This window comes from Rothia sp. 32237D007AR, assembly GCF_053544675.1.
Genome location: NZ_JBPPUO010000004.1, coordinates 57,501 through 115,171, shown reverse-complemented (window position 1 = coordinate 115,171; position 57,671 = coordinate 57,501). Strand labels below are relative to the sequence as shown.

Sequence of the window (57,671 nt, the reverse complement as noted above, 5' to 3'; positions counted from 1 at the left end):
CATGCTCCAGGGCGCAGCTAAGGGGGCTGAACCCACTGATAGCGTCACCCAGCTGGTGCGAGATAACCTTAAGAACTTGGGTTGGTCTGCTAAGGCTCCCCAACGCTCAGGCCAGGAGCGGGCCCGCTGGGAATCCCTAGAAACCCTCGTCTCCCTGGCTGATCGCCTTGCTGATGAACGCGCCCAGGCGCGGGAGCAGGCGTCCGCTAATGGTGCTACCGACCTGCCGCCGGAGTTCTCTCTCTACGAGCTGGTTGCTGTGCTCATCCAGCGCTCCCAGCATCGGGATGCGCCCTCTCTCAATGGGGTCACTCTCGCCTCCTTGCACGCAGCTAAGGGCCTTGAATGGGAGGCGGTTTTTCTCTGCGGCCTCAATGAGGGGCTCATGCCGATTTCTTTCGCCCAAACTAGTGATGAAGTAGATGAAGAACGCCGCCTCTTCTATGTGGGTATCACCCGCGCTCGTTCTTATTTGACCCTGAGCTGGTCGCGGTCGCGTACCCCTGGCGGGAGGGCTGGGCGTAAGCGGTCGCGTTTTATTAATGACATTGCTCCTCGGGGTCTCTAGTGGCTAGCTCCCGTGAAATTTTGCCGGCTCCCGCCTCCCGCCCGGAGGTTGAGGTGGTGCGCTCTACCTGCCGTACTCGCACTGTGCAGTTGGTGCCGCAGCGGGGCGGCTATCCCGGCTGAGCGGTCTTAGGGGTTTCTTCCTTTTTCTGGGAAGCGCTTATTCTTTGTCCTTGCTGTCAGTCTCTTCGGTGGGCTGGTCGTAGCCGCCTGCTAGGAGCTTTTCGAGGGCAGCGTCGAATTCGTCTTCGCTGGCGTTGAGCAGGGCGCGGCGGGAGGTGAAGCCTGTGGGGTCGTCCAGGTCTTCGCTGGTGGGTAGAGTTTCGGGGCCTTCCCAGAGCTGGTCGCGGGCTTCAAAGCCGTGGTTTTCTTCGTAGTGGCGCCAGAAGGCTAGGGCTTCGCGCATCTTGCGGGGGCGCAGTTCAAGGCCGACGAGCTGGGCAAAGGCGTGTTCTGCTGGTCCGCCGGTGGCGCGGCGGCGGGCCATGGTTTCAGCCAGTTGTGGGGCTGTGGGCAGGTTTTTGCTGGCTTGTTCGGTGATGAGGCTGACCCAGCCTTCGATCAGGGCAAGGAGGGTTTCGAGCCGGTCTAGGGCGAGTTGCTGGTCTTCGGTGAGTTGGGGTTTGAACATGTCCCCGGCGAAGGCTTCCATCATGGCTTCGGGGTTTGAGGGGTCGAAGTCGATGGTGTGGGCTGCTTCTTGCATGCGCTCAATATCAACGTGGATTCCGCGGGAGAAACGGGTGATGAGGGCGATGATGTCTTCGCGTAGCCAGGGGTTGGTCTTGTGCAGGCGCACTAGGGCAGCTTCTCGCACGGCTAGGTAGAGCATGACTTCCTGGGCAGGGATTTCTAGGCCTTGGCCGAAGGCAGCAACGCCTGAGGGGATCAGGGCTGAGCGGCCTTGGGCCAGGGGGATTCCGATGTCTGTGGAGGAGACGACTTCTTCGGCGAGTTTGCCGATAGCTTGGCCCATTTGCATGCCGAACATCATTCCGCCTAGGCCAGCGAAGATGTTGCCGCCGCCGAGCATGCCGGCCATGTCTTGGGGCATTTGTTGCTGGATGGAGGAGTTCATAGCTGATGAGACTTCTTCGGCAACGGGGCTAGCGATTTCTTTCCAGGTGTCAAAGGAGTTCTCCACCCATTCTGCTTTTGCCCAGGCTTCAACGGTGAAGGCAGGACGTTCGAAGATGGTGACGGGGTCTAGCCAGAGGTCTGCGAGGGCGGCGGCATCTCGTACTGCACCGGCTTGGGTGGAGGTGACGGAGGGGTCCTTGCCCAGGGCTAGTACTTGGCGGGCGTGCTGCTTGGCCATGTCCCAGTTGACGGGGCCGTTGCTGGGTTGGGCGCTCATCATGGAGTTTACTTGGGCGAAGATGCCTGAGAGCATGGCTGGGTCGATGACCAATCCCATATTTTTAAGGGCGTCGGCATCGAAGCCTGCGGCCCCGTTCATGGCTGTGGGGTCAAAGCCCTGTTCTTGTAGCTTTTTGAGGAATTCTTCAAGGGGGTCACGGCCAGCTGAGTCGTAGGGGTTGTTGGTCACGTTCTGCCTCGTTTCAATAGGGGGCTGCGGCGCCCGCCGCTACTATTTCTCCCTAGCCTACCTACCCTGGTGTGTGCCCTGGGGCTCTTTTAGCCCTGAGCCGAGTGAGAATTTGCTGAGGGGAGGGTCCTGAGGGGGTGGTTTTGCTAGTAGGCTAGTTCTATGGTTTTTTCTCAGAGGAAAGATGCAGGTGTCCGGCCTGGTAAGCGTAAGGCTGATTTGCGGACGGTGAGTGCCTTGGGTGCTTTGGGCCTGTCGACGTTTTCTTTGGTGGTTCCGGTTAATTTTGTGGCCGAATCGCCCGGCCCTACCTTCAATACCATTGGTGAGTTCAATAGTAAGCCGCTGATTGAGATTGAGGGTGCCCAGACTTACCCTGTGGGTGGCAATCTTGATATGACCACGGTGTCTGTTGCTGGTGGCCCTAATTCTTCTCTCTTTGCAGTTGAGGCTCTTGCTACTTGGTTAGAGGACTCTACGGCTGTCTTACCCAGTGATTTGATTTATGATCCTTCGGTTACGAGGGAGCAAGTGAGTGCGCAAAATAGCGCTGATATGACCAACTCTCAGGAGGTGGCGCAGGCTGCTGCTCTGACTCAGTTGGGTATTGATTACACCGAAATTTTGACGGTCTCGGGTACTAGTGAGGGCGGCCCTAGCCAAGGGATCCTGCGTGAGGGGGACGTTGTGACTGCCCTCGATGGTCAGGTGCTTGAGGGCTACGCTGAATTGACTCAGCGGGTGAATGCGTCCGCTGGGAACCCGGTTACTGTTACTGTGGTGCGTGATGGGCAGGAGCAGGAGGTCACTCTCACTCCTTCTTATAATGAGCAGCGGCAGCGTTATGTGCTGGGTTTGTATATTGCCCGCTCTTTTGAGTTCCCTATGACTGTCACTTATGGTCTGCAAGAGGTTGGCGGCCCTTCTGCTGGCATGATGTTTGCTTTGGGCATTATTGATGAGCTGACTGAGGGGCAGATGACCGGGGGCGTGCATTTTGCTGGCACCGGAACCATTGATTCGGACGGCACAGTCGGTAGTATCGGCGGCATTGAGCAGAAGATGCGGGGTGCTGCGGACGCTGGTGCCACAGTTTTCTTGGCCCCGGCAGATAACTGTGATGATGTGGTTGGCAGGGTGCCACGTGGTCTTAAGGTTGTTAAGGTCTCAACACTCGATGAGGCTGTGGATGCTGTGACCCGTATTGGTCAGGGGGAGGACCCTGCTGCCTTCCCCACCTGCTCCTAGTGCGGCGGGGAACTTACCCTAGAGCTGAAATACTAAGCCTGCTCTCGTAACTCGTGGTTTTCTTTGGCAAAATAGTGTCTTATATGTAGTGTCGCCCACTGTGCGGTGGCACCCCTTATACAGGCCGCATTCGTGCGGCAGACACAAAACACAACTGAAGGATACCCGTGAGTACCGGAAGCACTCCTCCCCGTTCACCATCACGCGCTCCTCAACGTAGAAACCGGCCGCTGACCGCCACCGTGGCAATTATTGCCGCCTTGGTCGTAGCTTTCGTTTTTGCAACCCAGGTGTACACCGACGTCCTCTGGTATGACCAGTTGGGCTACCTGAAGGTTTTCATTACCCAAAACCTGACCCGCGGTGCCGTCTTTTTGGTTGCAGCTCTCGTTGTAGGTATCGCTGTTTGGGCCAGCCTCTTCTACGCCTATAAGCATGGGAAATTACAGGCTCCCCGCCCCCGATCTGCTACAGGCCCTCGACGTGATGCCGATGGCAACCCTCTGCCTAACCCCTATGGCGATGTGCAGGACCTCTTTAACCAGAATATGGAGCGCTACCGTCAGGGTATTGAGCGCATGCGTAAGGTGCTGCTGATTGCTGTGCCAGCCTTGCTGGGTGCTTTTGTCGGCGCTGGGGCTATGACCCAGTGGGAGACCGTTCTGCTCTTCTTCCAGGGTGAGAGCTTTGGCAGCGTAGACCCCGAGTTCGGTCTTGATGTGAGTTACTTCATGTTTACCCTGCCCTTCCTGAATATGGTCACGGGCCTGCTGAGTACCGCCATTATTTTCTCTGCCATGGCAGCCCTGGTCATGCACTATTTCTACGGTGGCATTGTGGTGGGGGAGCGCGGTATTACAACGACCGTGCATTTCCGCCGTCATTTTGCTGTGCTCGGTGCCCTCTTTATTCTCTTGCGTGCCGTGAACCTGTGGCTTTCTCGCTACACTGCCACCCAGGACCAGTCAGGTTCTTGGGCTGGTGCCATGTACCGGGATGTCAATGCCATTATTCCGGTTAACGCTATCTTGGCGGTAGCCTCCTTGCTGGTGGCTGCGCTCTTTGTGCTTGCAGCTGTTCGCGGTAATTTCCGTTTACCTCTGATTGGTACTGCTGTGCTGGTCATTGCTTCGCTGGTCGCCGGGGGAATCTACCCTTGGGTTGTGCAGCGTTTCCAGGTAGTGCCTAACGAGCAGGCTGTTGAGGCCCCTTATATTCAGCGCAATATTGACGCTACCCGCACCGCTTACGGTCTTGATCAGCTTGATGTTCAGAACTATGACGCTACTACCTCTACCGCCGCAGGTGCCCTGCGCGGTGAGAGTGAGACTATCTCTAACATCCGCCTGCTGGACCCTAATGTAGTATCTGGCGCTTTTGCTCAGTTGCAGCAGTTCCGCCCCTACTACCAGTTTGGGCAGAACCTTTCTGTTGACCGCTATTCCATCAAGGGCACGGAGACTGATACTGTTATCGCCGCCCGCGAGCTTAACCCTGACCAGAATGCCGGTTCTTCCTGGGTTAACCAGCACGTAGTGTATACCCACGGCTATGGTGTTATCGCCGCCTATGGTAACCAGGTTGAGGCTGATGGTAAGCCTAAGTTCATTCAGTCAGGTATTCAGGCAACTGGCGCGATTAGTAGTGATTATGAGCCGCGTATCTACTTTGGCCAGAGTTCACCGGAATATTCTATTGTTGGTGGCACCTCAGATGATGAGCCGCTAGAGCTTGACCGCCCCCAGACTGCTGATGATGAAAGCGGTGCGGACGCTAAGTACACCTTTAGCGGTAATGGCGGCCCGGTCATTGGTCATGCCTTTAACCGTTTGGCGTACGCTATTAAGTTCCAGTCTTCAGATATTCTGCTCTCGGATGCTGTGCGCCCTGAATCGCAGATTTTGTATGATCGTGACCCTTCTGAGCGTGTGAAGAAGGTTGCCCCTTACTTGACTGTTGATGGTAACCCTTACCCGGCGATTATTGATGGCCAGGTGCTCTGGATTGTGGATGCCTACACCACCAGTAATCAGTACCCCTACGCGCAGGCTGCTCAGCTTGATAATGCGACTTCTGATTCTGAGACTGCTACCGGTATTTCACAGGCTCTGCCTAACCAGCAGGTCAACTATATTCGTAACTCGGTGAAGGCTACTGTCAACGCCTATGACGGTTCAGTGACTCTTTATGCCTGGGATGACCAGGACCCAGTTCTGAAGACCTGGCAGAAGGTCTACCCTGATACGGTACGCCCTTACAGTGAGATGAGCGCCTCGCTGATTGAGCATGTGCGCTACCCTCAGGATCTTTTCAAGGTGCAGCGTGAAATCTTGAACGCCTACCATGTGGATAACGCCCACAGCCTCTACACTGGTGATGACCTCTGGTCTATCCCTAACGATCCGACTAATAATAGTGGTCAGCCTTTGCCGCCTTATTACATGTCCTTGCAGATGCCTGGGGAATCAGAGGCTAACTTCTCTTTGACCACCAGCTTTATCCCTCAGCAGGCAGATAGCAACACCCGTAACGTCATGTACGGTTTCCTTTCAGCCAATGGTGATGCCGGTACTGGTAAGGACGGGCAGAAGGCTGAGGACTATGGCAAGCTAACCTTGCTTGAGTTGCCTCGCTCTTCGGTTGTTCCTGGACCCGGTCAGGCGCAGAATGTCTTTAACTCAGATACGGCTGTATCAACTGAGTTGAACCTGCTACGTCAGGGCGCTTCGGACGTTATCAACGGTAACTTGCTGACTCTGCCTGTGGGTGGCGGTATTCTCTACGTGCAGCCGGTCTACGTGCAGTCTTCGGGCGATGCTGCTTACCCCTCACTGCGCCGCGTGCTGGTGGGCTTTGGTGAGCAGGTAGGCTTTGCCCCCACCCTGGATGAGGCCCTGGATGAACTCTTTAGCGGTTCTTCTGGCGCTGAAACTGCTGCTGATGCCGGTGTGAGTGATGCTGAGGCCGCTCAGGCTGCCGATGGTACTGCTCCTGGTACTGATAGTGCCAGCTTGACCGGTGCCTTGCAGGAGGCTCGCAAGGCTATGCAGGATGCGGACGCCGCTATGAAGGCTGGTGACTGGGCCGCCTATGGTGAGGCTCAGACCCGCCTGAATGAGGCTTTGCAACGCGCTATCGAGGCCGAGGGGCTTGAAGGTACCGCAAGTACCCAGGCTAGCCCCACCCCTTCACCTTCCAACTAGGGGGTAGGGCTTTAGTGGCCTGGTGATGGTAAGGACGCCGCCTCCCGCACTGAGCGGGCAGACGGCGTCCTTTTGCCTAGGTAAATGTAGAGTGAATCACAAAAGCCTATATTGACTTGCGTGTAGCAATATAAGTGCGTATAGTTATATGAGTCGCCGCGGGGTGGAGCAGTTCGGTAGCTCGCCGGGCTCATAACCCGGAGGCCGCAGGTTCAAATCCTGCCCCCGCAACCATGTGATAAGTCGTCCCTGTTGGAATAAGTTCCACAGGGGCGATTTTCTTTTCCCCTTCATTGTGTCCTAGAAGCTCTTGAACAGCGCGAATATCCTTACAGCTGGCGTAGGTGGTGGTTGCGAACCAGTGGCGTAACTGGTGGGTGGTGTATGCTCGGGGTAGCTGCCGGCTAGAAGTTCAAGCCAACGACGACGGGTAATGATGGTTGAGGGTTGGCGCCCTGCTGCAAGGAGCCAATTATTAAAACTTGCAATGTAAGAAGTCCAGGTACTCACATGATGACCTTTCTACAGATTAGATTTTCTGTAGGTGCAACTGGTGCTGTGAGTACCTGGACTTATCGATAAATTTTAGAACGATGACCGGCGTTAAGAGCAATGATGATGAGCTCACCTTGGTCAAGGTCGAGGATGACCCTGTAGTTACCTATACGGTATCTCCAAAGGCCGGTAAATTCCCCGGTAAGCGCTTTGCAGTGGGCTTGTGGAGTTGGTGATGATGCAAGCCAATCGAGCGCGTCCATGATTCTACGCCGGGTTGGTTTATCTAGCTTTTTGAGTGCTTTGATGCAGTCCTTGTCATAGATAAGGCCCCAAGAGGAGGCTGACATAAATTAGAGTCCTAGTTCTTTCCGTGCTTCTTCAACTGTGTAAGCACGACGTTCCCCGCTTTTGATTGCTTTTACTTTTGCATGGAGCTCGGCAGCGTATTCTGCTTCTGCGATGTGTTCCTCAATGAGGGTGCGTGCACAGTAAGCAACAGAACGGTCAGATGCGGCTGCTAAGTTGGCTAGTCGCTCTTTAAGAGATGATGGGACTCGGATGGTAAGTACGCTGTCCGATATGGTTGTTGTAGTCATGTATTCATTGTATGACATCCATACTAGCCTGAACAGTAGTAGGTTGAATCACTAGAAGATACAACCCTTGAATATTTCCCTACTAGGTCGCATAGAAAGAAACGAATGATGGGGTTTCAATGGGATGACCCATTCGGGAGAGCCAAGTGTCGCGCCCGTAGACAGGCAGAGCTTGAACAGCACTTACGTTTTGTTCGCACTAACAACTTTGATGTTATTCGGCTTGATCGCGTGTACCAGAAGGTGCGCACTGGGGAATTTTCTGCAGGTATCCAAACCAGCCTAAAAAGTTAAGTACCGGTAGGCAAGATATTCCGTAGATTAAAAGGCTACAAGCTGAGACCCTGTCCCCATAACTATGAGCAGAAATCTGCCCGAATGAGCAGCTTTCTTCCTTTAAGATGAGGGAGCAATATTGAATAAATCCGCATATGAGGGGTAACTTATGGCTCAATACATACCGCGTCACGCTGCGCCCAGGAACAAAAATATCAGTAAGCACCGGGCAGCTGCCCTCTCGCTGACGGCCCTGCTGTCTCTTAGCATGGCCCCGGCCACAGCCAATGAAACCGCGCCCCTGACTGAAAACAGTCAGGCTGTACAAGAAGCAGAAGTGCTCATTCAGGAAGCCCTCACTGACAGAGGCAACAACCCCGCAGATATCTATAAGGCAGCACCTGAAACCCTGGTGAACGAGACGTTCTACGACGCTCCTGCGCACCTGCCCACAGCTAACGGCGCCCTCATTAAAAAGGAAACATTTAGCTTTAAGGTCGATGCCAATAACATCATCGCCCACCCTGTGGCTCAGGCCCAACGGATTATGTATAAATCCACTGACCACCAGGGGAACCCCGTGGCCGTCACTGGCACCGCACTCACCACCACCAAGCCGTGGGGCGGGCCCGGCGAGCGTCCTATTATTGCCCTAGCTCCCGGCACGCAAGGGATTGGGGACTCTTGTGCCCCCTCCAACCAGTTTGGTGCAGGTAGTGAATATGAAAGCCTGGTCATTACTGCCCTCTTGAATGCAGGCTACAACGTAGTAGTCACTGACTACATCGGCCTGGGTACTGAGGGCACCCACAGCTACCTCAACCGTGTTGACCAGGGAAATGCTGTGCTAGATGCTGCCCGGGCAGCTACCGCAACCGACCTTGGTCTGGGGAGTAGGACCTCGCCTATTGGTCTATGGGGCTACTCCCAAGGCGGCGGTGCGGTGGCGTCCGCTGGTGAACTCCAAGCCAGCTACGCCCCGGAGCTTAACCTCAAAGGCATCTATGCTGGTGCCGTCCCCGCCGATTTGCAGGCTGTGACCACCTTTATCGATGGTGGCCTCTACACCGGCTTCTCGCTCATGGGTGTGGCAGGTTTAGCTGATAGCTACGGTCTTGACCTGAGTGATAAGCTCTCAGCCGAGGGGCAGGCTGCCCTGGAGGCTGTACGTCACCAGTGCACGGGTGAGGCTATCACCACCTTCGGTTTTAAGAACACCCGCATCCTAACTGCCAGCGGCCAGACCTTAGCTCAAGAGATGATGACCGATCCACAAATCGCACACATCGTAGCTCAAAATAATCTGGGTCAGCAGGGGCGGCACCCTCAGGTACCTATTCTGATTGCTTCCTCCTGGGCAGATGATGTGATTCCTTACCAGACCAACCGCCAGCTGGCAGCAGACTACTGCCAGCAGGGGGCTGACGTTACCTTCTATACCCTGGCAGGTGTCGGTCATGCCCCCGGTATTTTTGAGGGAATTCCTGGCGGCTTGATTTTCATGGACCGTCAGTTTAAGGAGCTACCCAACATTAATTCTTGCTGGCAGTTCTAAAGAGATCTGCACGGAGCCGCACATAAAATCTGCACCTTGCCGCATTTAAAAACAGTGGGCCCGGTACCTCCTGGTTAAGGAGGGTGCCGGGCCCACTGCTCGTCTTTTTACATGTTTTTCTCATAGATGAGAAAATGACTCACTTTTATAGGCGGCTCCTTCGCATCGACTTAGGTGGGCAAGTTAGATAGCGTCTGACAGGTAGGTGACAACGCCCCAGGGTGAGGCGACAGTGACCTTGTACTGGGTCTTGATGACTTTAGGGTCGGTTTTTGCGGGGTCACCGAATGTTGCGGCGGGTAGGCGGGTCATGAAGGAGACCACGCTAGCACCTGCCTGGCCGTGAGCAATGTTGCTCATGACTTTAATGTCCCAGCTCCAGCCGTCGCGGCCTTCGGTGGTGGTGTAGTGGTTGCCGTAGCCCCAGGTCCACATGGTGTTCTTGGTGACCATGGGGGCCTCTGCAAAACGCAGGTAGTTGTAGAGCTTGTCATATTTGGTGTCAGCGCCCTTGAAGTCGTCGTTGAGGCGAATCACGGGGACGTTTGCACCAAGGCCGCGCGTACCGTTGGGGTTGTAGGCTTTATCGCCTTGAGCAGCGGTGAATAGGAAGCGGTCGTCCCCGGTGGGGGTGTCTTGATAGACTACGTCGCCTGCGACGTTTTCAACTTTGACAGAAATAATGGTTCCCTGGCCAACGCCGTTTACGCCGTTGACTGAATTGATATCAGCCATGCGGTCGCCACCTGCGGGGAAGGTAGGGGGCCAAGTATTGTTAGGAGCTGACGAAGGTGATAGCGGGTTGGCGGCCTGATCCTTGGGGAAGGAATTGTCGAAAGAGAAGGCCTGCACAGAACCGGTGCAATTGCTGGTGGGGTAAACAGCCCACTCAAGTTCTTTTCTGGCTCTACCATCGAAGTCACCCTGGCTAGGCCAGACATTAGACCAAGGAGCAGCAACAATGGTTCCGTAGGTGCAATCAGTGGTAGCTGGCACAGGCGAAGCAGCATAGGCGGGTATCGCTGCGCTAGCGAGAACGACGGGGGTAGCCCATGCCGCGCCACGAGCTAGAGTACGACGCTGGATTTGGGGTGAGTTCACAATAATTCCTTCAGTCTTGGTGCAAGGCTCGATTTGGTTTCCCAATTCAAGACAACCGTAACACTAAAATATTTTTATGACACACCTGTTTTTCCAAAAACTCGGGGGGGGGGGGGGGATTCCCAAGCTAATCTGTTATTGTCTACAAAATATAGGCATTTAAAAGTTTTTTTAATGTGACGCTAGTGTTCTTTCCCTGGCGCATGTATCTGCCTTGCTCTGCTAAGGTTCCACCGTGGTTCACAGAAAGAAAAGGGTTGGGCACACCTAGAAGGTGTACCCAACCCTTTTCTTTTATGAAGAGAATCGTGTTTCTTGGTCTAGTAAGCCTGTGCCCAGTGGCCTGCCAAATCTGCGGTGAGTAGGGTTCGCAGGGTGCGGGCATGAGCGGTGGGGATACGACTAAAACGGTATCCATCAATGGTCAAGGTATTGCCCAGCAGAGGCAGATAGGTCAGCTTTGCCTGGTCAAGGGAATGTAAATCAAGAGTGAGGCTGTTGCCCGCCTGAAAAGAATTTTTCAGAATCAGAATACGCTCATTGGTAATCACTAAGAGGGAATCGCCGAAGCTACCAAACCTGCCGGTGGCAAGATCTACAACCGTTTCACCGCGCACCATGGAGTCTGCCATGCGCAGAGCCTTATGGAACTTTTTGAGACCCCCATGGGCAGAGTGACGCTTAATAGCAGAATCCAGTGAGGTGCTGGTGTAGGTGTCGGTTGCCCAGTGCGCAAAGTTCATACTGCTCTTCCTCAAATGTTTCAGGGGGGTGATATGCGAGCTGTACCCAACTATACACATATTTTGTCCCCTAAAGTGCAGTGTATGAAGAAAAATTTTGTCCCCCGCTTGCTAAGTGGCTATATTAGCCCTTCATGCGGGCTGGTGGGGTGTTTCCCTGAATTCATGAGGGGATAAAGTTCAGCAAAAAATTTACGTGTAAAATATTTGCTGCCTATTATGGATGACTAGTGCCAATTTTTTTTAGGGGACAAGACTGTGGGGTCTTGTCCCCTGGGGTGCGTGTCACAATAGATAGCAGTAACACTTCGATTCGTAGGGCAGTCTAGACATGAAACCTCTCATTATTGGTATAGCCGGTGGCACCGGTTCTGGTAAGACCACTTTGACCAACTCTTTGCTGGAAAAATTTGACGGCCAAGTGGGCGTGATTTATCACGATAACTATTACAAATGCAACGATCACCTCACCTACGAACAGCGCTGCCTGCTGAACTACGATGCTCCCGATGCTTTTGATAACGATTTGCTCATCACCCATCTCAAAGCCCTGGTCGAAGGCCAGCGAATTGAAACGCCTGTCTACGATTTTGCTGACCATAACAGGTCAGATGAAACTCTTATTGTTGAGCCTCGACCCATCGTTATCCTCGAAGGTATTCTCATTTTTGCTGAACCTGAGATTCGTAACCTGTGCGATATCAAGCTCTTTGTTGATACGGATGCTGATGTGCGCATCCTGCGCCGCTTGCGCCGTGACGTCATTGAACGCGGCCGTACTATTGAGTCGGTGGAGACCCAATACCTCACTACCGTCAAACCTATGCATGAGCTCTACGTGGAACCTTCTAAACGTCATGCAGACATGATCATTCCTGAAGGGGTCAATGTGGTAGCTCTGGATATGCTCTTTCACCGTATGAGCGGTCAGATTGATGCTCAGGCTGAGCACCTATAGCTAGCCCCGACTAGCCCCGAGTGGCTCTGACCAGTAGTGAGTTTTTGAGACTCCTTGGGGCCTTACTTGTACATATAAGAGGTGCCCGCTTCTTCAGAAACGGGCACCTTAGTCTGTGCTAGCTGGTTTTACTTCTTGCCGGCCTTAAGGGCTGCCAAGCGGGCTTCAAGGTCTGACTGGCGGCCAAGTTCTTCAAGGTCGTTGAACTGGGCATCAAGGGAGGACGCTGCCAGTTCCTGCTGGCCGCGTACGCGGGCTTCTTCGCGGCGTACCTTGTCTTCAAAGCGGGAGATTTCGCTGGTGGGGTCCATGACATCGAAGGCTTTGAGAGCATCGTTGACCTGGGTCTGAGCGGCTGCTGACTTCTGGCGGGCTACCAGTTCATCGCGCTTACGCGTGATTTCGTTCAGCTTTTCCTTCATCTGGGTAAGACCAATTTTGAGCTGTTCAACCACAGCGGTCTGGGACTCAATCTGAGGCTTGATAGCTGAGGCTTCGTTCTCTGCCTGCATCTGACGGCCCAGGGCAATCTTGGCCAGGTTGTCGAACTTATCGGCGTTGGCGGTGTCGCCAGCGGAACGGAACTCATCTGCCTTGTTAGAAGCTGCAAGGGCCTTAGCGCCCCACTCATCGCCCTCACGGAGGTCTTCGGCATGGTCTTCTTCGAGCATGCGCAGGTTCCCAATGGTCTGGGCAACAGCCTGTTCTGCATCAACAATGTTGTTGGTGTAGTCACGCACCATCTGGTCGAGCATTTTCTGAGGGTCCTCAGCGGCGTCAATCAGGGCGTTGATGTTTGCCTTGGCGAGCTGAGCGATACGACTGAAAATAGTTTGCTTAGCCATGGTTATACCTTTCGGTGGGTAAGGGAAAGCATGAGCAGGCTTGCTGTGCCTTCTTTGATTCTGTCAAGGTCTGGGGCGGGCTGCACGGTGCCACGCCCGCTGGCTGCTACGTTGGTAGCGAAAACTGGGTGTGAGGTAGCTACCTCAGATGAGGCGAGAGATAGCGGGGCGGACGCCAGTGGGTTAGAAGTTGCCACCAGCCCCGCCGCCGTCACCCCAGCTGCCTCCTCCGCCGAAGCCACCGCCAAAGGTACCACCACCCATGCCGCCACCGAAACCACCTGACCCAAAACCGCCTGACTCGAAGCCACCGCCGGAGCTGTGGCTGTTCCCCCCAAAGAGGGTGCCCAGCAGGATGCCCCCGAGCATGGCGGACCCGAAGTTCCCGCCACCGCCGGGGTAGCCCTTGTGCTGGTTGAAGTGCTCAACATCGGAGCGGGCCATGCGCTGGGCCTCGCTAGCTAGGCGGATAGCATCATTAGCGTGTGACAGGGCCGTGATGGGGTCGCTGTGCTGGAGCTGCTGGGCCTCGGCCAGGTGGCGTTCTGCTTCGCGCAGGCGGGTGCGGGCGTCCGCTTTTACCCCGCCTCGTCGGGCCCAGACATACTCGCTGGCAGACGATACCTGAGCCTGAGCAGAGACAAGGGCGTGGCCTAGTGACTCACGGGCGCTGCGCTCTTGCTCATGAGTCTGACGCACAGCATCTAGGGCAGTGTCTAAATCTGAACGTACTTCTTGCAAGCGCTGGTTGAGTATATAGGGGTCAATAAGACCTGCTGCACGTTCAGCCCTAATCTGACCCAACACCGCCTGGACGCCAGCAGCAGCACCAGAGAGCTGACTTCTACTGCCTGCCCCGGTGTGGGCTAACTCTTGGGCCTGGGCGACGTCCCTGTCAGCTAAAATCAGGGCGTTATCGAGGGAGGCCGCCATCTTACCCAGATCAGTTTCTGCATGGTGAACTGACTCTAAAAGACCCTGGGCCTGGCCTAGGGCTTCTTCACTGGCACGTAGGGCAAGAATAGCTTGGCTTCGCTGGGTGCCCAGTAAGTCTTCAGCTTCTTTGGCTTCCTGGCGGGCAAAGTCGAGACGCCCCTGAGCCTGGCTGATGTTATCTGCTACTGCCGCAAAAGCACTGGGGGAGTAGCGGGTGCCCAGGCGGTCCAGGGCCGCTTGAGCTGCTGGGAAGAGGGACGCGACTGATTCGATACCCTGATTCAGGTTAGCTAGGGCCTGCGGCGCGGTTTCTTCCAGCTTGCGCAAATTCGTGAAGTTTGCGACCTGTTCGTTGAGGGCCTTTTGGGCGTCCTGGGTGCGGGCAAGAATTTCTGTGAGCCAGGCTCTCTGGTCTGCTTCGGTATCGGGTATCTCATCATCTAGCTGTTTTTGGAGCTGGAAGGAGTGCTGCATGTGCTGCTTGGCTGCTTCGATAGCTGCAAGGAAGGGTTTAACCTCGCTTTCACCGTATTGCAGGCGGGCGAACTCTACTTCCTGCTGGGAGTGGGCGATAGCGTCATCGGTAGCTACCAGCTGGGCACCGGCACGAGCCCGTAACTCTTCTATGGAGGGCAAAGGCTGGGTGGGGGCAGGGCGGCCGGTACGGCTGCCAGGGGTATTCTTGCGCGAGGACGCCCGCGAGCGGCTAAAAGCCCAGGCCCCGCCACCTGCTACAGCAGCTACACCCAGCAGGGCCGCACCGCCCAGGATCGCACCTGATGCGCCAGCATTCACAGCCCCTGATCCCTTGTTTTCAGAGCTCACTGCCCCTGAGCCTAGCTCAGCTTCGATACCGGTCACGGCAGCCTGGGCTGCTGCCGCATAGTTGGAGTTCGCTAACTCAGGGTAGATGTAGTTTTGGTAAATCTTTTCTTGCTGGCTGGTGGAAAGTACCGAGGTTGACCCTGCCATGAAATAGGCCTGGCGGGCTTCGGTAGCAATGACAAGAACCACATCATTGGTTCCCATGTTGTTCAGGGCAGCAAAATCACTGGTCCACTGGGAAGATGAGCGGGGGGACTCAAACTGATCAATGGTCACAACAAAGAGATTGACCTGTTCCTGGCGGGCAAGCTGGCTGATGGAGTTCTCGAGCGAACTGGTGTTGCCTAGTGCTGAGGTGGTGTCGCTGACTCGAACCCCGGCGTCCAAATCATAGGGAGCTGCTGCTAGGGCAGCGGGAGTGAGCCCAAACGCTAGAGCGGCAGCAAGAAGGGCAGAAGCGGCAGGTTTGCGTGACATGGGTTCTCTCTTCTGGAGGTCAGCGGTACTTGAGCACTATTGTAGCCCTGCTCACCTTAAGCGTGTCTGGCGATTCAAGGGACGTTCACCCTCAGCTCAGGGCACTGCACCCACTTGGGGGAGCGTACAGCAAACACCCAGCTTTACTTCATCTTCAACACAGACCTATAGCGCATAGTGGGAGCTAAGAAATAATGTGGCAGGGGCACCCGAAGCCATGTGCCGTGCCCCTTACCGAGCCACCTACCGGGGCACCTGCCCGGCGAAAAAATGATGAAAGAGAACCAGTAGAGATGTCACAGAACCCATGGGGCCAGGCCCCCGGCACCCCTTATACAGGAGACTACACCTCCCACCAGCCCCAGCATCAGTCTCAACCTCAGGCCCAGTTCCAGCCCCACCCTCACCCTGCGTCCTCTCGCGGCAAACACACCACAGGCACCCTACTGGCAGCAGCAGCTATCGCCGCCCTGGTGGGCGGCAGCATCGGCGGCGGGGTAGTAGCACTGAACCCCACCGGCTCCACATCGAACCTTAATAGCACCAACTCCGGCACCACAATCGTCAATAACACCGACTCCGTCAACGCCGTCACCGCAGCAGCAGCCAAGGCTGCCCCCTCCACCGTCACCATTGCAGCAAGCTCATCGAATGCCTCCGGCTCAGGATCAGGCGTGATTCTCGACCACCAAGGGCATATCCTCACCAACACCCACGTCGTCACCCTCGACGGGGCCACCGCTAAGGCCTCCATCGAAGTGCAGCTAGCTGACGGTAACGTCCGCACCGCCACCGTAGTGGGCACGGACCCCACCAGTGACCTAGCCGTCATTAAGCTCGATAAGGTCGAAGGCCTGGACCTTACCCCCGCCAGCCTCGGCGACTCAGATGCCCTCAACGTAGGCGATACCACCGTAGCTATCGGTGCCCCCTTAGGGCTTTCTAATACCGTCACCACCGGTATCGTCTCAAACCTGGTGCGCACCATCGAGGTAGCCTCATCGGCAGCTGACCAGTCCCCCGCCGACGCCGGTAGTAGCACCACCGACCCCTTCGGCAGCTCACCCTTCCAATTCGAAATCCCCGGGCAAGAAAACCAGAGCACAACCGCAAGCTCCACCATCGCCCTGAACGTCATCCAAACCGATGCCGCCGTGAACCCCGGAAACTCAGGTGGAGCCCTCATCAACTCTGAAGGTGAAGTCATCGGCATCAACGTAGCCATCGCCTCAACCGACTCCTCCAGTACCTCTGCCAGCGGTAACATCGGCGTTGGGTTCGCCATCCCCATCAACTACGCCAAACGGGTATCCCAAGAAATTATCAATCAGGGCTCAGCCACCCACGGCATGCTAGGTGCCATGGTCTCCACCTCACCAGCCAACAAGGACTCCTCCCGAGCCTTCGGCGACGGCGCCCACATCCAAGAGGTCATCCGCGGCGGAGCAGCCGAAACAGCCGGCCTGAAATCTGGCGATATTGTCACCGCCGTCAACGGGCGGAACATCAGCGAAGCAATCGAACTAACTGCCGCCGTCCGCCAAGCAGCAGCAGGTGACACCGTCACCCTCACCGTTGACCGCAACGGCTCGCTCCAACAGATCCCCGTCACTCTAGGCGGTGCCACCGATAGCTAAAGGTAGGCCATAAAATGCACGGGGCCCGGTTACTCTCGCAACCGGGCCCCGCAAAGGCACAACAGAACCTACAGTCAGCCATCGGGTCTAGAGCACCCCACCAGCAAAACCGTGCTGACGCCAAGCCTCAAAAACCGCAATAGAGGCGCTATTAGCCAGGTTGAGAGAACGCCGACCAGGCACCATAGGAATCTTCACCTGCTGAGTAACATGCGGGTCGTTCTGCACATCCTGAGGCAAACCCACCGACTCAGGGCCGAACATGAGCACGTCCCCTTCTTGATACTCAATATCTGCAAAATTAGTGCTGGCTGTAGTCGTGAAAGCAAACACACGGGCCGGGGCTAAAGCCGCCCAGGCATCCTCTAGAGTCTCATGCACGGTCATTACCGCCAGGTCATGGTAGTCAAGACCAGCTCGGCGCAGGTGAGCATCTTCAAAGGTGAAGCCTAAGGGCTTAACCAGGTGCAGCTCAGCGCCAGTAATAGCAGCTAACCGAATAGCATTACCGGTGTTGCCAGGAATTTCAGGGGTATAAAAAAGAATCTTGAACACCCCAACAGTTTACGCGCCCACCGTGAAATAAAAGCACGGTGGGAGCTGTTGAGAGGGTGAAGCAGTCCATAGCTCGCCCCGAAGGCGGGGAGTATGATGGAAGGCTGAATTGTTTTGACCGCCCGCCACGGAAAGGCCAGCGCCCATGCCCCGGGTCTACCTGGACCACGCCGCCACCACCCCCATGCTCCCACAGGCCATAGAAGCCATGGTTGAGCAGATGAAAACCGGCGGCAACCCCTCATCCCTGCACTCAGCGGGCCGTGCCGCTCGCTCCACCGTCGAATACGCCCGTGAGCGCATCGCCCAGGTCGCTGGTTGTGACGCCGCCGAAATCATCTTTACCTCCGGCGGCACCGAGGCCGATAACCTGGCCATCAAAGGGCTCTACTGGAAACGCCGGGAGGCTAACCCCACCGCAACCCGCATCATTGTCTCAGGAATTGAGCACCATGCGGTGGGCGATGCTGCGGAGTGGCTAGAAGCCCATGAGGGGGCCCAGATTACCTGGCTAGCTCCGGACGCCACCGGGCGAGTAAGCGCTCAAGCCGTCAGAGAGGCGGTAGGGCAGAACCCCGACACTGTAGCCCTCATTACCGTCATGTGGGCTAATAATGAGGTAGGTACCGTCCAACCCATTGCCGATATCGCCGCAGTAGCCCACGAGCACGGTATCCCCTTCCACACGGACGCGGTCCAGGCCTTCGGCACCCTGCCGGTTAACTTCAAAGAATCCGGTGCCACCACCATGGCAATCTCTGCCCACAAGATCGGTGGGCCCATGGGGGTTGGGGCCCTTATTGCCACCCGTAGCTCCCAGCTCATGCCGGTACTTCACGGCGGCGGGCAAGAACGCTCGGTGCGCTCCGGCACCATTGATGCCGCCTCCATCGCCGGCTTTGGGGCGGCAGCAGCCCATGCCGGGCAGAACCTCTTGGCTGAAGCCTCTCGCCAAGCCGCACTGCGGGATCAGCTCATCGACGGCGTCCTAGCTGCCGTACCCCAGGCACAACTACGCGGCGCTATCCCCGAGATACCCCAAGAGCGGGCTGCTGGAACCTACCAGCGGCTACCGGGCAACGCCCACTTCACCTTCCCCGGCTGTGAAGGCGACTCCCTGCTCTTCCTCCTGGATATGGCCGGGGTCGAGTCCTCTACTGGATCAGCCTGCAACGCCGGGGTACCCCGCCCCTCCCATGTCCTACTGGCTATGGGTCTCAGTGAGGGCCAAGCCCGCGGCGCCCAGCGTTTCACCCTGGGGCACACCAGCACCGAAGAAGACATCACTGCCCTGCTCCAGGCCCTACCCGGCGCCTGGGCCCAAGCTAAGAAGGCAGGCATGGCCGGGCATGAGCCGGACGCAACCCGCTGGAAATAAACGTAGCCGGGTAAGGCAGAATAGGACGCAGCAACCCGACCGCTGGCTCTAGAGGCTTGGTGAGAGCGGGCAGGTAGCTGACCGCGACCCTCTCGGGACTCGCGCGGGGCGCTCGCCCGATTCACGCCAGCCCCGAGCCAGCGGTCAAAGCTACCTGCCCGCCCCCACCCAAAAATTTCAACTATGACTAGACTGAGGACAACCCAATGAAAATTCTTGCTGCTATGAGCGGTGGTGTAGATTCCGCTGTTGCCGCCGCTCGCGCTGTTGAAGCTGGCCATGAGGTGGTCGGTGTGCACCTGGCGCTCTCCCGCATGCCCGGCACCTTGCGTACCGGCTCTCGCGGTTGCTGCACCATCGAAGATTCCATGGACGCCCGCCGAGTCTGCGACCAGCTAGGTATTCCCTTCTATGTGTGGGATTTTTCTGAGCGTTTCAAGGAAGATGTCGTCGATGATTTCATCTCTGAGTATGAGCATGGGCGCACCCCTAACCCCTGCATGCGCTGTAATGAGAAAATCAAGTTTGCTGCTTTGCTAGAGAAGGCTGTTGCCCTGGGTTTCGATGCGGTGGTGACCGGCCACTACGCCAAGGTTATTACTGATGAGGACGGTAACCGGGAGCTGCACCGGGCGGCCACCTGGGCTAAGGATCAGTCCTATGTGCTGGGTGTGCTCACCCATGAGCAGCTCAAGCACGCCTGGTTCCCCTTGGCTGATACTCCTTCTAAGGATCAGGTGCGCGCTGAGGCTGCTGAGCGCGGTTTCTCGGTGGCTAAGAAGCCTGACTCCTATGACATTTGCTTTATTCCTGAGGGTGATACCCGCGAGTGGCTAGAAGAGCATATTGAGATGGCCGAAGGCGATATTAAAGATACGGACGGGCGTGTGCTGGGTACCCACCGTGGCTCTCAGGCTTTTACTGTGGGCCAGCGTAAGGGCCTGGCGATTGGTCACCCGGCACCTGATGGGAAGCCTCGCTTTGTGTTAGAAATTCGCCCTAAGACCAATGAGGTGATTGTGGGCGGTAAAGATCTGTTAGAGATTGACGAGATCCGTGGGATTCGTGAAACCTGGGCTGGCTTACCAGTAGAAGAGGCTACTACCTTTATAGCCCAGGAGCCTGTGGCAGGTGCCCGTTCGGCGTCCTTTGAGGTGGCTGCCCAGGTGCGCGCCCACGCTGACCCGGTTCCCTCCACCGCTTACCTGGAGTGGGTGGCAGATGATGAGGCGGCTGAGTCTGGTGCCTTGCGTCTAGAAACTGTGGTGCGTCTTCACGAGAAACTAAGGGGTGTTGCCCCTGGCCAGACCATGGTGCTCTATCAGGGCACCCGTGTACTGGGCCAATCCACTATTGCCCGCGCCTACAGTCTGGACCGGGCAGATATTTCAGCTACCGCATAGGGGCGCGGCCTTGGTGCGCTGATGCGATTCCACTCACTGAGAATCAGGGTACTTGAGGCTAGTACCGGCCCCGGAAGGTTTTTAGACTAAAGATATGAGCACTACCCAACCAGACCATAACATGCAGGCCCACGCTACTTTTGATGCCCGTGCCACCTCCATGGCCGGGGTCGATCCCGCTGTCATGGAAGAACTGTTCACTATGCGCCAGGTGATTGACAATATGGATGCAGCCCTGGTGCATATCCTGGCTGAGCGTTTCCGTGCAACCCAGCGGGTGGGCCACCTCAAGGCCGAGTATTCCCTACCGGCAGGGGACCCTGGTCGTGAAGAGGCGCAGATTAAGCGTTTGCGCTCGCTGGCTGAGGCTGCTCATCTTGACCCGGAGTTTGCCGAGAAGTTTTTGAATTTTATTATTTCTGAGGTGATTCGGCACCACGAGAAGATTGCTGCTGAGGCTGAGCAGAAGGCTTAGCTCCCTGGCTTTTCCTTTGCTCTTATGGGTGGCCACCGGCCGGTGGCAGAAAGAGGTGATGTATGCCTGCATCTAGGCGCGCTCGTGCTGCCCTGTATCTGCCTACTGACGCAGAGATGCTAGCTGCCCGTAAAGATATGGAGACTCCTCTGACCTTTGAGGAGCATTTGACAGTTCGGGCTACCGGTATCGGCCCCTGGGCTGGGCATCATGTGGTTGATGCGGTGAGTCGTATTCGTGGTGAGCTGGGGGAACCTCATGTGAGTTACCTGCCTGAGCTGGCTGATAGGGGCTACCGGGCAACGCTGCTGGCTCGTTCTCTTGCGGCTTTGGAGGGGCTAAGTGCGGACGGCACCGCTGCGGGCTGGCGGCTGACGGCTGGTTATGCTGCTGAGGGGGATGCTGCTAGGTCCTTATTGGAATCGGATATCAATACCCTGGCCGATGTGGTAGGCAAAGAAAGCGGGCTGGCACCTGGCAGTATTAAGGTGCGCCTGCTGGGCCCTTTGAGCCTGGCCGCTAGTGCCTACCTCACGAATGGGGAGCGGGTACTTTCAGACTATGGTGCCCGGCGTGATCTGGCTGAGAGCCAGCGGGCAGGTTTTCATTCTTTGGTGAGGCTCTTAGAGCAGGCAGTTCCTGGCGCGCAGGTGCTGGTGCAGATTGATGAGCCGCTCCTTGGCGAGGTGGCAGCTGGGCAACTACCTACCTCTAGCGGGTACCGTACCTTGCGGGCTGTGCCACGCCATGAACTGGTTGCTCTGCTAGGTGCTGTGCACAGCGAATTGGAAGGCCTGGGGGTAAAGGTTGTAACCCGCGCCGATTACCTGAGGCTGCACCCGGAAGTGGGGGCAACCTTGGCTACCCCGATGCTGTCGATGGCAGGTCAGCCTACCTCCGCCTGGGAGGCTTTGGCACCCCGCCTGGAAGCTAAGGGTGGGCTTTACCTAGAGACTGCTGACCCTCTTCAGCGTGTTCCTGCCGGGGAGCTTGCCCACAGCCTGTGGCGTACCTGGTCTGATCTTGGGCTGGGGAAGACCTTGCTCAACCAGCTAGTTCTTGCAGAAACCGGTAACCTTGCAGTAACTGATCCGCAGCGAGCTACAAGCGTGCTGGGGCACCTGACAGAAACAGCCCGTGCCTTATCTGAAATCGCTCAAGAAGCCTAAATCAGCCAAGGGAGCTAAGCCCGGTAGACTAGGGTAAAGCCCACCTCGAACCTCACCAGGAGACCAACTGTGAAAGAAACCATTCTTGTCGTTGATGACGATGATGCCCTGTCAGAGATGGTGGGCATTGTGCTGGCACAAGAGGGCTACGAGACGGTCTTCTGTGAGGCTGGCGACCGGGCTTTTGAGTCTTTTACCACCTACCACCCCGACCTTATTCTGCTGGATTTTATGCTGCCAGGTATGGACGGTATCGAGGTTTGCACCCAGATTCGCAGAGAGTCTGACGTACCTATCATCATGCTAACTGCCAAGGGGGACACCGAAGATGTGGTCAAGGGCCTAGAAGCTGGCGCTGATGATTACATGACCAAGCCCTTTAAGCCTGCGGAGCTGCTGGCCCGCGTCCGCGCCCGTTTGCGCCCGCGCGAAGACCGCCACAATGAGCCCTTGCGTATTGGTAGCCTCACGATTGACCTGGCCGGGCATACGGTCAGCCGTGAAGGCCACACTATTCAGCTCACCCCTCTAGAGTTTGAGCTTTTAGCTAATCTGGCCCGCCAGCCTGGCCAGGTGATGACCCGCGAGGCCCTGCTAGGAAGCGTCTGGGGTTATGAGAAGACGGTGGATTCGCGTCTTGTGAACGTGCATATTCAGCGTCTGCGCGCCAAGATTGAGCGTGACCCTGAGAACCCTGAAATTGTGCTGACTGTGCGCGGGGTGGGTTATAAGGCCGCGGCAGGCCACCGCTAACCCGTGACTGGTTCTTCATCTCGCGTATCCGCCCAGACTAGCACCAGCTCAGGGGCCTCCTACACCTATGGGCCTCTAGCTAATGCCCGTAGGCTCTGGCGCCAGTCCTTGCAGTTCCGTGCCGTGGCAGCCGCTGCTGGCCTGCTCCTGGTGGCTTTCATCTTTGTGGGGTCTTTTATTTCCCACCAGATTGCTAGCTCTCTTTTCCGCGGCAACCTTGAACAGGCCCTTGAGGAGTCCTCGGCTGGTTTTAGTAACGTACAGACCTTGATTAACGGTTCTGATGCGACTGGCCGCACTGAGATTCAACGTGATGTGTCACGTTTTCTTACTGTGCTTGAGAGTAGTAGTGCCGATAGCAACCGTCACTGGGTGCTGCTGAAAGGCGTGAACGCCACCACCGATGGTTTTATTGCAGAGCAGGCCCAGAGCACTGAGTTCTCTGCTAGTGATGTTCCTGAGGACTTGGCTCAGAGTGTGAGTGAGGGGAACGGTATCTACTGGCAGTCCTCGAGCATGATCTCAGCGGACGGACGCCGCGCCCCGGCCCTGGTGGTGGGCACCAGTATCTCGATACCGCAGAACCCTGACTATTCTCTCTACCTGATTTATGATTTATCGACCTCACAGGCCACTGTGCAGTACGTCAATTTGGTGGTCTGGGTAGGGTTCGGTGTGCTTCTGGTGGTGGTTTTGACTATTGTGTGGGTGACAGCTCGCCTGGTGATCCGCCCGATTAGGTCTACTGCTATCACCGCTGAGAAGCTAGCTGCAGGTGATCTTGACCAGCGTGTTTTGGTGCGTGGGCAGAATGAAACGGCGCGTCTGGGCCTGTCCTTTAACCGGATGGCTGATTCCTTACAAGATCAGATTTCTCGTCTTGAGAAGCTCTCGACTATGCAGCAGCGCTTTGTCTCTGATGTGTCGCATGAGTTGCGCACCCCGCTCACTACGGTGCGTATGGCTGCCGATATGTTGCATGATCATCGTGAGAACATGGAGCCCCTCTATAAACGATCAACTGAGCTGCTCTATAACCAGGTAGACCGCTTCGATTCCCTTCTAGCTGATCTACTGGAAATTTCTCGTTTTGATGCTGGCTCCCAGACTCTCGATACGGTGTCAGTAGATTTTATGGCTGTGCTTGATGAAGTGCTTAAAGCGGTAGAGCCCCACCTGATTCGTACGAACACACGCTTGACTGTGCACACGGATCAGAGCGAGATTATGGTCGATATGGACCACCGCCGTATTGAGCGAGTGCTCCGTAACCTCATCTTCAACGCTGTAGAACACTCTGAGGGCCAGCCCATTGATATTTACGTCGATGCTACTGAAAGTACCTTGGGTGTGGCGGTGCGTGATCACGGTATCGGTTTGAGCCCTGAAGAAACTGAGCAAGTTTTCAACCGTTTCTGGCGTGCAGATACTTCCCGGAAACGTACTTTGGGGGGCACCGGTCTGGGGCTTTCTATTGCTGCTGAGGACGTCCGCCTGCACCAGGGCACCCTCGAAGCCTGGGGCATCAAGGGGGAAGGTGCTTGCTTCCGCATGACTATCCCGATTGATCAGGATGTGCCTATGGGCCCTTCCCCTGTCTTGCTGAGCGGCGAGCCCTTAGCTGCGCCGTCCGCACCTGTGGATTCTGCCCCTGCAACTGGTGCTACCGCGACTGCCAACGCCATTATCTCAACCTCATCGGAGCCCACCGTTGAACCCTAATCTTTCCCGCCGGTCAGCTCTTAGCCTCACTGTGAGTTCTTTGCTGACCTTCACCGCCTGCGCCACTATCCCTACGAACGGGGAGGTGAACCACTATGCTGACCCTCAAGCTAGAGGGAAGGCCTCTACTAGCGGCAGCTCACCTGAAGGCCCTGCCCCTGGTGCCCGCCCTACCGAAATCATTGCGGGCTTCTTGCACGCGGGCGTTGGTGTAGCTGATGACTACAGTGTTGCCAGACTCTACTTAACGGAAGATCTTGCCCAGTCCTGGCGGCCAGATGGGCGCACCCTGGTCTACGATTCGGCTTTCACTACAGCCTCTATCACTGACTCGACCTACCAGGTGGCCGTACCTGCGAGCACCTTGGTCGATAACAGGGGGCTAGCTACCTCGTACACTACGGTAGCTGATACCGACATAGAATTTACTCTACGCCAGGTTGATGGTGAATGGCGTATCTCATCAGCCCCCGATGGGACGGTGCTGAACAGGGCTGAGTTCACTGAGGTTTTCAGCCCCTTCACCCTCTATTTTTATGACCCCACCTACACCTATGCGGTGCCTGATATTCGCTGGTTTGCTGAGCGAAGCACAGTAGCTACATCTTTGGTGAGGGTACTTTTGGAGGGGCCTGCGCCTTATCTGGTGGGTGCTGTTGCTAGCGCAGTTCCAGCTGATACCAGGCTGACGCGCAACTCGGTACCTATTGATGGTGGGGTGGCTGATGTTAGGCTCTCAGGGGGCAATGCTCTTTCTACAGCTAGTGCTCTTGAGGTTGAGCGTCTGCGTACTCAGCTCACCCAGACTCTCACCGCTCTTGCTTCAGTGACTACGGTGCAGCTGACCATTGATGATCAGATTGTGGGGGCTTCTACCCTGGAGAATTATCGGGAGCCTGCTGTTAATTCTGAGGTTGCCCGCAATATTGTGGGTATTGAAGAAAACCGTCTGATTACTCGTGCAACTCTTGATGATGCGGCGAGCCAGCAGACTATTGTGGAGACTTCAGCCCCGGCTCTTATTACCTTGCCTGCTATGAATTACACCCGTAACTACTATGCCTTCACCAATACGGGGCAGGATGAGATTTGGTTGGCCAGTTCTAATGGGGCACGGTCTGTTTACCGGGGCACCCATGTGTTGGCGCCGTGTTTTGACCACCAGAATTGGTTGTGGGTGGGGGAGCAGGACGGTTCGGTGCGGGTTATTGCTGCGGGGCAGGAAGACCGCACCCCCCATACTATTGCTAGCTGGCTCAGTGGGGAGCTCTTGCACAGTATTTCTATTGCCCGAGATGGTACTCGTGCTGTGCTTGTGACCTCCTCTGCTCATGGGAATAGTTATGGGGCTTGGGTGTGCGCTATTCGTAGGGCTGCAGATGGTACCCCTGAGCAGCTTCTTGCCCCGGTGCGGTTAGGTGCAGAGATGAGCCCTCGGGGGGCGGAGTGGGTCAGTGATGTTGAGGTCTTCCTATGGAATGGGGAGACCGCTCAGACGGAGCTGGTATCTTTGACGGGTGAAAATACTCAGTACGATTCTTTGCAGGGTGTTACTCGGATTGTGACTGGTAGGGGCCTTGACCAGGTGGTGGCGATGACCGGTGATGGGGGGCTCTATACGGTGGCTGGGCTGAGTTGGACTCGTAGTGAAAGTAGTTTGAGCCAGATTAACTATTCTGGCTAGTTAACTATTTTGGCTAGATTGGTCCGGATCAGTTATCCCTGCTTCTTGTGCTGACCTGGCTGATGAGTAGATGCTGTGGGTATGAGATTTACCCGCCCCTTTGTTCCGCCTTTACCCGATATGCGAACCAGTTGGAGACAGGCCACAGAGCTTTTCTTCCCGCGAGTGTGTGCTAGCTGCCAGGTTTTTGGCCCTACTATGCTGGCTTCTTATGCTCTTTGCCCGGTGTGTGACCGGCTGGTTCGCCTAGCTACCCTTAATGTGCATTCTGCTGTCTTGCCGGGCACTCAGTTGCCGGTGGTTTCTTCTGGGCGTTACGAGCATGAACTGGGGCGGTGTGTTTTGGCTTATAAGGACGCCGGGCGCACCGACCTTAGCCCCTATCTGGCTGCTGCTGTGGCGCGGGCTGTGCGCTCTCTTGTCGATTCTTGTCAGGGGGCCTTGGGGCAGGGTGGGCCACTTTATCTGGTTCCTTTGCCCTCTAGTAGGGCTTCTGTTCGTAGGCGTGGTTATGCTCCTGCCCCCTTATTGTGCCGTTCTGCTGTGCCCTTGCTGGGTTCTTTAATGGATGTGAGGGTGGTGGATGCGCTTGCCCAGGTTCCTGCCTGGGTGAGGCTGGTGCGGGGGCGAGAGGGAGCTAGGGCTCAGAAAACCTTGGGGGTTGAGGAGCGCCATCGGCAGATGCGGGGGAAGCTTACTCTTGGTAGGCCTGCCTTGCACTGGGTGGGGCGTCATTATTCTTTAGAGGGTGTTACCTGTGTGCTGGTTGATGATGTGTTAACTACTGGTGCTTCTTTGCGGGAGGGGTATCGGGTGCTGAGTGAGCGGGGTGCTATGGTCTTGGGTGGGGCGACTATTGCTTATGTTCCCAAGCGGCAGCCATATATCATAGGGTGACCTATCGCAGCAAAATTGAGGTTTTTCCTGCGCAAAGAACTGTAAAAGATGTAAGAAAAAATGACTTGGGCCACAAGAGGGCGTAGACTTGTAGACAAGGAATCCACAAGATAGATTCCCCGATGTTCGGCAGTCACAAGGCCGGGCATTCACCCCCTGAGAATGGAGGGAATTGTGGAACTCAACATCACCGGACGCAACGTCAAAGTAAGCGAACGTCTACAGGAGCATGTCGAAAGTAAAATCACCAAGTTTGAAGCCTTGGGTGAAAATGTAACTGACATCGAAGTTAAATTCACCAAGGAAGGCCAGAGTGGCCCCGCATCTATCCGGGTGGAAATCACTGTTATTGGCCGTGGCCCTGTGCTCCGCGCAGAAGCAACAGGCCAAGACAAGTTCGCAGTATTCGACGAAACCTACGGCAAGCTTCTAGAACGCCTGCGCCGCGCCCGTGATCGTCGCAAGACCCGTCGCTCAGGCGGCAAGCGCCCCGTTTCAGTCTCTGAGGCCACTGGCGCAATCCCCGTCATCACCGACCAGGTTGCCCTCACCGAGATTCAGGCTGATGACCTGCCCGTTGAAGAAGCAGCTTTCGCTGGGGACTACGACCTGCACGAAGAAGCAGATTCACCCATCGAAATTCGTCAGAAGACCTTCCCTGCCGATCACATGACTCCCGAAGAGGCTGTTGATCGCATGGAGCTGGTTGGCCACGATTTCTTCCTCTACGTTGATAAGGCCACCGGGGCACCGGCAGCGGTCTACCGCCGCAAGGGTTGGTCCTACGGTGTCATCACCCTTGAGGAAGACGCCAGCTAGAACTAGCGCTAAAACTAACTAGTTTTATTGCAGGGCCCTCTGCCTTCTTTTACCCTTAGTTACTTTGACCAGGGTAAGAGCAAGGTAGGGGGCCCTGCTCTGCCTTAACCTTCTTTGAGAGAATAAAAGGTGGGTCTATCAAGCCCACAGGTGAACCTCTCCCTCCTTCGGGGGGTCTAAACTAGAATAGTGTGAGCATGGTGGGCTGATCCTGCCCGCCCCTATCCAACCAATCAAGGAGCAAACTTCAGTGGCATCTCTCTTGGAAAAGCTACTCCGCAGTGGAGACCAAAAAGTCCTCAAACAGCTGCGAGCTTATACCGATGCGGTGAACTCACTCGAAGACAGCTTTGTCGCGATGAGCGACGCCGAGCTACGCGCTGAGACAGAAGCCTTCCGCAAACGTATTAAGGACGGCGAGTCACTAGATCTGCTGCTCCCTGAAGCTTTCGCGGTGGTCCGTGAAGCCTCACAGCGAACCCTGGGCAAGCGTCATTATGACGTGCAGCTCATGGGTGGTGCCGCCTTGCACCTGGGCAATATTGCCGAAATGAAAACCGGTGAAGGTAAAACCCTGGTCGCTACAGCCCCGGCCTACCTGAACGCTCTTTCTGGCAAGGGTGTGCACGTGGTGACTGTCAACGACTACCTGGCCGAGTACCAGGCTAACCTCATGGGGCGCGTCTTCCGTTTCCTGGGGCTAGAGTCAGGCGTCATTTTGGCGAACCAGACCCCCGAAGTGCGCCGCAAACAGTACCAAGCGGATATCACTTACGGCACGAATAACGAGTTCGGTTTTGATTACCTGCGCGATAACATGGCCTGGACTAAAGAAGACCAGGTGCAGCGCGGGCATAACTTCGCCATCGTCGATGAGGTTGACTCGATTCTGATTGATGAGGCCCGCACCCCGCTCATCATTTCTGGCCCTGCTATGGGTGAAGCTAACCGCTGGTACGGTGAGTTCGCCCGCCTTGCCCGCACCCTGGTTGCCGGTGAAGACTACGAGGTCGATGAGAAGAAGCGCACCGTGGGCGTGCTAGAAGCTGGCATCGACAAGGTGGAAGACCACCTGGGTATCGATAACCTCTACGAACCTCAGAACACCCCCCTGATTGGCTTCCTCAACAATGCCATTAAGGCTAAAGAGCTCTTCAAGGGCAATAAAGACTATGTGGTCATGAACGGTGAAGTCATGATCGTTGATGAGCACACCGGCCGTATTCTGGCTGGCCGCCGCTACAATGACGGTATTCACCAGGCCATTGAGGCTAAGGAAGAAGTTGAGGTTAAGCCTGAGAACCAGACCATGGCTACCGTCACCTTGCAGAACTACTTCCGCATGTACGACAAGCTCTCGGGCATGACCGGTACCGCAGAAACTGAGGCAGCCGAATTTATGAACACCTATGAGCTAGGTGTTGTGCCCATTCCTACCAATAAGGAAAAGCAGCGTAAAGACCGGCCCGATAAGGTCTACAAGAACGAAATCGCTAAGTTCAACGCGGTCGTCAAAGACATCCAAGAACGCTACACTACCGGTCAGCCGGTGCTGGTGGGTACCACCAGCGTGGAGAAATCTGAGTACCTTTCTAAGCTGCTGTCTAAGGCAGGGGTACGCCACGAGGTTTTGAACGCTAAGAACAATGCCCGTGAAGCTGCCATTGTGGCCCAGGCTGGCCGCAAGGGGGCCGTGACTGTGGCAACCAACATGGCAGGCCGTGGTACCGACATTATGCTCGGCGGTAACCCTGAGTTTGAGGCCGTTGAGACCATGAAGACTCTGGGCCTTGACCCCAACAAGAAGCCTGAAGAGTATGAGGCTAAGTGGCCTGAGGTGCTTGAGGCTGCGGAGAAGGCTTCTGCTGCTGAACACGATGAGGTCACAGCCCTGGGCGGCCTCTATGTGCTGGGCACTGAGCGTCACGAGTCACGCCGTATCGATAACCAGCTGCGCGGACGTTCTGGCCGCCAGGGGGATCCCGGCGAATCCCGCTTCTACCTGTCTCTCTCTGACGATTTGATGCGTCTCTTTAACGGGCAGGCCGCGGCCCGCCTCATGGCAGGTGCCCCTGACGATACTGCCCTGGAAGCAAAGCTTGTTTCCCGTATCATCGCTAATGCCCAGGGCCAGGTTGAGGCCCGTAACGCTGAGCAACGTAAGAACGTGCTCAAATATGATGATGTGCTCAACCGCCAGCGCGAGGCCATGTATAAGGACCGTGCTCAGATTCTTGCCGGTGATGACCTTAAAGAGCAGATTGCTAAGTTCCGTACCGAGGTGATTACTTCAGCTATTGATGCTCAGGTGGGCGAGGGGCACGCGGAGGACTGGGACTTTGACAAGCTCTGGGAGAACCTGCGCACTATCTTCCCTGTCTCCATTACTCCTGAGGATTTGGCTGAAGAAGCGGGCGATAAGACCAAGATTACCCGTGAGCAGATTCGTAAAGAGGTGCTGGATGACGCTGAGATGCAGTACCGGGAGCGTGAAGAGTACGTTGGTGAGGACGCCATGCGCGAGGTTGAACGTCGCGTTGTCCTGTCTGTTATCGGTAAGCGTTGGCCTGAGCACCTCTACGAGATGGATTATCTCAAGGAAGGTATCGGTCTGCGCGCTATGGCCCAGCGTGATCCTCTGGTGGAGTACCAGCGTGAAGGCTATGCCCTCTATCAGAGCATGATGGGTGCTATCCGTGAAGAGACTGTTGTCATGCTTTATAGTGTTGATTTGTCTAAGCAGCGTACTCAGCAGTCTAAGGTTGAGCTGAAAATTCCTGCTCAGCCTAAGTTCTTGCAGTACTCTGCTCCTTCTGAGTCCGGTAAGGCTGAGGTGCACACTGAGGCTGTCAATGACCGGAGCAATGAGCAGATTTCTATTCTGAACCAGCGTAAGAAGTAGCGCTATAAAAAAGTAGCGCTATAGAAAAGTAGCGCAGCACAGCAGCAAGGCCCCCAACCCTGAAAGAAGGGTTGGGGGCCTTTACTGTAGGCGGGGGTTACGGGCCTTTTCTTCCTAGCGCCCTGCCCTGAAAGTTCTTAGAGGGTCTGGTCTGTGCCCAGGTAGCCCAGGACGTCCTCGTGCAGGTGGCCGTTGGTAGCTAGGGCATTGCCGCCGTGGGGGCCGTCCGCTCCTGCCAGGGAGGTGAAGCGTCCGCCTGCTTCGGTCACGATGGGGACTAGGGCAGCCATGTCGTAGAGGCCTAGTTCTGGTTCGGCTGCGGCATCGACTACGCCTTCTGCCACCATCATGTAGGACCAGAAGTCCCCGTAGGCGCGGGTGCGCCAGACGGTGTCGGTCAGGTCGATGAACTTATCTCTTAGGCCCAAATCTCGCCAGCCAGTGAGGGAGGAGTAGGAGAGGGAGGCGTCTTCTAGCTTGTTAACGGAGGAAACGGAGATGCGGGTGGCTCTAGCCAGGGAGCGGCCGGTGTAGGCGCCAGTGCCTTGAGCGGCCCACCAGCGGCGCTGGAGGGCGGGGGCTGAGACCACACCGACCACCGGCTTGCCCTGATCCATGAGAGCAATGAGGGTGGCCCAGACCGGTACCCCGCGCACAAAGTTTTTGGTTCCGTCGATGGGGTCGATGACCCATTGGCGGGGGGATGAGCCGGTTTCACCGAATTCTTCACCTAGCACTGAGTCGCGGGTGCGTACTCGGGAGAGCTGGGAGCGGATGAGCTGTTCTGCTTCGCGGTCGGCGTCGGTGACGGGGGTTAGGTCGGGTTTGGTGTCAACGGCGAAGTCGTGGGAGGTGAACTTGGCCAGGGTTAGGCGGTCTACCGCATCAGCCATGATGTGGGCTAGGCGCAGGTCGTCGGTGTAGTTAGTCATGATCTCGTTTGTTGTGGGGTTAGAGGTCTAGGGCGCCGAGTTCTTTTTCGGCGTCGCCGGTTTCTTCATCGACGCGTAGGAGCTTGCGCAGAGAGTCGAGGCGTTCAGGCCCGGCGGGCCCGGCGTGGCCTGCCTGGACGTAGGCGCTCAGGCCGCAGTCGGGGGCTGAGGCTGAGTGGATGCAGCCCTTGGGGCAGTTGGCTGAACCGGGGGCCAGGTCGGTGAAGGAGGCAACGAGGGTCTCTGGTTCGACGTGGGCTAGGCCGAAGGAGCGGATACCGGGGGTGTCGATAATCCAGGTGCCCGGCGCTGCCTTCTGGGGCTGTAGGGCCAGTGCGGAGGAAGAAGTGTGGCGGCCTCGCCCGGTAACGGCGTTAACATGCCCGGTGGCTCGTTCGGCCCCGGTGAGGGCATTGACCAGGGTTGATTTGCCCACCCCAGAGTGCCCTAGCAGCACAGAGACGGTGCCGTCTAGGTAGGTGGAGAGTTGTTCTACCAGGGAGAGATCTAGGCCTTGGGAGCCTTCTTCGCTGGGGGCGCGCCCGTCCTTGGCTTTGGAGAGCACGATGGTGAGCTCAACGTCCTGGTAGTAGTCCAGTAGCCAGGCTGGGTGTTTGAGGTCGGTTTTGGTGATGCAGAGAATGGGGGTGAGCCCGGCGTCAAAGGCGGCAGCTAGTGACCGGTCGATGAATCCGGTGCGCGGTTCGGGGTTTTCTGCGGCAACCACGATGACCAGGTTGTCGGCATTGGCTACGACTACGCGTTCGACGGGGTCAGTGTCGTCGGCGCTGCGGCGTAGCAGGTTGGTGCGTTCTTCAATGCGTACCAGGCGGGCGAGGGTATCGGGTTTGCCGCTGGTGTCTCCTACCAGGGCGACCTTATCTCCTACGACGATGGGGGAGCGGCGCAGTTCGCGGGCGCGCACGGCGGTCACGGTTCGCTCGCTTGGTTGCCCTTCATCGAGTATGGCGGTGTAGCGGCCGCGGTCTACGGTGATGATGCGGCCGATCTGGGCGTCCTTGTGGGCAGGGCGGTCTTTGGTGCGGGGGCGGGAGCCCTTCTTGTTGGGGCGTACGCGCACGTCGCTTTCATCCCAGGAGCGGCGCATTAGGCAGCACCTTCCTTCCACTGGTTGAGCATGTTCTGCCATAGCCCGGTGAAGTTGGGTAGGGTTTTGGCGGTGGTTTCAACATTTTCAACGACCACCCCGGGCACGAGGAGGCCTATGACGGCTGCGGCGGTGGCCATGCGGTGATCGGAGTAGGTGCGCATAAGGGCGCCTTGGGTGGCCGGGGCGGTGATGCGAATACCGTCTGGGGTTTCTTGGGCGCTGCCGCCTAGGCGGTTGATTTCGGTGGTGAGGGCGGCAAGGCGGTCAGTTTCGTGCCCGCGCAGATGAGCGATACCGGATAGGACGCTGGTAGCTGGTGAGAGCGCCATGAGGGCAGCAAGGGTGGGGGCTAATTCCCCGGCTTCTGCCAAATCTAGTTCGAGCCCGGGCAGTCCGGACGCCGCACCCCCGGCGGGGCCGGTGACGGTCAGGTTCCCGTCGGTCAGCTCCACATCTGCCCCGAAGAAGGGCAGAATGGTGCGCCAGTAGTCCCCGCCCTGGGTGGTGGAGTGGGGCCAGCGTGGAACTGTCACTGAGGCACCGGTGGCCACAGCAGCTACCAGGAAGGGGCCAGCGTTGGAGAGGTCTGGTTCAACGGTCACTTCAAAACCGGGGAAACCACCGGGGGTAACGGTCCAGGTGTCGGTGCCGTTGAATTCAACACTGATGCCCAGTTCCCGCATGGTTTCAAGGGTCATCTCAATGTGGGGCATGGAGGGCACCGGGCCGCCTTGGTGGCGCAGAACCAGACCCTGTTTAAACCGGCAGGCAGCCAGGAGCAGGGCAGAGACAAACTGGGAGGAGCCAGAGGCATCTATGGTCAGCTCGGGTACTTCTACCGCACCGGCCGATTTGACCGTAAAGGGCAGGGCGCCGCGGCCTGCGTCCTCAACAGTGACCCCTAAGCCCCGTAGGGCTTCAATGACGGGCAGCATGGGGCGTAGCCTCGCGTGCTCATCGCCATCGAAGGAGAAGGTGCCCGGTAGCAGGGCCGCCACCGGGGGCACAAAACGCATGACGGTGCCTGCCAGCCCTACATCAATGGACACCTCACGGGCAGAAGGTGCAGAAAAATCTAGGGGAGTTACCCGTAGATCTGGGCCAAAGGCGCTGCCGGTCTCAATCTCTTCAAAGTGGGCGCCCAGGGCGGTGAGGGCCGCTACCATGAGCTGGGAGTCACGCGAATGCAGGGGGGCGTGAATGATGGAGGGGCTATCTGCTAGGGCAGCTAGAAGCAGGTAGCGGTTGGTCAGCGACTTGGAACCGGGAATCTCTACACGGGCACGTGCACCAGACGGTACTGTGACGCTGGGCGCGAGCCAGTCTCCAGGGGCAAGGAGGGCTTGCTTGGTCGCATCAACCACAAATAAAACCTACTTCGGTATCAGTTACTAGGGCGTATTCCCTCCCTATTTTAGGTGGCTTAGCCTGCAAATAAGAAAACCCCGCACCGTTTTAGGGAGCGGGGTTTGTAAAAGTTTACGGCACCTTAGGGTGCTGCGTTTTATGGTTTAGGCGAAGATGTCCTCAACCTTTTTCTGGGTCTCAGAAGCAACGTCCTGAACATCGGAAGCCAGCTGGTGAGACTTCTTAGCTACCTGGTCACCGAGCTTTGAGGCACGCCAAGCCAAGGAGGGGCTACCATCGGTGTCGACCGCAGAAATTGCGATAGCACCGAGCAGGGAGCCGTTGATCACGGCGGTGTTACGGCGGGCGGTCTTCTGTTCCTTGGTGTCAGCTTCCTGAGAGCGGTATTCAAGGTAGGAGTTGATAGCACCGGTAGCGAGCAGGACGCTGGCTGAGAGGCGCGGTAGCTTACCGAGTGCGAAGAGGGTACCGGCAGCTACTTGGGAGCCAGCTAGTGCCTGACCGACCAGCTTTTCCTGGCCGCGCAGGATGGAGAGCTGAGGGGCGGTGGTTGCAGCTAGGTCGATGACCTTGGTGAGGTGTTTGGAAGATTCGGGGTCACGCAGACGGTCAACACCCGAGATAATGAAGCTTGAAGCTAGCAGGGGGCGAGCAAAACGGCGAACTAATGACATGAGTTCCTCCTTTACGGGGTGTGTGGCCCCATTTGCGGTGTATCACAGATACCTATCACTACTAAGCATACATATAGACCGGTGGGTTCACCTACTTCACACCACCACAAACACAAAAAACACCTCAAAACAAGGAATAAGAAACCATCTCACCGGTTGAACCTAAGGCACTTACTAGACCAGCCCACCTACCAGGCAGGTACAGTAAGACAAAAGACCACCGCAAACCTGGAGGGACATGACACCCACGCCCCCGGACCCCACCACTGAACCTGACCTGCGCGCCCAAGAAACAGACGCAGACCGCAAAGCCCGTTTCGAACGAGAAGCCCTGGGCTACGTTGACCAGCTTTACGCCGCAGCCCTACGCATGGCTCGCAACCCACAAGACGCTGAAGACCTAGTGCAAGAGGCCTACATGAAAGCCTTCTCAGCCTTTCACCAATACACACCAGGAACCAACCTCAAAGCCTGGCTCTACCGCATCCTGACCAACACCTACATCAATGTCTACCGCAAACGACAACGTGAGCCCTACCAGGCTCACACCGACACTGTCCAAGACTGGCAGCTTGCCCAAGCCGGAGCCCACGACTCAAAAGGGCTACCCTCAGCAGAAAATGAGGCCCTAGCCCACCTACCCGATAACGACGTTAAAGAAGCCCTGCAATCCATCCCTGAAGACTTCCGTATGGCCGTCTACTACTCCGATGTTGAAGGGTTCTCCTACAAAGAAATCTCCGAGATCATGGATACCCCCATCGGCACCGTCATGTCTCGCCTGCACCGGGGGCGCAAACTGCTCAGAGACAAACTGACCGACTACGCTACTGAACGCGGCATCACCACCACCGGCACGGCCAAGGCCAGCACCGCTAGGGCCTCAGAAAGGAGCCACCTATGACCCCCATACAGCATCACAGCCCCTCCACGCCCTGCGAAGAACGCCTGGCCAGAATCTACACCTACATTGACGACCCGCTCAGCTGCCAAGACCTAGAAGAACTGCAAGCCCACCTAGCTGAATGTGATACCTGCGCTCAGGAGTATGACATTGAGTGCATTATCCGCCAAGCAGTGCGCCGCACCTGCAAGGAAACCGCCCCCCTTGATCTCAAGAGCCGTATTAGGGCCTGCATCGACGATATCCACGCAGAGGGGCACCCGGCAGGTAGATAGGCACTGCGATGAGCTCATAGCAAAGGGCCCCTGCTCGCTTCTGCGAGTAGGGGCCCTTGTTGATTGCCTTATGAGTTGGGGCGCTTACCGTGGTTAGCGCTACCCTTACGGCGATCCTTACGCTTGCGACCGCGCTTGCTCATGAGAGCCTCCTTGATCAAGGTGGAGTGCCCGTCAGGATAACGGGGCACAGATGGTCGATAGCACCTTAGAATAGGCACTTCTGACTATTTTCGCATACCTTAGCTAGCTTTGCACACCCTGGGCTTGCTCACAGGGGTGGACGCCTGGGGGAGCAACCTTAAAGGGGCTCAGAAATCTGAAGCCAGTTATACCAGCCGCGGTGCAGAACCAGCCAGGCAATCAGACCGTAGCCGGACTGGCCGGGGTGGCCGTCATTTGCGGCGAGGTCGTTGCGCCACTGCTCATGGTGGAGCAGGGGGTTAAAAGTATCAACGTAGACATGGTTACGGCGGGTTACCACATCAGCGTAGGCTGCTGACAGGTCGGCAATCTTCCGGTTACGCTCAGCATCGAGCGTGGGAGGGGGGCCAACAACCAGAACCTTAACATTGTTCTGAGAGGCCATATCAACCATATTTGCCAGGTTCAGGCGGGAACGGGCACTGGTGATACCCAAGTCGATATCGAAGGTTGAGGGGGCAATGACCAGGCGGTTCTCGTGCCCCTGGGCAAAGCGGCGGCTGGCTTCTTCAAACCAGCGAGCGTTGAGCTGTTCGCTGCCTTCGCCCGGCGCTGCCAGGTTATAGGCTGAGATGGAGGCAGAAGTCTGAGGGGTGCGTGCCATAACGCGCCCGAACCACCCGAGGGTGCGGGGATCCCCGACGCCTGCGAGCAGATCATCGCCAACGGCTACAAGTCGAATTTTTCGCTGATCCACGTGTTTCTTTCTACAAGGTTGCCGGCTAAAGAGCCCACAACGTTGGTGTCTTTCTTTTCTACCAGTCTAAACCCTGGAGCCAGCCAGCGCACCATGGGCGCACCGCACAGCGGCAGTGCCCAGACCCTCAAAAGACAAGACCCAGGCACTAGCTGCTTACTGCAAGAGTTCTACTTTAGCGCTCGAACACCTCAGAAATGAGGTTATCAAGTTCCCGCTTGTGACGCTTACCGGTACCGGCAGCAGGGGAGGCCGCCGCCGGACGAGAAATAAGCTTCATGCGGTAGTCAATCTGGGGGAGTAGATTGACTGCCATAAAGGGCCACTGCCCCTGGTTAGCAGGTTCGTCCTGAGCCCAGATCACCTCAGCGTTGGGGTAGGCTGCAATCTGTTCCTTAATCTCAGCCAAAGGTAGGGGGTAGAGCTGTTCTACACGCACAATAGCGGTGCTCTGATTTTCTTGCTCAGCACGCTCTGTAGCCAGGTCGTAGTAGAGGCGACCCGAGACAAAGACAAGGCGGGTGACCTCTGCCGGGTTTAGATCCCCCTGGTCCTCAATCACCGGCTTGAAGCTACCGGTGGTGAAATCCTCCACCGATGAGGTGGCACCCTTCAAACGCAGTAGCTGCTTGGGAGTCATCACAATCATGGGCTTGTGGGGGCGGGAGTGAGCGTGCCGGCGCAGCAGATGGAAGTAGGACGCCGGGGTCGAGGGAACCGCAACAGTCATGTTGTTCTCGGCGCACAGTTGCAGGTAGCGCTCCATGCGGGCTGATGAATGATCTGGCCCCTGGCCTTCAAACCCGTGGGGGAGTAAGAGCACCAGGGAAGAACGCTGAGCCCACTTCTGCTCTGCTGATGAAATGAACTCATCCACAATGGTCTGGGCCCCATTGGCGAAGTCACCAAACTGGGCCTCCCAGAGCACCAAGGAGTCGGGGCGTTCAACAGAGTAACCGTATTCGAAGCCCATCACACCGTACTCAGAGAGCAAGGAGTTATAGATGGAGTACTTGCCCTGGTTTTCTGAGAGGTGAGAGAGGGGGTTCCACTCTTCATTGGTCAGGGAATCATGGAGCACTGAGTGGCGCTGTACGAAGGTGCCGCGTTGGACGTCCTGACCGGTCAAACGCACATTGCGACCCTCTAGGAGCAGGGAAGCAAAGGCGGCAAGCTCACCAAAACCCCAGTTAATAGAGCCCTCAGTGGACATCTTCACACGCTGCTCTAGTAGCTTCTTGAGTTTCTTATGAACAGTGAAGCCCTCAGGGACTTTCTCGAAGGCCTGGCCAATGGTAGCTAGCATCTCGGGGGAGATAGCAGTCTCGCCAGCAACTTGGACGGAGTCCTCATTCTGCTGGGCGGCAGGGCGCTCAATATTAGAGACAGCAGCCGCGTCGGCAGTGACCAGGGGCGCAGAGGACGACTGGGCCTCATGGGTCTCCGTGAAAATCTGTTCCAGGCGGGACTGGTAGTCCTTCAGGGCCCGCTCTGCCTCATCCTGTGAAATATCACCACGGCCGACCAAGGACTCGGTGTAAATCTTGCGGGTTGAGGGGAGCTTTTCAATCTGCTGGTACATCTTAGGCTGCGTCATTGAAGGGTCATCTGCCTCATTGTGGCCACGGCGGCGGTAGCAGACCAGGTCGATGACGACGTCCTTATTAAAGGCCTGGCGGTAGGCAAAAGCGATAGAGCCAGCGCGCACGACCGCCTCAGGGTCATCAGCATTCACATGCAAGATGGGGGCCTGAATCATGCGGGCGATATCGGTGGAGTAGGTGGCGGTGCGGCCATCGCGCGGGGTGGTGGTAAAACCAACCTGGTTATTGACCACAATGTGGACGGTGCCGCCGGTGGTGTAACCCTCAATCTTAGACATCTGCAGGGTCTCCATGACGATACCCTGGCCAGCGAAAGCCGCATCCCCATGAATCAAAATGGGCAGCACAGGGTAGCCCTCGGTTCCCTGCTCAGCCAAGGTATCTTGCTTAGCTCGCACAATACCCTCTAGCACCGTGTTGACAGCCTCAAGATGAGAGGGGTTAGCAGCCAGGTAGACCTGGGTCTGATTACCGTTGTGGGAAGTGAAGATGCCCTCAGTGCCCAGATGGTACTTAACATCGCCAGAACCGCCGGTGAGGCGGGGGTCCATCTCACCCTCAAACTCACGGAAAATCTGGGCGTAAGACTTACCGGCAATATTGGTCAGGACGTTGAGGCGGCCACGGTGGGCCATGCCGATACCGACGCCCGAAAGCCCGGCGTCCGCAGCCTCAGAAATAACGGAGTCCAGGAGGGGAATCAGGGACTCGCCACCTTCCAGGGAGAAACGCTTCTGGCCCAGGTACTTAGTCTGCAAGAAAGTCTCAAAAGCTTCTGCGGCATTCAGAGTTCCCAGCACCCGGAACTGCTCATCACGGGAAGGCTTGGTGTAGCCGTGTTCTAGGCGGTCCTGGAACCATTGGCGCTCATCGGGGTTCTCAATGTGCATGTATTCCACACCCAAGGTACGGGTGTAAGCCTCACGCAGCAGTTCAAGAATGGTGCGCAAGGACAGGGTTTCCTTCTCGCCGAAGCCACCGGTGGGCCAGGAGCGGTCAAGATCCCAGAGCGTCAGGCCGTAGTTCTCTAGACGCAAATCGGGGTGGGAGAGCATCTGGTAGCCGATGGGGTTAGTCTGGGCGACCAGGTGGCCTCGCACACGGTAGGCGTGAATGAGCTGCTGAATGCGGGCAACCTTAGACACCTCAGCGTCGGGGTTAACCTGGTTATCGCGGGCCCAGCGTACAGGCTCGAAAGGGATACGGAAGTCCTCAAAAATCTGGTCGTAGAAGCCATCACCACCGAGCAGGTAGTGCTCTACAACTCTAAGGAACTCACCGGAACCAGCACCCTGAATCACGCGGTGGTCGTAGGTTGAGGTGAGGGTCAGAATCTTGGAAATACCGTTGCGGGCGATGACCTTCTCAGAGGTTCCCCTGTATTCGGCGGGGTAGTCAAGGGCACCTGCACCGATGATGGCGGCCTGGCCTTTAGACAGGCGGGGCACAGACTGGAGGGTGCCAATACCGCCGGGGTTAGTCAGTGAAACGGTGGTTCCAGCGAAGTCCTCAAGGCCTAGTTCACCGTCGCGGCCTCGTTTGACAATGTCATTGTAGGCCTCCCAGAACTCAGTGAAAGAGAGCTTCTCAGCGCCCTTGATATTGGGCACCACCAGGTGGCGAGTGCCGTCGGGGCGAGGCACGTCAATAGCCAGACCGAAGTTGATGTGGGCGTGCTGGATAGCGGCAGGCTTGCCCTTGGCGTCCTCACCGTAGCTGACGTTCATGGAAGGGAAAGCATCCAGGGCGCGGACGATAGCGTAGCCAATGATGTGGGTGAAAGAGACCTTGCCACCACGGGTCCGGGCCAGGTAGCTATTAATCTGGGTGCGGTTATCAAGCAGCAACTTAGCGGGGATAGCACGGACTGTCGTTGCAGTAGGGACGCTGAGTGACTCATCCATGTTAGTGGCTACCGCCTTGGCTGGGCCTCGCAGAGGAACGACCTGGTCCTCTTCCTGCTGGCCTTCTTGGCGGGGAGCCTCACCCACGAGTTCTTCTTCCTTGCTAGCTGATGTGCTTGCTGAAGGGCTCTCTTCCTTGGGAGCCTCCTTGGGGGTTGCCTTGCCAGTTTCATCTGCCCACTGCTCGAACAGAGGCCACCACTTTTGATCGACTGAGGTGCGGTCTTGCTCGAACTTTTCAAAGAGCTCTTCAACGAGCCACTCGTTACCCATGAATTCTTCGGGAACTGTATGTTCTGGCTGGTTTGGCATTTCTCTTACGCCTCTTCCATCTTTGATGATTACGGGGTACCAAAACCGCTTTTGGCACCAGGTGGGCGGGTATCGAACCCTGCAAGGGGTGCGTGATGTACCGCATATCTTTGTCTAGTTTAGAAGTGTTTTGGGGCTTCGTCCACCACACTACATTTCCATGACATCTGGGCCCCTACTAGCTGGTCATAATAGGCTGATATTTCGCAGGGGGTGAAAGGACGCTCACTGAGGGAAAGAGCAGATGTTCGCTAGAATTGACCACTATGGAAGACCCTTCTAGTTGCTGCACTTCTTTGCGGCCCTCACCCGCGCCTAGGCGCACATCATTCTTTACCCCCACAAGAGGCGTCCTCTCACTAGGTGGACTACCCCTCATCTGGCAGGCGGTGAAAGCCTAAACAATGGAATGGCTCTTACTCCTGATCGGCCTGGCTCTCATCCTAGGAACTGGCTTTTTCGTGGCCGTAGAATTTTCGCTCGTAGCCCTGGACCAGTCTAAAGTCCAACAAGAAATTGATAGGGGAGATACCGCAGGGGAGCGCGTGCTCTCCTGCCTGAAATCACTCTCAACCCAACTATCAAGCTGCCAGCTGGGCATCACCATCACCACCTTGCTCACCGGTTACACACTCGATAGCGGCATCAACGCCCTAGCTGGTGACACCATAGCTTCCTGGGGTCTAGCTCCCTCCATCGCCTCGGCCCTGACCCTCATTTTCTCTATGGGTATCGCCACCTTGCTCTCCATGATTATCGGTGAGCTAGTGCCCAAAAACCTGGCTATCGCAGAACCCTACCGGGTGGCCCGGGCTCTTGCCCCAGCTCAGCTACTCTTTACCCGCGTCATGGGCCCTGTTGTCCGTACCGCTAATGGCTCTGCTAACTGGGTGCTGCACCGTTTTGGTATGGAAGCCAAAGAAGAACTTTCGGCAGCTCGTTCACCTGAAGAGCTCTCATCTATGGTGCGCCGCTCAGCCGACTTGGGCACCCTGGACTCCGATACCGCCCGCTTTGTCGATAAGACTCTCTCCTTTGCTGAACTTACTGCAGCGGATGTGATGACCCCGCGCCGCAAGGTCATCATGCTTGAAGACACCGCCCCCGTCAGTGACGTGATTGAACTAGCCCGCACCACCGGCCATTCGCGTTTTCCCCTCTACCGGGAAGACCAAGACAACATCGTCGGGGTTATCCACGTAAAAAAGGCCGTTGGTCTGCCCCAAGATAAACGCGATCTCTTAGAAGCTGGCACCCTCATGGAAGAGGTGCTACAGGTACCTGAAACCGTGCACCTTGACTCCCTGCTCATGCAGTTACGAGAAGGTGCCCTACAGTTAGCTGTAGTACTAGATGAATACGGCGGCACCGCCGGTATCACCACCCTAGAAGATTTGGTGGAAGAAATCGTGGGAGAAGTCTCCGATGAGCACGACGCCAACGCCTTCGATGAGCGGCCCCTGCGCGTAGGCAATGGCGACTACATTTTCTCGGGCCTGCTGCGCCCCGATGAAGTGAAGGACTACATCGGCACCCTAGATGTGGACGATGACCCCGCCTACGAAACCATGGGTGGGTTCATGATGGATCACCTGGGTCGCGTACCCGAAACCGGCGATGTGGTGCCGGTCGAGGGAGGACGTTTGCGTGTTGAAAAAATGGAACAGCGCCGCGTAGATCGCATCCGATTTATCCCTGAAGCCCTCACCACCGATGAGGTTACAGCTCGAAAGGAGGGGGCACGATGAACGACTGGGTAGCTATCGCCCTGCTCTTTGTGCTGCTTGCCGGTAACGCCTTTTTTGTGGCCGGCGAATTCGCTATCATGTCTACTCGCCGCTCCCAGATTGAGCCCCTGGCGGAGACAGGTAATAAGCGGGCGGTGACAGTACTCTATGCCCTAGAGAATGTCTCGCTCATGTTGGCTACCTGCCAGCTAGGTATTACCGTCTGCTCCTTGCTGATTCTGAATGTGTCAGAGCCTGCCCTGCACCACCTGGTAGCAGGCCCCCTGGAAGGCTGGGGTATTCCCTATGAGGTAGCGAGTGCCCTGGGTTTTGCTTTTGCTCTGATTCTGGTGACCTACCTGCACGTTATTTTTGGTGAGATGGTCCCTAAGAATATGGCGGTATCTCTGGCGGCCCAGGGCGTTGCCCTCTGGATTGCCCCGCCTCTGGTGACGGTATCGCGTATTCTCAAGCCTCTGGTGGGTTTCCTTAACTGGATTGCCGACCACACTCTGCGCCTGATGAAAATTGAGCCTAAGGCTGAGGTTGCCTCGACCTTCACTCTTGATGAGTTGCAAAATATTGTTGCCCAGTCAACGGCAGAGGGCACGGTTGAGGATGACTCAGGGGTGCTCTCAGGTGCTCTGGAGTTTAGCACTAAGGCTGTTGCTGAAATTATGGTGCCCAGTGATGATTTGGTGACCATGACTTTCCCCTGTACCCCGGCTGAACTGGAGCGGGCTGTGGCTCACACCGGCTATTCCCGTTTTGTGATGAAGGATGAGCAGGATGGTACTTATATGGGCTATCTGCATATTAAGGATGCTCTGGTCTATGAGGCTGACCGTATGGATCAGCCTATTGCCTGGAGTAAGTTGCGCCAGATGTCGATTGTTAAACCTGATACCGATATTGACGATGCTCTAGCTACTATGCAGCGTAACCGGGCGCATGTGTCTCATGTGGTTGATGCTCAGGGGCAGAGTGTTGGTGTGCTCTTTTTGGAGGATATTCTCGAAGAGCTGGTGGGTGAAATTAAGGACACCACTCAGGAGCATGTGCGCCGCCGTAAGGAGGCTGCCTCCAGGTACGGCACTGACTGATGGGTGCAGTTAACTCGTTAGCCTCTTCTTGAGGTTCCTGCTCTGTGCGGACGCCTGCCCCCACCTTCTTTGCCTGTGGCAGGGGAGAGGGGTGGGCGTCCTTTTCGGTGCTGGGGGCGGGTGTGATGCGGTGTACGCCCCTTATATTTGCGAACCGTTCGCAGAAAAGAGTAGGCTGGCAGAAGCGTTTTCCCTTATTCCTCACCAAAGGACAGTGCCATGCGAAAGATTCTTCCCACCTTTTCACTTCTTGCCGTATCGGCACTTGCTCTCTCTGCCTGCGGGGCCAACAACGCCAGCCCCTCATCCTCCTCTGATGATGGCACCTTGCAGGTTGTCACCACCACTGACGTCTATGCAGATGTGGTAGTTGCTATCGGCGGTGACAAGGTAGAGGTCACTCCGCTCATTGCTTCAACCGCTGTGGACCCCCACTCCTACGAAGCGACCAGCCAGGACCGTCTGACCGTTAAAGACGCTGACCTGGTGGTAGTCAACGGTGGTGGCTACGACACCTTCCTGACCGAAATGGCAGGCTCTGATAACCCCGATCAAATCGTGGTCAACGCGGTAGAAATCTCAGGGCTCTTTAGTGCCGACGAACTAGCTCACATGGCAGAAGAGCACAGCTCCACCGGCGAAGAGCACGCCGATCACGTGCACTCCTACAATGAGCACGTCTGGTACGACCTAGACACCATGAAGAAGGTTGCCGACCAGGTCGCAGCCGACCTGGCTGAACTTGACCCTGCTAACGCCCAGGCCTACACCAGCGCAGCCGCTGATTTCTCAGCAGAATCTGACCAGCTCCTAGGGCGCCTCAAGGCCATCGACACCAAAGAGCGCGCCTACCTGGCAACCGAACCCGTATCTGGCTACATGCTAGAGGACGCTGGCTTTACCGACGCCACCCCCACCGACCTTACCGCGGCAGTCGATAGCGAAAATGACATCGCCCCCCTGACCATGCAGGAAACCAAGGACGCTCTGACCAGCGGTAAGATTGACCTGCTAGCCTTCAATGAGCAGACCCAGACCGCCCAGACCAAAGAAATCTACACCTTTGCTCAGGAAGCTGGAGTTGCTAGCGTCCCCTTCACTGAGACCCTACCTGAGAACACCGGCTACATGGCCTGGATGTCCCAGAACATTGACAACCTAGAAAAGGCAGTAGCATAGCCAATGGCTCACTCTTCTACCCAGCTCGCCCCTGCCCTTGAGGTAACCGGGGGCGGGCTTTCCTTTGGCCACCGCACCCTCTGGCAGGGCCTTGACCTTAGCATCGAGCAGGGTGAATATTTTGCCGTGCTGGGCCCTAACGGCTCGGGCAAATCAACCTTCATCAAGGTCATTCTGGGCCTGACCCAGCTGAGCGCCGGTAAAATCTCGGTTCTTGGCACCCCCGCCCGCCTGGGCAACCCCGGTGTGGGTTATATTCCCCAGCAGAAGGCTATCGGCACCGAGATGCCCCTGCGAGCCCGCGATTTTGTGGGGCTGGGGGTGGACGGCCACCGCTGGGGCTTTCGCCTGAAGAGCCGGGCCTACCGTGAGAAAGTTGATTCCCTCCTCGATGCAGTGGGGGCTAGTGACTATGCCAATGTGCCGGTGGGGCTACTTTCTGGTGGTGAGCAGCAGCGTCTGCGTATTGCCCAGGCCCTAGCGAATGATCCCAAGATTATCTTGGCTGATGAGGCCCTGCTCTCTTTGGATTTGAACCATCAGTACGCGGTTTCAGATTTAATTCACCGCTATAACAGGGATCACGGTGCCACCGTCGTTTTTGTGACCCACGAAATTAACCCCATTATCGACCATGTAGACCGCCTACTCTATCTGGCTGGCGGACGCTTCACCGTAGGGTCGGTAGAAGAGGTCATGCGGACCGAGGTGCTCACCGGCCTCTACCAGACCCCGGTATCGGTTATTAAGACCAATGGCCGCTATGTGGTGGTCGGTGGCGAACAGCGAGAAGATCACTGCGCTTTCGAAACTGATTACCCCCAGCCGCTTGTACCTGTGAAAGGGGCCGATGCCCGATGACTTTTGCCGACTTTATGAGCAAGGTGTTCGTCTTTGACCGCTACGGCGAGTTGGTGTCCTTACTGAGCCAGTCCATTATTGCTGGCGCTGTCTTGGGTGTGATCGGCGGGTGCGTGGGGCTCTTTGTGATGCTACGCCGCCACGCTTTTGCGGTTCACGCTATTGCTGAGATGTCTTTTGCCGGTGCCGCTCTCTTCTTGCTGCTGGGCTATAACGTGGTGACAGGTTCCCTGGTGGGTTCTATCATCTCGGCCCTGCTCATTGCCCTGATGGGTGCCCGCGCCCATGAAAACGACTCGGTCATTGGTGCCCTTATGCCTTTTGGTTTGGGGCTGGGAATTCTCTTCCTTTCCCTCTATTCAGGCAGGGCCGCTAATAAGTTCTCCCTGCTCACTGGTCAGATTGTTTCTGTTGATTCTGCCCAGCTCACCTCAATGGTGGTCGGTGGCCTTGTCATTCTCGGGGCTTTAGCGCTCATGTGGCGCCCGCTCATGTTCGCTTCCCTTGACCCGGTAGTTGCCTCAGCTAAGGGGGTGCCCCTGCGGGTGCTTTCCATCGCTTTTATGATTGTGCTGGGTATCGCAACTGCCCTGTCGGTGCAGGTGGTGGGTTCCTTATTGGTATTGGCCCTGCTGATTACTCCGGCGGCGGCAGCCCTGCAAATAACAGCCTCGCCCCTGCGTGCTCTGCTTCTTTCAGTGCTTTTCGCTGAGGTAGCTATGGTGGGCGGTATTCTGCTGGCCCTGGCTGGCTCTCTACCTATTAGCCCCTATGTGACTACCTTATCGTTCCTCATTTTTGTGGTCTGCCGTCTGGTGCGCGCTGTCCGTCAGCGCTATTCAGCATCGGGGCGCGTCCGCACTGGGGAAGGGGCTAGCGCAGAACCTAAGCCTGTTCGGTCGCTGAACAGTTAGAGCAGAGACCGGTAATTTCAATGACGTGGTCTACCTGGCTATAGCCGTTCTTTGCTGCAATCGCTAGAGCTTTTTCTTCGAACTCAGGAATCTCAAATTCTTGGGCGGCCCCGCACCGGCGGCAGAGCAAATGGTGGTGGTGGTGCTCAGAGTCGCAGCGGCGGTAGATGGCCTCGCCGTCCTCGGTCTTGAGGGCTTCTACCTCACCTGCTGCCACCATAGATTGCAGAATACGGTAGGTCGTTGCTAGAGATACTTTATCGCCACGTGAGAGCATGAGCTGGTGTAGGCCTTGGGCAGAGATGAAGTCTTCAAGGGTTTCCAGGGTCGCGGTGACGATTCTGCGCTGCTTGGTGTTGCGCATTTCGGTGGGCTTGCTGCCAGGGGTTGTGGAGTTCGTGTTCATGGGGTGTTCCCTCCTGGTGTGTGTGGTCTCTATCTGTGCCTACTGTACACCAGGTTCTTCTGGGCGGCAGTGGGCTCTTCTCCCGGGGCGAAAGCCCACCAAAGACCTGAGAGGCTTGCACAGAAAGTCTAGAGAGCAACTGGTCTGACTGTGGTGTGAGCTACTAGGGTAGTAGATATGAAACTTACCAAATATACCCACTCCTGCGTGAGGCTTGAAAAGGACGGCACCGTGGTCGTACTCGATCCGGGAAACTTCTCTGAGCTTGAGCAGGCCTTAGCTGGGGCCAATCATATTTTGGTCACCCACGCGCACCCTGATCACTTCGATGAGGGTAAGGTGATTGATTTTCTGCGTGAGAACCCTAACGTCACCCTTCATGCTCCTGCTGCGGTCGTTGATGCTGTAGTGGCGACCCTGCCTGAGGCTCAGGCTCACCCTGTAGAAGCTGATGGGGAACTGGCCCTCTCAGGCTTGAGTGTGAAGACCTTCGGCGGTAGCCATGCTGTGATTCACCCTCTGCTGCCGGTCATTGATAATGTGGGCTACCTGATTGACGATAACCTCTTCCACCCCGGTGACTCTTTTGTGGTTCCTCACGGTATTGAGGTGCAAACCCTGCTGGTGCCGATTCATGCTCCCTGGAATAAGATTCAGGAAGTTATCGACTTCATCATTGCTGTGCGCGCCCCGCGTGCCTTCCAGATTCATGACTCACTGTTAGCTGAAAACGGCCGGGCCATGATTGTGGGGCATGCAACCACCTTCGGTAAGAAGTACGGAACTACTTTTGACTACCTGGCTCCCGGTGAGTCTGTAGAAATTTAGGAGAGAAACGATGAGCACTATTTTTACTAAGGTCATTAACCGTGAACTGCCCGGCCGCTTCATTTGGGAGGATGACCAGGTAGTAGCTTTTCTGACTATTGAACCCTTCCAGTATGGTCACACCCTGGTGGTGCCTAAGGCTGAGGTTGACCACTGGGTTGACCTGCCCGAGGATCTGTCTGCCCACCTTTTTGAGGTTGCCCAGAAGGTGTCGAAGGGCCTGATGAAGGCTTTTGAGCCCACCCGGGTTGGCATGATTATTGCCGGTTTTGATGTGCCCCATACCCATCTTCATGTCTGGCCGGCGGTGGATCAGAGCGAGTTCACCTTCGAGCAGGCTAACCGTAACCCCGATGCGGCTGCCATGGATGAGGCTGCTGAAAAGCTGCGGGCAGCCCTGACCGAGCTGGGCTACGGCGACTCGGTGCCTGCCTAGCCCACCAGTAGGTACCATCTAAATCAGAAAAACCCACGAACTAGGTGGGTTTTTCTGGTTTTAATGGTCTTTTCCGTCAGGGTCTTTTAGTAAAGTGTGCTTGACATGTCTAGAAACCTAGATGTAAAGTTTATTTCACATTATCTGTAAAGCAACCTTTACATAAGGAGTTGACATGACCACTCATAAGCCTCAAAGTACCTGGGGTCGTTCTCGTTTTGGCGGAAGCCAGATAACGCTGCTGCTCGTCAGCATTCTGGGCGGAGCATTGCTGGCTCAACTTCTGGCCTGGGGTATCATTACCCTTCGCACTGACCACATCACCTGGTGGTGGGTGCCAGTGGCCTCATTAGCCTTGATTCCGGCATTAGCGGCCACCCTTTGGGCAGTTCTAGTTGATCGAAACACCATCAAAGGAGCTACCCGCAACCCAGAAGCCAGCATCGAAAACCACTGGTACGGAAAGGCTGCCGAAACTACCTTCCACCTGATGCTTGCAACGATGGGCTTAGGTGCTGGAGCCTTCGCTATCTTCGGTTGGGATGTATCGCCCTCTCTGCTGCTGACAGCCACCACCCTCCTGGCTATGCTGGTTTTCCTGGTCAGCTACAAGGTCTATCAGCGTAAAGGCATCTAAGCCGTGCAGAACCAGCTTAAAGAACTACGCGCTGAGCAAGGCTATTCCCAGCAGCAGCTAGCTGATCTGCTCGGGGTGTCGCGTCAGACCGTTATCTCAATTGAAAAAGGACGCTTTGATCCCTCCCTGCCCCTAGCCTTCCAGTTGGCTGAAGTCTTCAGCTGCCGGATTGAGGATATTTTCTTCCCCCATGCACCCGAGAAGAGATAGATCGTAGGGAAAAGACCATCTAAATGAGAAAAACCCACCTAGTTCGTGGGTTTTTCTCATTTAGATGGTACCTAGGGTAGAGATGGGTGGGGCCTAGGAGTTCTTGATAGCCTCCAGAGCCTCGCGCAGGGCCTTAGCCACCCGCTTCTCACTGACCGTGTAAGCGGTGCCAAGTTCCTGGGCGAAGAAGCTCACCCGAAGCTCTTCAATCATCCAGCTCACCTGCTCCAGCTCAGAAGTCGGGGCAGTGCCCCCAGGTAGGGACTGTACGGCCTTATCGTAGGCGTCCTCAAGCTCCTGCACCGTCAGCATGAGCTGGTTATCCCTGTTGACGTTGGGCCCAAGCTTCTCAATACGCTTGGAAATCGCCTTGAGATACCGCGGCAGATGGTGCAACTGGGTGGCACCAGTGGCAGTCACAAAGCCCGGGTAGACCAGGTTCTCTAGTTGGCTCTTCATATCACTCATGGCGTGAATGACCGTAAGGGAGGTGGACTTCTTAATGAGCTTTTGAACCTTAGCGGTCTCTGAGAGAATATCGGAAACGAGCTTGGTCATCACAAAGACCGTATCAATCAGCTCAGCCCTCACACTGTTGAACAGGGCCGTGTACTCTGCCTTGGTGAAGGGCGGGGTAGCGGGCACCAACTGGTCAATAGCAGCTACGGTGCAGTCACTAATCAAAGCATCAATAGAACCGTGCGGGTTCTGGGTAAAAATCAGCTTTTCACGGTTATTCAGGTGCTCTGAAACGTAGCGTTCAGGCGAAGGGGTGTTGAGCTTGAGCAGGCGGATAACACCCCCGCGCTGGGCCTGGGCGGCTTCAGCTTCAGTGGGGAAGATGCGCACAGCAACGGATGCCCCCTCATCGACCAGGGCCGGGTAACCGGCTACAGTCTGGGTGGCAATAAGACGCTCAACCTTACGGGGTAGATCCTGTTCTGGCCAGTCGGTCAGGCCAGAGACCTCCCGTACAGCCTTCTTACCTGCCCCCTCCGGGGCGGACGCCTGCACCCCGTCGGTAGCAGAACCCCGGCTGCCAGCGCCGCCACGAACCTGCCCACGGCCAGAGCCACTACGGGCGTCCGGAGCCTTCTTGCCACCAGCTGCCAGAGCCGCCATCTTGCCCATAGTCTCAGGGGTAGCACCCAAGGAAGCTGCCAGGGCAGAACGAATCTCAGCATGCAAAAGGCCCTGTAACTCCACTAGATCCTTACCTTCACCCAGAATCTTGTTCTGATGGTTACGCACCTGGAAGGTAAAACGCAGGTGCTCAGGCACAGCCTCCCAATTGAACTCAGCCGGGTCAACCACATGGCCGCGCAGACGACGCAGCACCAGGGCCAAAGACTCCGTGAGCGAATCCGTAGCAGGGGAATAGTCGGCCGTGAGCTTCTCAACAGCCTGACGGGCAACATCCGGCGCTGGCACAAAGTTCTTCCTGATCTGCTTAGGCAAGGACTTAATCAGGGCCGTCACCAGTTCTTCGCGCAGACCCGGAATCAGCCACTGGAAAGGAGCCGGTTCAAGCTGACCCAAAAAAAGCACCGGAACCTGCACCGCAATACCGTCCGTCTGAGCCTGAGAAGAACGCACCCCGCCAATCTGCACGGTCGGGGCGTACTCGTAGCGCAGGTCCAGGGCAAGTTCCCCGCCAGAGGTGCGGGCTATCCAGGTGCGGGGGAAGAGGGATTCGTCGTAATCGGCGGCCTCTTCGTCGATCAGGTTCTCGGGGGTGAAATCGAGCAGGTGCTCGTTGACCCGGCGCTCATCCTTCCACCAGCGGTCAAAATGACGCTCAGAAACAACATGCTCCGGAATACGGGCATTATAGAAATCAAAGAGCGCCGCATCATCCACCCGCAAATCGCGGCGGCGCAGACGGGCCTCAAGCTCCTCAACCTCAGCCAGGGCCTTCTGATTGCGGGCAAAGAAGCGGTGACGGGTCTGCCAGTCACCCTCTACCAGGGCAGACTGAATAAAAATCTGGCGGGCAGCAACCGGGTCAACCCGCCAGTACTGGATACGGCGGTCAGCGATGACGGGTAGACCGAAGAGGGTTACCTTCTCGTGGGCAAGCACAGAGCCCTGGCGGGACGACCAGTGCGGATCAGAATAAGAACGCTTCAGCAAGGGGCCGGCTAGCTCCTCAACCCACTCGGGCTCAATCTGGGCATTCACCCGCGCCCACAGGCGAGAAGTCTCCACCAGCTCAGCAGAGACCAGCCAGACCGGATTCTTCTTAAAGAGAGCAGAACCGGGGAAAATCGCAAAACGGGTTCCGCGGGCGCCCCGGTACTCGCGGCGATTCTGCTCATCTTGCATACCAATATGCGACAGCAAACCAGAGAGCAGCGACTTATGCACCTCAACCTCACTGGCCGCCGGGTCAATCTCACGCCCACCCTCAACCGTGATACCGGCTGACCGGCCAATCTCCCGCAACTGGGCAAAAAGATCCTGCCACTCACGAATACGCAAAAAGTTCAGATACTGCCGGTGGCACAACTTGCGGAACTGACTAGAAGAGAGCTCGGCCTGCTTCTCATTAATGAACTGCCACAGCAAAAGAAAGGACGTAAAATCTGAGGTCTCATCCTTATAGCGGGCATGCAAAGAATCAGCCTCACCCCGGTGCTCGGCAGGGCGCTCGCGAGGGTCCTGAATAGTCAGAGCCGCAGCCAGCACCATAATTTCCTTAGCCACACCCCGCTTAGAGCCCTCTACAATCATGCGCGCCAAACGAGGATCAACAGGTAGAGCAGCCATAGCCTGCCCGGCGGCAGTGAGCGGTGAGGACGGACGCGGCCCCCCTCTACCTCGTGCCCCGCGCCTATCGCGGGGCAGGGCGTCCGCCCCATCACGGCCGGGGGTAGCAAGTGCCCCCAGCTCACGCAACAGATTAACACCATCGTTAATAGCACGCGTTTCTGGAGGCTGAACAAAAGGGAACTTCTCAATATCAGCAGGGGACTTAACCACCCCAATAGCGGTCATCTGCAAGATTACCGCCGCCAGATTAGTGCGCAGAATTTCGGGGTCGGTGAACTCTGGGCGCGCTAAAAAATCCTCTTCTGAATAGAGACGGATAGCGATACCGTCAGAGACACGACCACAGCGGCCCGAACGCTGGTTAGCCGATGCCTGAGAGATACGCTCAATAGGCAGGCGCTGCACCTTAGTGCGGGCCGAATAGCGGGAGATACGGGCGGTGCCGGTATCAATCACGTACTTAATACCGGGCACAGTCAGCGAGGTCTCTGCAACGTTGGTGGCCAACACGATGCGCGGACGCCCACCGGGCTTGAACACCTTATGCTGCTCAGCCATAGAGAGCCGAGCATAAAGAGGGAGCACCTCGTAATCGGCCAGGCGGCGGGTAGAGCGCACCATCTCTTCAATGGCGTCAGCGGCGTCTCGAATTTCGCGCTCGCCAGAGAAGAAAATGAGGATGTCGCCGGGGGCCTCTTCAGATAGCTCACGCACAGCATCGAGTACACCCTCGATGGGGTCACGGTCTTCATCTTCTAGGCCGTCACCGGCGTCTGCCTCATCTTCCCCGCCATCGCCGGTGCGTGGCTCACTCAGGGGTCTGTAGCGGATCTCAACCGGGTAGGTGCGCCCAGATACTTCGATAATGGGCGGGGCATCATCGGGCAGGGCGGCTTCGGCAATTTCTTTTTCTTCGGCGCTCAGACTCTCATCGACGATGCCGACCCCGGGCATGAAACTGGGGGAGAAATGGCGGGCGAAACGCTCCGGGTCGATGGTCGCTGAGGTAATGACGATTTTTAGGTCGGGGCGCTGGCTCATGATGCGCTTGAGGTAGCCCAGAATAAAGTCAATGTTGAGGGAACGCTCGTGGGCCTCGTCAATGATGATGGCTGAGTACTGGCGCAGCAGCCGGTCGTTTTGAATTTCGGCTAGGAGAATACCGTCAGTCATGAGCTTGATAGCGGAGCCTTCGCCCACCTCTGAGGTGAAGCGCACCTGGTAACCCACCGTTTCACCGATGTTCTGGCCTAGTTCTTCGGCAATACGTTCAGCCACGGAGCGGGCAGCTAGACGGCGGGGCTGGGTGTGCCCAATCATGCCCTTTTCTGCCAGGCCCAGTTCCAGGAGCATCTTGGGGAGCTGAGTGGTCTTACCTGAGCCGGTTTCACCGGCGACAATGACGACCTGGTTATCCCGAATGGCTGCCATAATATCGTCCCGGCGGGCAGATACAGGCAGGGCCTGGGGGTAAGTAATTTTTTCAGGAATCAGCGGGGTGTAGGGGCGGCGCTGGTTCGGTTTCTTCCCACCCTGCCTGCCCCGGGACCCCGAGCTGCGGCCGCGACGCTGGGAGCGGGTGGGCGCGTCCGCCCCCTCACGATTACTGGATACCTTCCGCCTGCCGCCTCGCTTTTCGGCAGGCTGGGGTTCGGTAGGCTGGGCGGTGCGGACGCCGGCCCCGTGCATGGCGGCGGCAATAGAAGAAAGTGGTTGGGCAGGTGTGCGAGAAGAATCTGAACTAGACATACTGCCCTCTATTTTAGGGCAGGGCGGGTGTGAAAAGAACTGTGCCCTCTACCCCTTTTGGTGGTGGGGTAGAGGGCACAGTCTGTGGGGACCCTTAGATATGTATGTTTCTATACTTTTGTTTCTGTACTGTGTGCTGCTTATGCGGTGCGGCGTACCAGCACAGTGACGATACCTCCTAGGCTAAGGAGGGCACCGAGAACCAGGAGAATTGTCAGGTTGCTACCGGTGTGAGCAAGAGCAGAGGCGGCGGGGCTGGCTGCTGCCTTGCCCTGAGCCTGTTCATTCTTCTGGCCCTGCTGGATGTTCTGACCCTGCTGGTTGTCCTGGGCTGCTGACTCAGCTGCCGAGGGTGCACTTGCAACAGTAGTTGCATCGGTGGCAACCGGTTCAGCAGCTGAGGGGCTTGCCTCTGCTGAAGGAGAAGCTAGGGGAGCCTTAGCTTCTTCCTGCTCGGGCTGGGGCTCCTGGGATTCCGGGGCGGAGGCAGTCTCACCTACGGTAAAGGTGTAGGTGCTGATGTTTGAGGTTACCGGTGAGTCACCATCATGAGGGGTGCCGCTTGCCTGGATTTTCAGGGTGTAGGTTCCAGCTTCAGTGAAGAGCCAGTTGGTGTGGGCGTGGCCGGGGTTGGCCTGGTGGAGAACCGAACCTTCTGCTACGCGGTAGTCACCGTTGGTGAAGGGGGAGGTCATACCCTGGAAGGGGGATACCTTGAACATGAAGATGCTACCGGGGCCGGTTACTTCCAGTACCTTCAGGTCGATGGCTTCAAAGTCGGGTGCTACTGCTGAGGTGTCCCAGCCCATGAAGGGTAGGGTTTCTTGTTCAGTACCGTTTTCGCTAATCAGGTAGCCAGTAGGTGCTAGTTTCTGGGCGCGTGAAGCAGGCAGGCTGGTCAGGGCTGAGGGGCCAATAACCATGGTGACGCTTTCGGGGGCGCGGAGTACGTGGTGCCCGCTGGTGCCATCGTTGAGAGCTAGCTGCAGGGTGCCATCTTCAGCAGATACGTTGAAGAGGTCAACGTGGCCTGCGCTGATGGTGGTGGGGTCAGTAAGGGGCTGGCCGTGCCCGTGGTCGTGTTCATGACCGTGGTCGTGGCCGTCCTCGTGCTCGTGCTCGTGACCAGGAGTGCTCTCGTGCTCGTGGTCGTGCTCGTGACCGGGATTGCTCTCGTGCTCGTGGTCATGCTCGTGACCGGGATTGCTCTCGTGCTCGTGCTCGTGCTCGTGACCGGGAATGCTCTCGTGATCGTGGTCATGCTCGTGACCGTGGTCGTGCTCTTCTGCGGGAGTGCCCAGGGTAATGACGGGCAGGTCGGCGCGGGTGTCGTCCTCATGTTTCTCCACCTGGAATACTTCGGTGAAGGGAGCAGACTCCACTTCGCGGCCATCTGCTGTGACTGCTACTGCATGGCCGGTGAGGGTGTAGGTGCCTGAATGTTCAAAGAACCAGTGGGCGTGAGTGTGGCCCAGAATGGGCAGGGAGGTGCCTGCCTCAAGGTAGTACTTGCCGTCGCTGAGGAAGGGGACGGTAGCGAACTCATCTTCTTCGTCCATGGGGTCGTTACCCAGCACTGCAAAGGGGGCAGGGCCGGTAACTTCGGTGAAGTCGATACGCACGGAGCTAAAGCCATTGTCCCGGTAGCCAGGGGCGCTCCAGCCGGGTTCGAAGTAGTGGGAGGCCTCCCAGCTGGCGGTGTAATAACCTTCTGAGCTGCTGCGGTCTAGGCTACTGAATTCGTAGTTGGTGCCGTAGGTTGAGCTGTTAATGGCAAAGTAGACCGAATTGGGGTCATAGAGGGTGTTGCCCAGGCCGTTGGCGACTTTGACAACGGGGGTTCCGGTGTCAGTCGATACGTAGAAGCCGTCGGTGTGGCCGCTGGAGATCTCAAAGCGTGAGTCTTCTGCGTGAGCGAAGGGGAGGTAGAGGGCTGCTAGCAGGATTGCTAGTAGTGCTGTTACCCCTCTGCGGATGGTTTGCATGGGGAAGGGGGCCTTTCATCAAGTGGATGGGGAAGGTTGATGCGTGGGTCTACGAAGAGACGCCCCTCCTATTGTAAATGAGAATCGTTCTCAAAAACAGTGATGTGTGACCACCCAGTCACTGCTCGCCCGCACACAGACACAGAAAAAGGACGCCTACACCCACCTACCAGCCAGAAGGCAGGAAAGGGGGTACAAGCGTCCTAAAAAGAAAAGCTCAGAGCTTCTCTAGATTAGTTAATAACCTTAGTGAGAAGAGTGCTCAGCCTTATTGAGCTGTTCCATGAGGTCATCAGGAACCAGATCAGCTTCCATGAATTCCTGAGTCAAAGGTAGGCGCAGCTGCATATCGGTACCGATGCACATCTCAACAAGAACATTCTTAATGTCATAATCAACAACGTGCCCGCCCTGAGTGTGTTCATCATCTAGGAAGTGAACGTGGCAGCCAGGGACTGCAACTGTTGACTGGAACTTGGGGCTACGGAAGCCAGCCAAAGTGCCCTTGACATTTTCAAAGCGTAGGATTTCTTCACCATCGGTTGCTTCAACCAAGGGCGGGTAGGGGCGGGTCTGTCGAGCAACGGTGCGAGTAGTGACCCAGTTGAACTCGCCGGTAATACGCACGGCGTATACATAGTTGGGGCTAGGCTCTAGCTCGCCAACAATGCGATCAACATCCTTGCGAGATAGGTTGCCAGTCAGCTCTTTACGAATCGAGGGCACAAAGTTGGTAACCACAGCATAAGGGGTCTTCTCAGAAAGATCCGGTTCTGAGATGGTCCCGTCAGAACGCATCTGGTAGCAGTGCCCATCGATGACAATCATTTCACCATCGAGCGCGTTGAAGGTGCCGATACCGAAAGAACCGTGCCCCAGTAGCTCCTGCAGGGTGAGGTCATCATCGTAGACACCGGCAATCAGCGAAGAAATAAGGCTGTGCTGAAAAATGGTATGACGCTTGATAGTCATTAGGGGAAACCTTTCAAAAGTGGGTTGTGGTAGGTGTGACCTACCTGGTTTATCTAATGTGCAGAGCTCTCGCTGAACTCTGCACATTAGATAAACGATTCAATCTAGGGCGTGAGGGCTAGCTTTCGCAGTCGAAACAGTTGAATGAGCTGGCCCTGCACACCCTGATGGGGTGACTAAACCTTAGTTGAGGACGTCGCTACGTAGCTGGTGGGCCAGGTAGGTGGCGTTGTTGGTGTAGTCAACGGGTACGTTGATGACTGAGGGGCCTTCTTCAGCCAGTGCAGCCTTGATGGTGTCAGCCAGGTCATCGGGGTTGGTGACGGTGTGGCCGTGAGCGCCGAAGGATTCAGCGTAAGCGGCAACATCGTATTCACCCAGCTGTACACCGCTGGTGCGGCCGTACTTCATGTGCTCCTGGAAGGCGACCATGTCGTAGGTGTTGTCGTTGAAGACAATGTGAACCAGGTTGCTCTTCAGGCGGACAGCGGTCTCTAGCTCCATGGCGGAGAAGAGGAAGCCACCGTCACCGGAGACAGAGACAACAGGCTTTGAGGGGTCTACGATGCTTGCAGCGATACCCCAGGGAAGGCCGACGCCCAGGGTCTGCTGACCGTTGGAGAAGAGCAGGGTGCGGGGCTTGTAGGTGCGGAAGTAACGTGCCATGTAGATCTGGTGTGAACCAATGTCACAGGTGACGACGGTGTCGTCGCTCAGGCATGAACGCAGGGTCTGAACAACGAAGAGGGGGTCAATGCGGTCGCTGTCGGTACCAACGGGCAGTTCAACCTTGCTGAGCTGGTCGCGCAGGTCATCGGCCTTGGCGCGTGCCTCTTCAGGCATCTTGTAGCCTTCAAGCAGGGGAACCAGGGCGCGGACGGTTGCGGGGATGTCACCGCGCAGTTCCAGCTCAGGCTGGAAAGCGTCGTCCATGTCGTCGCTGATCTCGTCAATGGAGATGATGCGGCGCTGGTCATCGGTGTTCCACAGGCGTGCATCGTATTCAATCTGGTTGTAACCAATGGTGACAACCAGGTCAGCCTGGTGCAGAGCAATATCGCCAGGCTGGTTGCGGAAGAGACCAACACGGCCCAGGAAGTGGTCTTCCAGGTTGCGACCGATCATACCGGCAGCCT

48 protein-coding genes, 1 tRNA gene and 1 pseudogene (2 of these 50 cut by a window edge) are annotated in these 57,671 nt (G+C 56.7%); 28 read left to right on the top strand and 22 right to left on the bottom strand.

Annotated features, from left to right (window positions below):
- Positions 1-568, top strand: the 3' portion of a protein-coding gene (locus ACED87_RS04280; protein WP_449083694.1) for an ATP-dependent helicase. The gene continues 1,259 nt to the left of window position 1, outside the view; the window shows 568 of its 1,827 coding nt (coding positions 1,260-1,827); the start codon falls outside the window, past its left edge; it ends in the stop codon at positions 566-568.
- A gap of 159 nt (positions 569-727) precedes the next feature.
- Here the strand turns inward: ACED87_RS04280 and ACED87_RS04275 are convergent, their stop codons facing one another.
- Positions 728-2,116, bottom strand: a complete 1,389-nt coding sequence (locus tag ACED87_RS04275) for a zinc-dependent metalloprotease (protein ID WP_449083692.1) — start codon at positions 2,114-2,116, stop codon at positions 728-730.
- Positions 2,117-2,278: 162 nt separating this feature from the next.
- Between ACED87_RS04275 and ACED87_RS04270 the strand changes: the two genes are divergently transcribed.
- The 3 genes from ACED87_RS04270 (at position 2,279) to ACED87_RS04260 (ending at position 6,801) form a co-directional block, all read left to right on the top strand.
- Positions 2,279-3,364, top strand: coding sequence for a YlbL family protein (locus ACED87_RS04270; RefSeq protein WP_449083690.1), 1,086 nt, complete (start codon positions 2,279-2,281; stop codon positions 3,362-3,364).
- A gap of 167 nt (positions 3,365-3,531) precedes the next feature.
- A complete protein-coding gene (locus ACED87_RS04265; RefSeq protein ID WP_449083688.1) occupies positions 3,532-6,567 on the top strand; it encodes a UPF0182 family membrane protein in 3,036 nt (1,011 codons plus the stop codon).
- Between the two features lie 157 nt (positions 6,568-6,724).
- Positions 6,725-6,801 (top strand) — tRNA-Met (locus tag ACED87_RS04260).
- Here the strand turns inward: ACED87_RS04260 and ACED87_RS04255 are convergent.
- The 3 genes and pseudogenes from ACED87_RS04255 to relB all read right to left on the bottom strand — a co-directional run.
- Positions 6,758-6,943 (bottom strand): annotated as a pseudogene (locus ACED87_RS04255) (hypothetical protein); the annotation flags it as partial. The gene ACED87_RS04260 and the pseudogene ACED87_RS04255 overlap by 44 nt on opposite strands.
- A 196-nt stretch (positions 6,944-7,139) precedes the next feature.
- Entirely contained in the window at positions 7,140-7,412 is a 273-nt protein-coding gene (locus ACED87_RS04250; RefSeq protein WP_449082594.1) for a type II toxin-antitoxin system RelE family toxin, read from the bottom strand.
- A 3-nt stretch (positions 7,413-7,415) separates the two neighbouring features.
- Complete coding sequence (gene relB, locus ACED87_RS04245; RefSeq protein ID WP_180377918.1) at positions 7,416-7,661, bottom strand: type II toxin-antitoxin system RelB family antitoxin; 246 nt, start codon at positions 7,659-7,661, stop codon at positions 7,416-7,418.
- 445 nt (positions 7,662-8,106) lie between these two features.
- On the opposite strand from relB, the gene ACED87_RS04240 reads away from it, so the two are divergent.
- Positions 8,107-9,492: a lipase family protein gene (locus tag ACED87_RS04240; protein ID WP_449082592.1), complete on the top strand. Its 1,386-nt coding sequence runs from the start codon at positions 8,107-8,109 to the stop codon at positions 9,490-9,492.
- 183 nt (positions 9,493-9,675) lie between these two features.
- On the opposite strand, the gene ACED87_RS04235 is transcribed toward ACED87_RS04240, so the two are convergent.
- Together ACED87_RS04235 and ACED87_RS04230 are read right to left on the bottom strand one after the other, a co-directional pair.
- The gene (locus ACED87_RS04235; protein ID WP_449089630.1) at positions 9,676-10,593 is read right to left on the bottom strand and encodes a hypothetical protein; all 918 of its coding nucleotides are present in this window, start codon (positions 10,591-10,593) and stop codon (positions 9,676-9,678) included.
- A gap of 320 nt (positions 10,594-10,913) precedes the next feature.
- On the bottom strand, positions 10,914-11,336 hold the full coding sequence (locus ACED87_RS04230; RefSeq protein WP_449082588.1) for a hypothetical protein: 423 nt from the start codon (positions 11,334-11,336) through the stop codon (positions 10,914-10,916).
- Positions 11,337-11,667: 331 nt separating this feature from the next.
- On the opposite strand from ACED87_RS04230, the gene udk reads away from it, so the two are divergent.
- Positions 11,668-12,294 carry a uridine kinase gene (gene udk, locus ACED87_RS04225; protein ID WP_449082586.1) on the top strand — a complete coding sequence of 209 codons (627 nt, stop codon included), beginning with the start codon at positions 11,668-11,670 and terminating at the stop codon, positions 12,292-12,294.
- 128 nt (positions 12,295-12,422) lie between these two features.
- On the opposite strand, the gene ACED87_RS04220 is transcribed toward udk, so the two are convergent.
- The 3 genes from ACED87_RS04220 to ACED87_RS04210 are packed head-to-tail and all read right to left on the bottom strand — an operon-like array spanning position 12,423 to position 15,377.
- Positions 12,423-13,139: a PspA/IM30 family protein gene (locus ACED87_RS04220; protein WP_449082584.1), complete on the bottom strand. Its 717-nt coding sequence runs from the start codon at positions 13,137-13,139 to the stop codon at positions 12,423-12,425.
- Between the two features lie 2 nt (positions 13,140-13,141).
- Positions 13,142-13,336, bottom strand: coding sequence for a hypothetical protein (locus ACED87_RS04215; protein ID WP_449089628.1), 195 nt, complete (start codon positions 13,334-13,336; stop codon positions 13,142-13,144).
- Entirely contained in the window at positions 13,323-15,377 is a 2,055-nt protein-coding gene (locus ACED87_RS04210) for a TPM domain-containing protein (RefSeq protein ID WP_449082581.1), read from the bottom strand. The genes ACED87_RS04215 and ACED87_RS04210 overlap by 14 nt, the downstream gene beginning before the upstream one ends.
- 293 nt (positions 15,378-15,670) lie before the next feature.
- Between ACED87_RS04210 and ACED87_RS04205 the strand changes: the two genes are divergently transcribed.
- On the top strand, positions 15,671-17,014 hold the full coding sequence (locus ACED87_RS04205; RefSeq protein WP_449082579.1) for a S1C family serine protease: 1,344 nt from the start codon (positions 15,671-15,673) through the stop codon (positions 17,012-17,014).
- Positions 17,015-17,101: 87 nt separating this feature from the next.
- Here the strand turns inward: ACED87_RS04205 and ACED87_RS04200 are convergent, their stop codons facing one another.
- Positions 17,102-17,569, bottom strand: a complete 468-nt coding sequence (locus ACED87_RS04200; RefSeq protein ID WP_449082577.1) for a tRNA (cytidine(34)-2'-O)-methyltransferase — start codon at positions 17,567-17,569, stop codon at positions 17,102-17,104.
- 145 nt (positions 17,570-17,714) lie between these two features.
- On the opposite strand from ACED87_RS04200, the gene ACED87_RS04195 reads away from it, so the two are divergent.
- From ACED87_RS04195 to secA, 10 genes are all read left to right on the top strand, one after another.
- On the top strand, positions 17,715-18,947 hold the full coding sequence (locus tag ACED87_RS04195) for a cysteine desulfurase family protein (protein ID WP_449089627.1): 1,233 nt from the start codon (positions 17,715-17,717) through the stop codon (positions 18,945-18,947).
- Between the two features lie 206 nt (positions 18,948-19,153).
- Entirely contained in the window at positions 19,154-20,350 is a 1,197-nt protein-coding gene (gene mnmA / locus ACED87_RS04190) for a tRNA 2-thiouridine(34) synthase MnmA (protein WP_449082574.1), read from the top strand.
- Between the two features lie 94 nt (positions 20,351-20,444).
- Positions 20,445-20,825, top strand: coding sequence for a chorismate mutase (locus tag ACED87_RS04185; RefSeq protein WP_449082572.1), 381 nt, complete (start codon positions 20,445-20,447; stop codon positions 20,823-20,825).
- Positions 20,826-20,887: 62 nt separating this feature from the next.
- On the top strand, positions 20,888-21,994 hold the full coding sequence (locus tag ACED87_RS04180; protein WP_449082570.1) for a hypothetical protein: 1,107 nt from the start codon (positions 20,888-20,890) through the stop codon (positions 21,992-21,994).
- 69 nt (positions 21,995-22,063) lie between these two features.
- Positions 22,064-22,747, top strand: coding sequence for an MtrAB system response regulator MtrA (mtrA, locus tag ACED87_RS04175; protein ID WP_449082568.1), 684 nt, complete (start codon positions 22,064-22,066; stop codon positions 22,745-22,747).
- A 3-nt stretch (positions 22,748-22,750) separates the two neighbouring features.
- Entirely contained in the window at positions 22,751-24,469 is a 1,719-nt protein-coding gene (gene mtrB / locus ACED87_RS04170) for an MtrAB system histidine kinase MtrB (protein WP_449082566.1), read from the top strand.
- Positions 24,459-26,153: an LpqB family beta-propeller domain-containing protein gene (locus tag ACED87_RS04165; protein ID WP_449082564.1), complete on the top strand. Its 1,695-nt coding sequence runs from the start codon at positions 24,459-24,461 to the stop codon at positions 26,151-26,153. Before mtrB ends, ACED87_RS04165 begins: the two co-directional genes overlap by 11 nt.
- Positions 26,154-26,234: 81 nt before the next feature.
- The gene (locus ACED87_RS04160) at positions 26,235-27,050 is read left to right on the top strand and encodes a ComF family protein (RefSeq protein ID WP_449082562.1); all 816 of its coding nucleotides are present in this window, start codon (positions 26,235-26,237) and stop codon (positions 27,048-27,050) included.
- Between the two features lie 174 nt (positions 27,051-27,224).
- Positions 27,225-27,869 (top strand): ribosome hibernation-promoting factor, HPF/YfiA family, encoded by a 645-nt coding sequence (gene hpf, locus ACED87_RS04155; RefSeq protein WP_449082561.1) that lies wholly within the window; start codon positions 27,225-27,227, stop codon positions 27,867-27,869.
- A 250-nt stretch (positions 27,870-28,119) separates the two neighbouring features.
- Positions 28,120-30,771, top strand: coding sequence for a preprotein translocase subunit SecA (gene secA / locus ACED87_RS04150; RefSeq protein ID WP_449082559.1), 2,652 nt, complete (start codon positions 28,120-28,122; stop codon positions 30,769-30,771).
- 137 nt (positions 30,772-30,908) lie between these two features.
- Here secA and hisN read toward each other — a convergent pair whose 3' ends face one another.
- From hisN to ACED87_RS04130, 4 genes are all read right to left on the bottom strand, one after another.
- Positions 30,909-31,703, bottom strand: coding sequence for a histidinol-phosphatase (gene hisN / locus ACED87_RS04145; RefSeq protein ID WP_449082557.1), 795 nt, complete (start codon positions 31,701-31,703; stop codon positions 30,909-30,911).
- Between the two features lie 19 nt (positions 31,704-31,722).
- A complete protein-coding gene (gene rsgA, locus ACED87_RS04140) occupies positions 31,723-32,811 on the bottom strand; it encodes a ribosome small subunit-dependent GTPase A (RefSeq protein ID WP_449082555.1) in 1,089 nt (362 codons plus the stop codon).
- Positions 32,811-34,178, bottom strand: a complete 1,368-nt coding sequence (gene aroA / locus ACED87_RS04135; protein WP_449082553.1) for a 3-phosphoshikimate 1-carboxyvinyltransferase — start codon at positions 34,176-34,178, stop codon at positions 32,811-32,813. The genes rsgA and aroA overlap by 1 nt, the downstream gene beginning before the upstream one ends.
- Positions 34,179-34,325: 147 nt before the next feature.
- Entirely contained in the window at positions 34,326-34,856 is a 531-nt protein-coding gene (locus tag ACED87_RS04130) for a DoxX family protein (protein ID WP_449082551.1), read from the bottom strand.
- A gap of 238 nt (positions 34,857-35,094) precedes the next feature.
- Between ACED87_RS04130 and ACED87_RS04125 the strand changes: the two genes are divergently transcribed.
- Together ACED87_RS04125 and rsrA are read left to right on the top strand one after the other, a co-directional pair.
- Positions 35,095-35,760 carry a sigma-70 family RNA polymerase sigma factor gene (locus tag ACED87_RS04125; RefSeq protein ID WP_449082550.1) on the top strand — a complete coding sequence of 222 codons (666 nt, stop codon included), beginning with the start codon at positions 35,095-35,097 and terminating at the stop codon, positions 35,758-35,760.
- Positions 35,757-36,035, top strand: coding sequence for a mycothiol system anti-sigma-R factor (gene rsrA / locus ACED87_RS04120; protein ID WP_449082549.1), 279 nt, complete (start codon positions 35,757-35,759; stop codon positions 36,033-36,035). Before ACED87_RS04125 ends, rsrA begins: the two co-directional genes overlap by 4 nt.
- A gap of 68 nt (positions 36,036-36,103) precedes the next feature.
- On the opposite strand, the gene ACED87_RS04115 is transcribed toward rsrA, so the two are convergent.
- The 3 genes from ACED87_RS04115 to ACED87_RS04105 all read right to left on the bottom strand — a co-directional run bounded on the left by ACED87_RS04115 (position 36,104) and on the right by ACED87_RS04105 (position 40,756).
- Complete coding sequence (locus ACED87_RS04115) at positions 36,104-36,178, bottom strand: 50S ribosomal protein bL37 (RefSeq protein WP_371300742.1); 75 nt, start codon at positions 36,176-36,178, stop codon at positions 36,104-36,106.
- A gap of 158 nt (positions 36,179-36,336) precedes the next feature.
- A complete protein-coding gene (locus tag ACED87_RS04110) occupies positions 36,337-36,936 on the bottom strand; it encodes a GDSL-type esterase/lipase family protein (RefSeq protein WP_449082547.1) in 600 nt (199 codons plus the stop codon).
- Between the two features lie 175 nt (positions 36,937-37,111).
- Entirely contained in the window at positions 37,112-40,756 is a 3,645-nt protein-coding gene (locus tag ACED87_RS04105) for a multifunctional oxoglutarate decarboxylase/oxoglutarate dehydrogenase thiamine pyrophosphate-binding subunit/dihydrolipoyllysine-residue succinyltransferase subunit (protein ID WP_449082545.1), read from the bottom strand.
- A 404-nt stretch (positions 40,757-41,160) separates the two neighbouring features.
- Here ACED87_RS04105 and ACED87_RS04100 point away from each other — a divergent pair, with 404 nt between their 5' ends.
- From ACED87_RS04100 to ACED87_RS04080, 5 genes are all read left to right on the top strand, one after another.
- Positions 41,161-42,504 (top strand): hemolysin family protein, encoded by a 1,344-nt coding sequence (locus ACED87_RS04100; RefSeq protein WP_449082544.1) that lies wholly within the window; start codon positions 41,161-41,163, stop codon positions 42,502-42,504.
- A complete protein-coding gene (locus tag ACED87_RS04095; RefSeq protein ID WP_449082542.1) occupies positions 42,501-43,586 on the top strand; it encodes a hemolysin family protein in 1,086 nt (361 codons plus the stop codon). The genes ACED87_RS04100 and ACED87_RS04095 overlap by 4 nt, the downstream gene beginning before the upstream one ends.
- 219 nt (positions 43,587-43,805) lie before the next feature.
- Complete coding sequence (locus ACED87_RS04090) at positions 43,806-44,765, top strand: metal ABC transporter solute-binding protein, Zn/Mn family (RefSeq protein WP_449082540.1); 960 nt, start codon at positions 43,806-43,808, stop codon at positions 44,763-44,765.
- Between the two features lie 3 nt (positions 44,766-44,768).
- Positions 44,769-45,626, top strand: coding sequence for a metal ABC transporter ATP-binding protein (locus ACED87_RS04085; protein ID WP_449082538.1), 858 nt, complete (start codon positions 44,769-44,771; stop codon positions 45,624-45,626).
- Positions 45,623-46,540 carry a metal ABC transporter permease gene (locus tag ACED87_RS04080; protein WP_449082536.1) on the top strand — a complete coding sequence of 306 codons (918 nt, stop codon included), beginning with the start codon at positions 45,623-45,625 and terminating at the stop codon, positions 46,538-46,540. Before ACED87_RS04085 ends, ACED87_RS04080 begins: the two co-directional genes overlap by 4 nt.
- Here the strand turns inward: ACED87_RS04080 and ACED87_RS04075 are convergent.
- A complete protein-coding gene (locus tag ACED87_RS04075; RefSeq protein WP_449082534.1) occupies positions 46,512-46,946 on the bottom strand; it encodes a Fur family transcriptional regulator in 435 nt (144 codons plus the stop codon). The genes ACED87_RS04080 and ACED87_RS04075 overlap by 29 nt on opposite strands.
- A 177-nt stretch (positions 46,947-47,123) precedes the next feature.
- On the opposite strand from ACED87_RS04075, the gene ACED87_RS04070 reads away from it, so the two are divergent.
- From ACED87_RS04070 to ACED87_RS04055, 4 genes are all read left to right on the top strand, one after another.
- Positions 47,124-47,774, top strand: coding sequence for an MBL fold metallo-hydrolase (locus ACED87_RS04070; protein ID WP_449082532.1), 651 nt, complete (start codon positions 47,124-47,126; stop codon positions 47,772-47,774).
- Between the two features lie 10 nt (positions 47,775-47,784).
- Positions 47,785-48,210, top strand: a complete 426-nt coding sequence (locus ACED87_RS04065) for an HIT family protein (protein ID WP_449082530.1) — start codon at positions 47,785-47,787, stop codon at positions 48,208-48,210.
- 175 nt (positions 48,211-48,385) lie between these two features.
- Positions 48,386-48,847, top strand: a complete 462-nt coding sequence (locus tag ACED87_RS04060; protein WP_449082529.1) for a hypothetical protein — start codon at positions 48,386-48,388, stop codon at positions 48,845-48,847.
- 3 nt (positions 48,848-48,850) lie between these two features.
- Positions 48,851-49,057, top strand: coding sequence for a helix-turn-helix transcriptional regulator (locus ACED87_RS04055; protein WP_449082527.1), 207 nt, complete (start codon positions 48,851-48,853; stop codon positions 49,055-49,057).
- A gap of 93 nt (positions 49,058-49,150) precedes the next feature.
- Here ACED87_RS04055 and hrpA read toward each other — a convergent pair whose 3' ends face one another.
- The 4 genes from hrpA to alsS form a co-directional block, all read right to left on the bottom strand.
- Positions 49,151-53,578, bottom strand: coding sequence for an ATP-dependent RNA helicase HrpA (hrpA, locus tag ACED87_RS04050; protein ID WP_449082526.1), 4,428 nt, complete (start codon positions 53,576-53,578; stop codon positions 49,151-49,153).
- Positions 53,579-53,718: 140 nt separating this feature from the next.
- Positions 53,719-55,563 carry a choice-of-anchor M domain-containing protein gene (locus ACED87_RS04045; protein WP_449082524.1) on the bottom strand — a complete coding sequence of 615 codons (1,845 nt, stop codon included), beginning with the start codon at positions 55,561-55,563 and terminating at the stop codon, positions 53,719-53,721.
- Between the two features lie 246 nt (positions 55,564-55,809).
- Positions 55,810-56,535 carry an acetolactate decarboxylase gene (budA, locus tag ACED87_RS04040; RefSeq protein ID WP_449082522.1) on the bottom strand — a complete coding sequence of 242 codons (726 nt, stop codon included), beginning with the start codon at positions 56,533-56,535 and terminating at the stop codon, positions 55,810-55,812.
- A gap of 183 nt (positions 56,536-56,718) precedes the next feature.
- Positions 56,719-57,671 carry the 3' portion of an acetolactate synthase AlsS gene (gene alsS / locus ACED87_RS04035; protein WP_449082520.1) on the bottom strand. The gene runs 718 nt beyond the window's last position, so only the last 953 of its 1,671 coding nucleotides appear in the window; its start codon lies off the right edge, out of view; its stop codon occupies positions 56,719-56,721.

Excerpts from the sequence above, each read along its gene's own strand:
- ACED87_RS04270 (WP_449083690.1), top strand. The coding sequence starts at position 2,279 with ATGGTTTTTTCTCAGAGGAAAGATGCAGGTGTCCGGCCTGGTAAGCGT.
- ACED87_RS04250 (WP_449082594.1), bottom strand. The coding sequence starts at position 7,412 with ATGTCAGCCTCCTCTTGGGGCCTTATCTATGACAAGGACTGCATCAAA.
- relB (WP_180377918.1), bottom strand. The coding sequence starts at position 7,661 with ATGACTACAACAACCATATCGGACAGCGTACTTACCATCCGAGTCCCA.
- ACED87_RS04240 (WP_449082592.1), top strand. The coding sequence starts at position 8,107 with ATGGCTCAATACATACCGCGTCACGCTGCGCCCAGGAACAAAAATATC.
- ACED87_RS04230 (WP_449082588.1), bottom strand. The coding sequence starts at position 11,336 with ATGAACTTTGCGCACTGGGCAACCGACACCTACACCAGCACCTCACTG.
- udk (WP_449082586.1), top strand. The coding sequence starts at position 11,668 with ATGAAACCTCTCATTATTGGTATAGCCGGTGGCACCGGTTCTGGTAAG.
- ACED87_RS04220 (WP_449082584.1), bottom strand. The coding sequence starts at position 13,139 with ATGGCTAAGCAAACTATTTTCAGTCGTATCGCTCAGCTCGCCAAGGCA.
- ACED87_RS04210 (WP_449082581.1), bottom strand. The coding sequence starts at position 15,377 with ATGTCACGCAAACCTGCCGCTTCTGCCCTTCTTGCTGCCGCTCTAGCG.
- ACED87_RS04205 (WP_449082579.1), top strand. The coding sequence starts at position 15,671 with ATGTCACAGAACCCATGGGGCCAGGCCCCCGGCACCCCTTATACAGGA.
- ACED87_RS04195 (WP_449089627.1), top strand. The coding sequence starts at position 17,715 with ATGCCCCGGGTCTACCTGGACCACGCCGCCACCACCCCCATGCTCCCA.
- mnmA (WP_449082574.1), top strand. The coding sequence starts at position 19,154 with ATGAAAATTCTTGCTGCTATGAGCGGTGGTGTAGATTCCGCTGTTGCC.
- ACED87_RS04185 (WP_449082572.1), top strand. The coding sequence starts at position 20,445 with ATGAGCACTACCCAACCAGACCATAACATGCAGGCCCACGCTACTTTT.
- ACED87_RS04180 (WP_449082570.1), top strand. The coding sequence starts at position 20,888 with ATGCCTGCATCTAGGCGCGCTCGTGCTGCCCTGTATCTGCCTACTGAC.
- ACED87_RS04160 (WP_449082562.1), top strand. The coding sequence starts at position 26,235 with ATGAGATTTACCCGCCCCTTTGTTCCGCCTTTACCCGATATGCGAACC.
- hisN (WP_449082557.1), bottom strand. The coding sequence starts at position 31,703 with ATGACTAACTACACCGACGACCTGCGCCTAGCCCACATCATGGCTGAT.
- rsgA (WP_449082555.1), bottom strand. The coding sequence starts at position 32,811 with ATGCGCCGCTCCTGGGATGAAAGCGACGTGCGCGTACGCCCCAACAAG.
- ACED87_RS04130 (WP_449082551.1), bottom strand. The coding sequence starts at position 34,856 with ATGTCATTAGTTCGCCGTTTTGCTCGCCCCCTGCTAGCTTCAAGCTTC.
- ACED87_RS04125 (WP_449082550.1), top strand. The coding sequence starts at position 35,095 with ATGACACCCACGCCCCCGGACCCCACCACTGAACCTGACCTGCGCGCC.
- rsrA (WP_449082549.1), top strand. The coding sequence starts at position 35,757 with ATGACCCCCATACAGCATCACAGCCCCTCCACGCCCTGCGAAGAACGC.
- ACED87_RS04105 (WP_449082545.1), bottom strand. The coding sequence starts at position 40,756 with ATGCCAAACCAGCCAGAACATACAGTTCCCGAAGAATTCATGGGTAAC.
- ACED87_RS04100 (WP_449082544.1), top strand. The coding sequence starts at position 41,161 with ATGGAATGGCTCTTACTCCTGATCGGCCTGGCTCTCATCCTAGGAACT.
- ACED87_RS04095 (WP_449082542.1), top strand. The coding sequence starts at position 42,501 with ATGAACGACTGGGTAGCTATCGCCCTGCTCTTTGTGCTGCTTGCCGGT.
- ACED87_RS04090 (WP_449082540.1), top strand. The coding sequence starts at position 43,806 with ATGCGAAAGATTCTTCCCACCTTTTCACTTCTTGCCGTATCGGCACTT.
- ACED87_RS04085 (WP_449082538.1), top strand. The coding sequence starts at position 44,769 with ATGGCTCACTCTTCTACCCAGCTCGCCCCTGCCCTTGAGGTAACCGGG.
- ACED87_RS04080 (WP_449082536.1), top strand. The coding sequence starts at position 45,623 with ATGACTTTTGCCGACTTTATGAGCAAGGTGTTCGTCTTTGACCGCTAC.
- ACED87_RS04075 (WP_449082534.1), bottom strand. The coding sequence starts at position 46,946 with ATGAACACGAACTCCACAACCCCTGGCAGCAAGCCCACCGAAATGCGC.
- ACED87_RS04070 (WP_449082532.1), top strand. The coding sequence starts at position 47,124 with ATGAAACTTACCAAATATACCCACTCCTGCGTGAGGCTTGAAAAGGAC.
- ACED87_RS04065 (WP_449082530.1), top strand. The coding sequence starts at position 47,785 with ATGAGCACTATTTTTACTAAGGTCATTAACCGTGAACTGCCCGGCCGC.
- ACED87_RS04060 (WP_449082529.1), top strand. The coding sequence starts at position 48,386 with ATGACCACTCATAAGCCTCAAAGTACCTGGGGTCGTTCTCGTTTTGGC.
- hrpA (WP_449082526.1), bottom strand. The coding sequence starts at position 53,578 with ATGTCTAGTTCAGATTCTTCTCGCACACCTGCCCAACCACTTTCTTCT.
- ACED87_RS04045 (WP_449082524.1), bottom strand. The coding sequence starts at position 55,563 with ATGCAAACCATCCGCAGAGGGGTAACAGCACTACTAGCAATCCTGCTA.
- budA (WP_449082522.1), bottom strand. The coding sequence starts at position 56,535 with ATGACTATCAAGCGTCATACCATTTTTCAGCACAGCCTTATTTCTTCG.